At 54.6% G+C, this 57,671-nt stretch carries 53 protein-coding genes and 3 tRNA genes (2 of these 56 only partly in view); 32 read left to right on the top strand and 24 right to left on the bottom strand.

The genetic code is table 11. From position 1 onward, the window contains the following. Positions 1-835 carry the 3' portion of a PTS sugar transporter subunit IIC gene (locus H7R76_RS20390; protein ID WP_106925209.1) on the top strand. Its footprint begins 509 nt before the window's first position, so 835 of the gene's 1,344 nt are visible here — the last part of the coding sequence; its start codon lies off the left edge, out of view; its stop codon occupies positions 833-835. A gap of 35 nt (positions 836-870) precedes the next feature. On the opposite strand, the gene fhuF is transcribed toward H7R76_RS20390, so the two are convergent. Then, positions 871-1,659: a siderophore-iron reductase FhuF gene (gene fhuF / locus H7R76_RS20385; RefSeq protein ID WP_182929514.1), complete on the bottom strand. Its 789-nt coding sequence runs from the start codon at positions 1,657-1,659 to the stop codon at positions 871-873. A 102-nt stretch (positions 1,660-1,761) separates the two neighbouring features. Beyond that, complete coding sequence (locus H7R76_RS20380) at positions 1,762-2,826, bottom strand: GGDEF domain-containing protein (protein ID WP_106925211.1); 1,065 nt, start codon at positions 2,824-2,826, stop codon at positions 1,762-1,764. Between the two features lie 225 nt (positions 2,827-3,051). Here H7R76_RS20380 and H7R76_RS20375 point away from each other — a divergent pair, with 225 nt between their 5' ends. Further along, complete coding sequence (locus H7R76_RS20375; RefSeq protein ID WP_182966287.1) at positions 3,052-3,291, top strand: DUF1435 domain-containing protein; 240 nt, start codon at positions 3,052-3,054, stop codon at positions 3,289-3,291. Between the two features lie 35 nt (positions 3,292-3,326). Here the strand turns inward: H7R76_RS20375 and H7R76_RS20370 are convergent. The 4 genes from H7R76_RS20370 to rsmC form a co-directional block, all read right to left on the bottom strand. Continuing rightward, a tRNA-Leu gene (locus H7R76_RS20370) sits at positions 3,327-3,413 on the bottom strand. A 36-nt stretch (positions 3,414-3,449) separates the two neighbouring features. Beyond that, positions 3,450-3,536: transfer RNA gene (locus tag H7R76_RS20365), tRNA-Leu, on the bottom strand. 27 nt (positions 3,537-3,563) lie between these two features. After that, positions 3,564-3,650, bottom strand: a tRNA-Leu gene (locus H7R76_RS20360). Between the two features lie 223 nt (positions 3,651-3,873). Further along, positions 3,874-4,905 carry a 16S rRNA (guanine(1207)-N(2))-methyltransferase RsmC gene (gene rsmC / locus H7R76_RS20355; RefSeq protein WP_106925213.1) on the bottom strand — a complete coding sequence of 344 codons (1,032 nt, stop codon included), beginning with the start codon at positions 4,903-4,905 and terminating at the stop codon, positions 3,874-3,876. Between the two features lie 102 nt (positions 4,906-5,007). Between rsmC and H7R76_RS20350 the strand changes: the two genes are divergently transcribed. The 7 genes from H7R76_RS20350 (at position 5,008) to H7R76_RS20320 (ending at position 10,896) form a co-directional block, all read left to right on the top strand. After that, positions 5,008-5,421, top strand: a complete 414-nt coding sequence (locus H7R76_RS20350; RefSeq protein WP_106925214.1) for a DNA polymerase III subunit psi — start codon at positions 5,008-5,010, stop codon at positions 5,419-5,421. Then, positions 5,390-5,836 carry a ribosomal protein S18-alanine N-acetyltransferase gene (rimI, locus tag H7R76_RS20345; protein ID WP_182966285.1) on the top strand — a complete coding sequence of 149 codons (447 nt, stop codon included), beginning with the start codon at positions 5,390-5,392 and terminating at the stop codon, positions 5,834-5,836. The genes H7R76_RS20350 and rimI overlap by 32 nt, the downstream gene beginning before the upstream one ends. Before the next feature lie 17 nt (positions 5,837-5,853). Next, positions 5,854-6,531, top strand: coding sequence for a pyrimidine 5'-nucleotidase (gene yjjG / locus H7R76_RS20340; protein WP_106925623.1), 678 nt, complete (start codon positions 5,854-5,856; stop codon positions 6,529-6,531). A 93-nt stretch (positions 6,532-6,624) separates the two neighbouring features. Further along, positions 6,625-8,214: a peptide chain release factor 3 gene (gene prfC, locus H7R76_RS20335; RefSeq protein ID WP_106925216.1), complete on the top strand. Its 1,590-nt coding sequence runs from the start codon at positions 6,625-6,627 to the stop codon at positions 8,212-8,214. 205 nt (positions 8,215-8,419) lie between these two features. Further along, complete coding sequence (locus H7R76_RS20330; protein ID WP_106925217.1) at positions 8,420-8,581, top strand: DUF1328 family protein; 162 nt, start codon at positions 8,420-8,422, stop codon at positions 8,579-8,581. 110 nt (positions 8,582-8,691) lie between these two features. Further along, complete coding sequence (locus tag H7R76_RS20325; RefSeq protein ID WP_182968045.1) at positions 8,692-9,471, top strand: TatD family hydrolase; 780 nt, start codon at positions 8,692-8,694, stop codon at positions 9,469-9,471. 147 nt (positions 9,472-9,618) lie between these two features. Then, positions 9,619-10,896: a NupC/NupG family nucleoside CNT transporter gene (locus H7R76_RS20320; protein WP_106925218.1), complete on the top strand. Its 1,278-nt coding sequence runs from the start codon at positions 9,619-9,621 to the stop codon at positions 10,894-10,896. Here H7R76_RS20320 and H7R76_RS20315 read toward each other — a convergent pair. Then, complete coding sequence (locus H7R76_RS20315; protein WP_182929513.1) at positions 10,891-11,754, bottom strand: YjjW family glycine radical enzyme activase; 864 nt, start codon at positions 11,752-11,754, stop codon at positions 10,891-10,893. The two genes, H7R76_RS20320 and H7R76_RS20315, sit on opposite strands and share 6 nt — an antisense overlap. Beyond that, positions 11,726-13,276: a YjjI family glycine radical enzyme gene (locus H7R76_RS20310; protein ID WP_182966283.1), complete on the bottom strand. Its 1,551-nt coding sequence runs from the start codon at positions 13,274-13,276 to the stop codon at positions 11,726-11,728. The genes H7R76_RS20315 and H7R76_RS20310 overlap by 29 nt, the downstream gene beginning before the upstream one ends. A gap of 258 nt (positions 13,277-13,534) precedes the next feature. Between H7R76_RS20310 and deoC the strand changes: the two genes are divergently transcribed. The 5 genes from deoC to H7R76_RS20285 all read left to right on the top strand — a co-directional run bounded on the left by deoC (position 13,535) and on the right by H7R76_RS20285 (position 18,526). After that, positions 13,535-14,314, top strand: a complete 780-nt coding sequence (gene deoC / locus H7R76_RS20305) for a deoxyribose-phosphate aldolase (protein ID WP_035894562.1) — start codon at positions 13,535-13,537, stop codon at positions 14,312-14,314. Positions 14,315-14,428: 114 nt separating this feature from the next. Then, a complete protein-coding gene (gene deoA, locus H7R76_RS20300; RefSeq protein WP_106925221.1) occupies positions 14,429-15,751 on the top strand; it encodes a thymidine phosphorylase in 1,323 nt (440 codons plus the stop codon). Between the two features lie 52 nt (positions 15,752-15,803). Next, positions 15,804-17,027 (top strand): phosphopentomutase, encoded by a 1,224-nt coding sequence (gene deoB / locus H7R76_RS20295; RefSeq protein WP_106925222.1) that lies wholly within the window; start codon positions 15,804-15,806, stop codon positions 17,025-17,027. Positions 17,028-17,130: 103 nt separating this feature from the next. Continuing rightward, a complete protein-coding gene (deoD, locus tag H7R76_RS20290) occupies positions 17,131-17,850 on the top strand; it encodes a purine-nucleoside phosphorylase (protein WP_000224864.1) in 720 nt (239 codons plus the stop codon). A gap of 184 nt (positions 17,851-18,034) precedes the next feature. After that, complete coding sequence (locus H7R76_RS20285) at positions 18,035-18,526, top strand: REP-associated tyrosine transposase (RefSeq protein ID WP_182966281.1); 492 nt, start codon at positions 18,035-18,037, stop codon at positions 18,524-18,526. An 88-nt stretch (positions 18,527-18,614) separates the two neighbouring features. Here the strand turns inward: H7R76_RS20285 and lplA are convergent, their stop codons facing one another. Further along, entirely contained in the window at positions 18,615-19,631 is a 1,017-nt protein-coding gene (gene lplA, locus H7R76_RS20280; protein WP_182966279.1) for a lipoate--protein ligase, read from the bottom strand. Positions 19,632-19,649: 18 nt separating this feature from the next. Continuing rightward, positions 19,650-20,282 carry a YtjB family periplasmic protein gene (locus H7R76_RS20275; protein ID WP_146145700.1) on the bottom strand — a complete coding sequence of 211 codons (633 nt, stop codon included), beginning with the start codon at positions 20,280-20,282 and terminating at the stop codon, positions 19,650-19,652. Positions 20,283-20,386: 104 nt separating this feature from the next. Here H7R76_RS20275 and serB point away from each other — a divergent pair, with 104 nt between their 5' ends. The 11 genes from serB (at position 20,387) to panC (ending at position 32,160) form a co-directional block, all read left to right on the top strand. Beyond that, entirely contained in the window at positions 20,387-21,358 is a 972-nt protein-coding gene (gene serB, locus H7R76_RS20270) for a phosphoserine phosphatase (RefSeq protein WP_106925224.1), read from the top strand. 10 nt (positions 21,359-21,368) lie between these two features. Beyond that, positions 21,369-22,751, top strand: a complete 1,383-nt coding sequence (radA, locus tag H7R76_RS20265; RefSeq protein ID WP_106925225.1) for a DNA repair protein RadA — start codon at positions 21,369-21,371, stop codon at positions 22,749-22,751. Between the two features lie 119 nt (positions 22,752-22,870). Continuing rightward, positions 22,871-24,097, top strand: coding sequence for a multifunctional transcriptional regulator/nicotinamide-nucleotide adenylyltransferase/ribosylnicotinamide kinase NadR (gene nadR, locus H7R76_RS20260; protein ID WP_106925226.1), 1,227 nt, complete (start codon positions 22,871-22,873; stop codon positions 24,095-24,097). A 472-nt stretch (positions 24,098-24,569) separates the two neighbouring features. Next, the gene (locus tag H7R76_RS20255; RefSeq protein ID WP_182966277.1) at positions 24,570-25,346 is read left to right on the top strand and encodes an ABC transporter permease; all 777 of its coding nucleotides are present in this window, start codon (positions 24,570-24,572) and stop codon (positions 25,344-25,346) included. After that, positions 25,343-26,005 carry an ABC transporter ATP-binding protein gene (locus tag H7R76_RS20250; protein ID WP_182929507.1) on the top strand — a complete coding sequence of 221 codons (663 nt, stop codon included), beginning with the start codon at positions 25,343-25,345 and terminating at the stop codon, positions 26,003-26,005. Before H7R76_RS20255 ends, H7R76_RS20250 begins: the two co-directional genes overlap by 4 nt. 37 nt (positions 26,006-26,042) lie before the next feature. Further along, positions 26,043-26,723, top strand: coding sequence for a hypothetical protein (locus H7R76_RS20245; RefSeq protein WP_182966275.1), 681 nt, complete (start codon positions 26,043-26,045; stop codon positions 26,721-26,723). A gap of 68 nt (positions 26,724-26,791) precedes the next feature. Next, positions 26,792-27,912, top strand: a protein-coding gene (locus H7R76_RS20240) for an IS3-like element ISSen4 family transposase (protein ID WP_096147877.1) whose coding sequence is annotated in 2 segments (ribosomal slippage) — positions 26,792-27,050 and positions 27,050-27,912 — 1,122 coding nt in all. Because the reading frame shifts where the segments join, the coding sequence is not laid out codon by codon here. 199 nt (positions 27,913-28,111) lie between these two features. After that, entirely contained in the window at positions 28,112-28,711 is a 600-nt protein-coding gene (locus tag H7R76_RS20235) for a fimbrial protein (RefSeq protein ID WP_182966273.1), read from the top strand. Between the two features lie 220 nt (positions 28,712-28,931). Next, a complete protein-coding gene (locus H7R76_RS20230) occupies positions 28,932-30,170 on the top strand; it encodes a fimbrial protein (protein ID WP_182966271.1) in 1,239 nt (412 codons plus the stop codon). A gap of 116 nt (positions 30,171-30,286) precedes the next feature. Then, on the top strand, positions 30,287-31,078 hold the full coding sequence (panB, locus tag H7R76_RS20225; RefSeq protein WP_182930667.1) for a 3-methyl-2-oxobutanoate hydroxymethyltransferase: 792 nt from the start codon (positions 30,287-30,289) through the stop codon (positions 31,076-31,078). Between the two features lie 230 nt (positions 31,079-31,308). Further along, on the top strand, positions 31,309-32,160 hold the full coding sequence (gene panC / locus H7R76_RS20220; protein ID WP_106925489.1) for a pantoate--beta-alanine ligase: 852 nt from the start codon (positions 31,309-31,311) through the stop codon (positions 32,158-32,160). Positions 32,161-32,186: 26 nt separating this feature from the next. On the opposite strand, the gene H7R76_RS20215 is transcribed toward panC, so the two are convergent. Further along, positions 32,187-32,678: an Rpn family recombination-promoting nuclease/putative transposase gene (locus tag H7R76_RS20215; protein WP_286187655.1), complete on the bottom strand. Its 492-nt coding sequence runs from the start codon at positions 32,676-32,678 to the stop codon at positions 32,187-32,189. A gap of 81 nt (positions 32,679-32,759) precedes the next feature. Between H7R76_RS20215 and panD the strand changes: the two genes are divergently transcribed. Then, on the top strand, positions 32,760-33,140 hold the full coding sequence (gene panD, locus H7R76_RS20210) for an aspartate 1-decarboxylase (protein ID WP_035891933.1): 381 nt from the start codon (positions 32,760-32,762) through the stop codon (positions 33,138-33,140). A gap of 35 nt (positions 33,141-33,175) precedes the next feature. On the opposite strand, the gene H7R76_RS20205 is transcribed toward panD, so the two are convergent. From H7R76_RS20205 to H7R76_RS20190, 4 genes are all read right to left on the bottom strand, one after another. Beyond that, positions 33,176-34,405, bottom strand: coding sequence for a polysaccharide deacetylase family protein (locus H7R76_RS20205; protein WP_106925485.1), 1,230 nt, complete (start codon positions 34,403-34,405; stop codon positions 33,176-33,178). Between the two features lie 63 nt (positions 34,406-34,468). After that, positions 34,469-34,909: a PTS sugar transporter subunit IIA gene (locus tag H7R76_RS20200; protein WP_182929455.1), complete on the bottom strand. Its 441-nt coding sequence runs from the start codon at positions 34,907-34,909 to the stop codon at positions 34,469-34,471. Between the two features lie 110 nt (positions 34,910-35,019). Next, positions 35,020-35,790 carry an ABC transporter permease gene (locus H7R76_RS20195; protein WP_106925481.1) on the bottom strand — a complete coding sequence of 257 codons (771 nt, stop codon included), beginning with the start codon at positions 35,788-35,790 and terminating at the stop codon, positions 35,020-35,022. Further along, entirely contained in the window at positions 35,787-36,713 is a 927-nt protein-coding gene (locus H7R76_RS20190; RefSeq protein WP_106925479.1) for an ABC transporter ATP-binding protein, read from the bottom strand. The genes H7R76_RS20195 and H7R76_RS20190 overlap by 4 nt, the downstream gene beginning before the upstream one ends. Positions 36,714-36,940: 227 nt before the next feature. On the opposite strand from H7R76_RS20190, the gene can reads away from it, so the two are divergent. Continuing rightward, entirely contained in the window at positions 36,941-37,603 is a 663-nt protein-coding gene (can, locus tag H7R76_RS20185; protein WP_106925477.1) for a carbonate dehydratase, read from the top strand. Between the two features lie 145 nt (positions 37,604-37,748). Here the strand turns inward: can and hpt are convergent, their stop codons facing one another. Further along, a complete protein-coding gene (hpt, locus tag H7R76_RS20180; protein WP_182928386.1) occupies positions 37,749-38,285 on the bottom strand; it encodes a hypoxanthine phosphoribosyltransferase in 537 nt (178 codons plus the stop codon). A gap of 203 nt (positions 38,286-38,488) precedes the next feature. Here hpt and H7R76_RS20175 point away from each other — a divergent pair, with 203 nt between their 5' ends. Continuing rightward, positions 38,489-40,879 carry a glucose/quinate/shikimate family membrane-bound PQQ-dependent dehydrogenase gene (locus H7R76_RS20175; protein WP_182966267.1) on the top strand — a complete coding sequence of 797 codons (2,391 nt, stop codon included), beginning with the start codon at positions 38,489-38,491 and terminating at the stop codon, positions 40,877-40,879. Positions 40,880-41,002: 123 nt separating this feature from the next. On the opposite strand, the gene cueO is transcribed toward H7R76_RS20175, so the two are convergent. Next, positions 41,003-42,574 (bottom strand): multicopper oxidase CueO, encoded by a 1,572-nt coding sequence (gene cueO / locus H7R76_RS20170; RefSeq protein ID WP_182966265.1) that lies wholly within the window; start codon positions 42,572-42,574, stop codon positions 41,003-41,005. Positions 42,575-42,718: 144 nt separating this feature from the next. On the opposite strand from cueO, the gene H7R76_RS20165 reads away from it, so the two are divergent. Next, positions 42,719-43,066, top strand: a complete 348-nt coding sequence (locus tag H7R76_RS20165) for a YacC family pilotin-like protein (RefSeq protein ID WP_062772020.1) — start codon at positions 42,719-42,721, stop codon at positions 43,064-43,066. A 92-nt stretch (positions 43,067-43,158) separates the two neighbouring features. On the opposite strand, the gene yacL is transcribed toward H7R76_RS20165, so the two are convergent. The 3 genes from yacL to acnB form a co-directional block, all read right to left on the bottom strand. Next, positions 43,159-43,521, bottom strand: a complete 363-nt coding sequence (gene yacL, locus H7R76_RS20160; RefSeq protein WP_182966263.1) for a protein YacL — start codon at positions 43,519-43,521, stop codon at positions 43,159-43,161. 180 nt (positions 43,522-43,701) lie between these two features. Beyond that, positions 43,702-44,127: a GlcG/HbpS family heme-binding protein gene (locus tag H7R76_RS20155; RefSeq protein ID WP_106925464.1), complete on the bottom strand. Its 426-nt coding sequence runs from the start codon at positions 44,125-44,127 to the stop codon at positions 43,702-43,704. A gap of 184 nt (positions 44,128-44,311) precedes the next feature. Beyond that, positions 44,312-46,909 (bottom strand): bifunctional aconitate hydratase 2/2-methylisocitrate dehydratase, encoded by a 2,598-nt coding sequence (acnB, locus tag H7R76_RS20150; RefSeq protein WP_106925462.1) that lies wholly within the window; start codon positions 46,907-46,909, stop codon positions 44,312-44,314. Between the two features lie 438 nt (positions 46,910-47,347). Here acnB and H7R76_RS20145 point away from each other — a divergent pair, with 438 nt between their 5' ends. Both H7R76_RS20145 and H7R76_RS20140 read left to right on the top strand, forming a co-directional pair. Further along, on the top strand, positions 47,348-48,850 hold the full coding sequence (locus tag H7R76_RS20145; protein ID WP_182966261.1) for a DUF3300 domain-containing protein: 1,503 nt from the start codon (positions 47,348-47,350) through the stop codon (positions 48,848-48,850). A gap of 11 nt (positions 48,851-48,861) precedes the next feature. Beyond that, on the top strand, positions 48,862-49,668 hold the full coding sequence (locus tag H7R76_RS20140; protein WP_106925458.1) for a DUF2950 family protein: 807 nt from the start codon (positions 48,862-48,864) through the stop codon (positions 49,666-49,668). Positions 49,669-49,717: 49 nt separating this feature from the next. Here H7R76_RS20140 and lpdA read toward each other — a convergent pair whose 3' ends face one another. The 4 genes from lpdA to pdhR form a co-directional block, all read right to left on the bottom strand. After that, a complete protein-coding gene (gene lpdA / locus H7R76_RS20135) occupies positions 49,718-51,142 on the bottom strand; it encodes a dihydrolipoyl dehydrogenase (protein WP_182968043.1) in 1,425 nt (474 codons plus the stop codon). Positions 51,143-51,348: 206 nt separating this feature from the next. Beyond that, positions 51,349-53,241 carry a pyruvate dehydrogenase complex dihydrolipoyllysine-residue acetyltransferase gene (gene aceF / locus H7R76_RS20130; RefSeq protein ID WP_106925456.1) on the bottom strand — a complete coding sequence of 631 codons (1,893 nt, stop codon included), beginning with the start codon at positions 53,239-53,241 and terminating at the stop codon, positions 51,349-51,351. A 14-nt stretch (positions 53,242-53,255) separates the two neighbouring features. Continuing rightward, positions 53,256-55,919 (bottom strand): pyruvate dehydrogenase (acetyl-transferring), homodimeric type, encoded by a 2,664-nt coding sequence (gene aceE / locus H7R76_RS20125; RefSeq protein ID WP_106925454.1) that lies wholly within the window; start codon positions 55,917-55,919, stop codon positions 53,256-53,258. 155 nt (positions 55,920-56,074) lie between these two features. Further along, positions 56,075-56,839, bottom strand: a complete 765-nt coding sequence (pdhR, locus tag H7R76_RS20120; RefSeq protein ID WP_106925452.1) for a pyruvate dehydrogenase complex transcriptional repressor PdhR — start codon at positions 56,837-56,839, stop codon at positions 56,075-56,077. 537 nt (positions 56,840-57,376) lie between these two features. Here pdhR and aroP point away from each other — a divergent pair. Next, positions 57,377-57,671, top strand: the start of a protein-coding gene (gene aroP / locus H7R76_RS20115; RefSeq protein WP_182966259.1) for an aromatic amino acid transporter AroP. It continues 1,076 nt past the right edge of the window; 295 of the gene's 1,371 nt are visible here — the first part of the coding sequence; the start codon lies at positions 57,377-57,379; the stop codon falls past the right edge of the window.

Below are 57,671 nucleotides of genomic sequence, written 5' to 3'. Positions count from 1 at the left end.
TCGCAACATCGGGATCCGTTTGCCGGATCAGGTCCCGCCGATGATCAAAAACTCCTTCGACCTGCTGATTCCAGTGCTGGTGGTCGTACTGACGCTTTACCCGCTGAGCCTGTTCATTCAGAGCCAGTTCGACATGCTGATCCCGCAGGCGATCATGTCGCTGTTTAAACCGCTCGTTTCCGCGGCTGACTCCTTACCGGCTATATTGCTGGCGGTATTGATTGGCCACCTGCTGTGGTTTGCGGGGATCCACGGTGCGGCTATCGTGTCCGGTATGCTGCAAATGTTCTGGCTGACCAACCTCGGCCTGAACCAAACTGCGCTAGCGCAGGGGGCACCGCTGCCGCACATCTTTATGGAAGCATTCTGGACCTTCTTCGTGGTGGTGGGCGGCTCGGGGGCGACCATGGGACTGGTGTTCTGCTACCTGCGCAGCCGCTCGGCGCACCTGCGCTCCATCGGCCGTCTGAGCGTGGTGCCAAGCCTGTTCAATATTAACGAACCGGTTATTTTCGGAACCCCAATCGTCATGAACCCGGTGTTCTTTATTCCGTTCCTGTTGGCGCCGATGGTGAACGCCGTTCTGGCCTGGGCGGCAATGAAACTGGATCTGATCGGTCGAGTGATCTCCGTCGTGCCGTGGACTGCCCCGGCACCGATCGGCGGCGCATGGGCGCTTGGCTGGGATTTCCGTGCGGCGATTCTGGTGGTGCTGCTGGCCTGTGTGTCGGCCATCATCTACTACCCGTTCTTCAAAGTGTATGAAAAACAGCTGTTAGCACAGGAAGAAGAAGAAGCGCAGCGTGCGGAGGAAGAGAGCCAGCAGGTTGCCTGATAGGCAGTGAAACGACGGGGCATTTGCCCCGTCGGTTAGTTAAGCGTGCAGTCACCGCACTGCTTGACGTCCGGCAGGCGGTATCGCTGGCAGCAGGTGCGTCGCACCAGGCGACCGTCCCTTTCAACCACAGTACGCCACAGCGGGTTATCGCGGCCGTCGGCGAGCGTCCTGGTCAGGAAATAGCGCTGACGCAGGAGACTAACCTGTTCTTCCCCAAGCAGCGCGATCATCTCACCTAGATACCAGTTAATTAAATAGCCGGTATTACTCCAGATAAGTTTGCCGTTAATCTCGCCGGTGGCTTCCAGCGCGTTCACAACCGGTATTAATCCTTCAGTGACTAAACTGTCCAACCGCCGATCCCACGGCATGTTGCTGACCCGTTGGTCGCAATGTACGTCGGCCCAGAAGCAGGCCGCACGGCCAGTCTCGTGAAACTCAACCAGGAAATGCTCCGGTGAAACGGAAATCGCAGATGATTCGGTCAGCAGTGCCAGCATCAGCGGCGGCACCATCAGGCCGATATACCACTGTGCCCACAGCGAAATCAGCGGCTTGTTTTCGCGCGGCTGCATCGGCTGGTTGCGATAGATGTGATCGGAGTAGATGGCCAGCAGTGAGGTCAATTCGGTAGGCCGGGTCCATTCGGCTAGCGTTTTAGCGTTGCCCGGGGCGCTCTCGTTAAGTCGAAACATTTCCAGCATATGCGGGCGATGTTCGGCAATTTTGGCACGTACTGATTCCGCAAGCGCATTTTCCCGTGGAGGGAGCGGCGTGCGCCAGATGAGGTCATCAGCGATCGGTGCGGAACGATAGGCCATAGGATTAACGAGATAAAAATATAAATGATAATGATTAGCAATCGTAGCTATAGATAAAAGTGAGCGCAAGCGATTTGTCGCCTGCACCCATTTTTTGTGAACTCAGGCAGCGGGGAGCTGTTCGCTGGTTAGTGCGTTGTTGCGCCCCATGTTTTTGGCTTCATACAGCGCTTTATCCGCTCTCTGGATAGCGGCGTCGATATTGTTATCTTCCAGCGGCGCGACGCCGATGCTGACGGTGACATGTGTTGCGACGGCGGCATTAAACATATGTGGAATTTTGAGATCGTAGACATGCTGGCGAATCCGTTCTGCCGTTTGCATGGCGTTGGTGATGTCGCACTGCGGCAGCAGCACCATAAACTCTTCGCCGCCGAAGCGGGTCACAATATCCCGAGAACGTACGGCGTTACGAATGGCGGCGGAGACGCGCATCAGGGCCTGGTCGCCCATCATATGGCCGTAATGGTCGTTGTAGGCCTTGAAATGGTCGATATCCAGCAGCAGGACCGAGTGCTGAGCGGGGCCGAGCGCTTTGAGCGAATCCAGGCGAAACTGAAAGCCACGACGGTTATACAGGCCGGTCAACGGGTCGAGCATGCTCAGGCCGTTGAGCGTTTCACGCTCTTCCAGCAGCTTATACATCAGCCCTTGCGCAAATTTGTCGTTGCGCCGCTGGATGACGTGTTGAATCGCAATACCGATTAACGGTAGGGCAAAACAATAGGCCATACGCCACCACTCGGTGGTATTGCTGGTAAACAGGCAAACAATAAATGTGGGGAGTGAATGCAGCGCAAACGCGACAATATTATTGGAAAAAGCAATGGTGCCAACAAATAACACGCTAAATAGCGCAACCAGCTGAAAATTGTCATTTATTGTCGGCAACGCAAAAGTTTTACTTAAAATATGCCAGCCCCATAAACAGCCGAATATCGCCGAAACCATGGGTAGGTTCAGCTTTATCCGGGCGTAGCGCCAGTTCCACAACAGCATCACGCTGCTGCCCACCGCAATCAGCATCGCTGGCAGAGGAAATATATTTACATCATATATCGGGCTGAACACCGAGAGCGTCGATGAAATCAGGTTCAGAAACAAAAACAGCCGGAACGTGAGCTGATATTTTTGCGCACGCAGCGTGCGCCATGATTGTACGGTCATTGTTTGAAGTTGTAGTCAGCCTTAAATAAATAAACGCATTAAAAACAGAATAATGCAGTAGGAATAGCGCAATTTCTTTATATGCGACATGCTGATTTTTTATACAACTTAACACCATATAATATGCATGTCATTAATGATTATGAAACCTTAGCGCAAGTGCAGACAAATAACAAAAAACATCATATGATATTGGTAATCATTATCATTTGAGTGGGTCGGATCATGTTGCAAAAAACGTTAGGTAGCGGCTGGGGCGCTCTGATTCCGGGCGCTGTACTGGCACTGCTGAGTACCCTGGGGCTCTCAACTGACGTCTGGCGCGGGGTCATTGTGTGTGGACTGCTGTTGAGCAGCGCTATGATCTGGCATCGTCGGCTGCGACACTTCGTCCTGTTACCGTCTTGCATTGCGTTAATGGGCGGTATTGTGCTGATTGCGATGAATGTAAAGCTGATGGAATAGACAGGAAGGAAACACGAAGAAGAGAGCGAGAAAACTGGTGCGAGGGGGGGGACTCGAACCCCCACATCCGTAAGGACACTAACACCTGAAGCTAGCGCGTCTACCAATTCCGCCACCTTCGCACAGATTGTCTCGTTACTTTTTTTATATCGCCTCGTTGGTGCGAGGGGGGGGACTCGAACCCCCACATCCGTAAGGACACTAACACCTGAAGCTAGCGCGTCTACCAATTCCGCCACCTTCGCACAGTGCGAGCGATATAACGTGGATTATGGTGCGAGGGGGGGGACTCGAACCCCCACATCCGAAAGGACACTAACACCTGAAGCTAGCGCGTCTACCAATTCCGCCACCTTCGCATACCATCGATTCTTTATGAAAGAATCGTTACCACGGGGCCGAATTCTAGAGATTTTACGCTGGGCGTCAACAGTTAATTATCGAACTTTGCACGATTGCTGAAAAAAAAGGCGGTTATGCGGATTTGGCCGCTTTTGTAGGCCGGATAAGGCGTTTACGCCGCCATCCGGCGTTATCCGTGGCTGTGCCGGATGGCGCTATCGCTTATCCCGCCTGCGGATATTAGGCTTTTTTCGCCTGACGCGTCATTACCGTGCGGTAGACCTTGAAGCGGCCGGTTTGGGCAATCACCTCATGGAAACCAAAGGTTTCGTCCAGCACCGCCGGGTACGGCAGGAAGGCGTTGGCCACGATGCGCAGCTCGCCGCCGCTGTTCAGATGGCGCACCGCGCCACGAATCAGCGTTTGTGCGGCGTCAAGGCTGGTTTGCATGCCGTCGTGGAATGGCGGGTTGGAGATGATCATATCAAAACGACCGTTCACCTCAGAGAAGACGTTGCTGGCCAGCACTTCGCCTTCAATGCCGTTGGCCGCCAGCGTCGCACGGCTGGCTTCAACCGCCGGGGCGCTCACGTCGCACAGCGTCAGGCGAACTTTCGGCGAGTGGCTGGCGAGCGTCGCGGCCAGCACGCCTGCGCCGCAGCCGACGTCCAGCACCTTGCCTTTGGTGTGCGGCGTCAGGGTGGAAAGCAGCAGTTGGCTGCCGACGTCCAGCCCGTCGCGGCTAAATACGCCTGGCAGGGTTTTAATGGTTAAATTATCGAGCTGATATTCGCCCCAGAATTTTTCCGCATCGAACGACGGCTGTTTTTCCAGACGACCATGATACAGGCCGCAGCGGCGGGCGCTGTCGACTTTGTTCAGCGGCGCGTACTCGGCCAGCATCTGTTCGGCACTACGCACGCCGCTGCGGTTTTCGCCAATGACGAAAATATCGGTGCCCACCGGCAGCAGAGACAGAATGTTCATCAGCTGGAACTGGGCTTCCGGCTTGTTTTTCGGCCAGTAGTAGATAAAGGTGTCGCTGTCGGCCACGTCTTCCGCCTGTGCCACAAGGCCAAAGCGGACGCTGTCGCCCATCTGGCGGCTCAGCACCTGCCAGTGATGGAACTGCTGGGTGTGCGCGCGGCTTGCGGCGGTTTCAAGGCGTGCGGGCAGGTCATCCTGCAAATCGCCGGCAAAGAAAATACGGCTCTGTTCGAAATCGTCACTGTGGCGCAGCAAGACTTCACTTGCCGGGGTAAAAGCAGACATGAATGTTTCCTCATTAAACTCAGGTCGCGATTATAGTGTGTAATTGGCGCAGTTTCGATGAATTTGCTATATTTGCGCCCTTGATAGACAGGAGCGTTGTACATGACATCCCGGCGAGACTGGCAATTACAACAGTTGGGTATTACCCAGTGGTCACTGCGTCGCCCAGGGGCGCTGCAGGGGGAAATCGCGATTACGCTTCCGCAGCATGTTCGTTTAGTGATTGTGGGCGAAGAACTCCCCGCACTGACGGAGCCGCTGATGGCCGACATTCTGCGCGCACTGCGCATGACGCCGGACCAGGTTTTACCGCTGACGCCCGATCGCGTAGCCATGTTGCCACAAGAGGGCCGCTGCCACTGCTGGCGGCTGGGTAACGACGCGCCGGTGACGCTGGAAGGGGCGGTGATTTCGACGCCGCCGTTTAATGAACTTCAGGCCAGCGCGCCCGCTCGCGCCGCGCTCTGGCAACAAATATGCGCCCATGAACACGATTTCTACCCTCAGCACGACTGATTTACCCCGCGCCTTCGACATCGAAAGACGCGCCCATGCGTTTCCCTGGAGTGAAAAAACCTTCGTCAGTAATCAGGGCGATCGCTATCTGAACTTCCAGATGTCGGTCGATGGCAAGATGGCGGCCTTTGCCATCACGCAGGTGGTGCTGGATGAGGCGACGCTGTTTAACATTGCGGTTGATCCGGCGTATCAGCGCCGAGGCTTAGGGCGCGAACTGCTTGAACATCTTATCGAGACGTTAGAAACGCGCGGCGTGCTGACGCTCTGGCTGGAGGTGCGCGCGTCTAACCACGCGGCCATCGCGCTGTATGAGAGTTTAGGTTTTAACGAGGCGACGATTCGTCGCAACTATTATCCCACGACGGAAGGCCGTGAGGATGCCATTGTGATGGCGCTGCCGATTGGTATGTAAGATAAGGTGAAATGATGATGAAGTGGGACTGGATTTTCTTCGATGCCGACGAGACGCTGTTTACGTTTGACGCGTTCAGCGGCCTACAGCGGATGTTTCTCGACTACAGCGTGACCTTTACCGCGGAAGATTTCCAGGACTACCAGGCGGTGAACAAGCCGCTATGGGTGGACTACCAGAATGGGGCGATCACTTCGCTCCAGCTTCAGCATCAACGTTTTACCAGTTGGGCAGAACGCCTGAACGTTCATCCTGGCGATTTGAACGATGCCTTTATGAATGCCATGGCCGAGATTTGTGCACCGCTACCGGGCGCCGTGTCGCTGCTGAACGCGCTGCAGGGCAAGGTCAAGATGGGCATCATTACTAACGGTTTTACCTCATTGCAACAGATTCGTCTGGAGCGTACTGGCCTTCGCGATCACTTTGAGCTGCTGGTGATTTCTGAAGAAGTCGGTGTGGCAAAACCGGACCGCCGAATCTTTGACTACGCGCGGGAACAGGCCGGCAGCCCAGACCGCTCGCGCATGCTGATGGTTGGCGATACCGCCGAGTCGGATATTCTCGGCGGCATGAACGCCGGCTGGGCAACCTGCTGGCTGAACGCGCACCAGCGCGCGCTGCCGGAAGGCATCACGCCTGACTGGACGGTAACCTCATTGCCTGAACTGGAGCGACTCCTGTGTAAACAGTGATTGCCAGCCCCCCTTTGATGGGTAAAATAGCCGCAATTTTTTCGTATTCAACATGCGCGGCGTGATGCCGTGCTTACTCAAGAAGATTGAATTATGACGTTGTCTCCTTATTTGCAAGAGGTGGCCAAACGCCGCACTTTTGCCATTATTTCTCACCCGGATGCCGGTAAAACGACGATCACGGAAAAGGTCCTGTTATTCGGACAGGCTATTCAGACCGCCGGTACGGTAAAAGGTCGTGGCTCCAGCCAGCATGCGAAATCTGACTGGATGGAAATGGAAAAGCAGCGCGGTATCTCCATTACCACCTCCGTGATGCAGTTCCCGTATCATGACTGCCTGGTGAACCTGCTGGACACCCCGGGGCACGAAGACTTCTCCGAAGATACCTACCGTACGCTGACGGCGGTCGACTGTTGCCTGATGGTCATCGATGCCGCGAAAGGCGTCGAGGACAGGACGCGTAAGCTGATGGAAGTGACCCGTCTGCGTGATACGCCGATCCTGACCTTTATGAACAAACTCGACCGTGACATCCGCGATCCGATGGAAGTACTGGATGAAGTTGAGCGCGAGCTGAAGATCGGCTGTGCGCCGATCACCTGGCCGATTGGCTGCGGCAAGCTGTTCAAAGGTGTTTACCACCTCTATAAAGATGAAACCTATCTGTATCAGACCGGTAAAGGCCACACCATTCAGGAAGTGCGTATCGTCAAAGGGTTGAACAACCCGGATCTGGACGCGGCGGTCGGTGAAGAGCTGGCGCAGCAGCTGCGTGACGAGCTGGAGCTGGTGCAGGGCGCATCCAACGAGTTTGATAAAGAGCTGTTCCTGGCCGGTGAAATTACCCCGGTCTTCTTCGGTACCGCGCTGGGTAACTTTGGCGTAGACCACATGCTGGACGGTTTAGTGGAGTGGGCGCCTGCGCCGATGCCGCGTCAGACCGACACTCGCCTGGTGGAAGCTCAGGATGAGAAGTTCTCCGGCTTTGTGTTTAAAATTCAGGCCAACATGGACCCGAAACACCGCGACCGCGTGGCGTTTATGCGCGTGGTGTCCGGTAAATATGAAAAAGGCATGAAGCTGCGCCAGGTTCGCATCGGCAAAGATGTGGTGATCTCCGATGCGCTGACCTTTATGGCAGGTGACCGTTCGCACGTTGAAGAAGCCTATCCGGGCGATATCATCGGTCTGCACAACCACGGCACCATTCAGATTGGTGATACCTTCACCCAGGGTGAAATGATGAAGTTCACCGGTATCCCGAACTTCGCGCCGGAGCTGTTCCGTCGTATTCGCCTGAAGGATCCGTTGAAGCAGAAACAGCTGCTGAAAGGGCTGGTTCAGCTGTCGGAAGAAGGTGCCGTTCAGGTGTTCCGCCCGATCGCCAACAACGATCTGATCGTTGGGGCCGTCGGCGTGCTGCAGTTTGACGTGGTCGTTGCGCGCCTGAAAAGTGAATATAACGTAGAAGCTATCTACGAATCGGTGAACGTCGCGACCGCCCGTTGGGTGGAAGGGAAAGACGTGAAGAAATTTGAAGAGTTCAAGCGTAAAAACGAAGTACAGCTGGCGCTGGACGGCGGCGATAACCTGACTTACATCGCCCCAACCATGGTCAACCTGAACCTGACGCAGGAACGCTATCCTGACGTCGAGTTCCGCAAAACGCGCGAACACTAATCGCCCTTCAGAGCACGGCGTCCGCCGTGCTCTGCCCGTTTTTCCCCCTCGCTCCCAACGACAGAATGTTCCTAATTGCGGTAGGTTTTAACGCAGCGGCGTCCTTTTTGACCTAGTCTCATTATCAGCACGATGAAAAATATCTTGTTGATTTTAGTTACTGGATCGATCAACTGGTCGGCACGTACGGATAAAGGAGAATCATATGTTTCGTTGGGGCATTATCTTTCTGGTTATCGCGTTGATTGCCGCCGCATTGGGCTTTGGTGGCTTGGCGGGGGCAGCAGCGGGCGCAGCAAAAATTGTGTTCGTTGTCGGTATCATTCTGTTCCTGGTCAGCCTCTTCATGGGACGTAAGCGTCCTTAGCTTTTCTTAACATCACAGCAACCACGGTATAAGCCAGCGCCTACGTGCTGGCTTTTTTTATGGCGGCTGTTTTACGATACCCTCAGACCAGCTTTACCGACGAGGCGCGCGTGACCTACCGTTTTATCGACACCCACTGTCATTTTGATTTTCCCCCTTTTACCGATGATGAAGCGGCGAGCCTGGCGCGTGCGGCGCAGGCGGGCGTGGAGAACATTATCGTTCCGGCGACTGAAGCGGCGCGTTTCACCCGCGTGCTGGCGCTGGCCGCCTCGCATGCGCCGCTGTATGCCGCGCTCGGTCTGCATCCGATTGTCGTAGAGCACCACGACGAGCAGAGTCTGGCACAGCTTGAGAGCCTGCTGGCCGCGCGCCCGAAAAAGCTGGTGGCGATCGGGGAAATTGGCCTCGATCTGTACCGTGAGGACCCGCAGTTTGAACGTCAGCAATACCTGCTGGATGCGCAGTTACGGTTGGCAAAGCGGTACGATCTGCCGGTGATCCTGCATTCGCGACGTACCCATGACAAGCTGGCGCTGCATCTCAAGCGGCATAACCTGCCGCGAACCGGTGTGGTACATGGCTTTGCCGGTAGCCTGCAGCAGGCGGAACGCTTCGTTCAGTTGGGCTATAAAATTGGCGTTGGCGGCACGATTTCTTACCCGCGGGCCAGCAAGACGCGGGACGTGATGGCGCAACTGCCGCTTTCAGCACTGGTGCTGGAAACCGACGCCCCTGATATGCCACTCAACGGTTATCAAGGGCAGCCGAATCGACCCGAGCGGATTGCGGACGTCTTTACTCATCTTTGTTCACTGCGCCCGGAGGCACCGGAACAGATAGCCAGCGCGCTTTACGCCAATACTCATGCACTCTTTTCGGCCTTGTAAGGTGACGTAGATCTCATTGTCAGGTATTAGCCTGATTCTATTGCGTGAAACCTGTGACAGCGAACGAAAAATATAATCCCGTGACGTTATAATCGGCGCCGTAGGTTTGCCGTAATATTTATATTTTTCAATACACAGGGACTCTGTATGCAAATCCTCATGGGACTCATCGGCATGGTGGTGCTGCTCGCCATTGCCATACTTCTTTCCAGTAATCGTAAAGCAATTAATCTGCGCACCGTGTTTGGCGCCTGGCTTATCCAGGTCGGCATCGGCGCGCTCATCCTCTATGTACCGGCCGGGCGAAAAGTGCTGCTGGCGATGTCTGAAGGCGTGGCTAACGTTATCGCCTACGGCAACGAAGGGATCGGCTTCCTTTTCGGCGGTCTGGTATCCGATAAAATGTTTGAAGTATTCGGCGGCGGCGGCTTTATTTTTGCGCTGCGCGTGCTGCCGGTCATCGTCTTCTTCTCTTCGCTGATCGCCGTGCTTTACTATCTTGGCATCATGCAGTTTGTCATCCGCATTCTGGGCGGCGGCCTGCGTAAGGTGCTGAAAACGTCGCGTACGGAATCGCTTTCCGCCACCGCAAATATCTTTGTTGGTCAGACGGAAGCACCGCTGGTGGTACGTCCGTACATCGCTACCATGACGCGCTCCGAGCTGTTCGCCGTTATGTGCGGCGGGCTGGCGTCGGTGGCCGGTTCCGTGCTGGCGGGCTATGCGCAGATGGGCGTGCCGCTGGAGTACCTGATTGCAGCGTCGTTTATGGCGGCGCCGGGCGGCCTGCTGTTCGCGAAAATCATCATTCCGGAAACGGAAACACCGCATGATTCTCCTGCGCTGGAACAGGACGCGCAGGGTACGGATGCCCCGAGCAACGTGCTTGACGCGGCGGCCTCTGGTGCGGCATCCGGGATGCAGCTGGCGCTGAACGTGGGGGCAATGCTGCTGGCGTTTATCGCGCTGATTGCGCTGCTGAACGGTATCCTTTCCGGCGTGGGCGGCTGGTTTAACTATCCGGAGCTGTCGCTGCAGCTGATCCTTGGCTGGGTCTTCTCGCCGCTGGCGTGGGTGATTGGCGTACCGTGGAGCGAAGCGACGGTGGCCGGGTCGTTTATCGGCCAGAAGCTGGTGATTAACGAGTTCGTGGCGTACATGAACTTCGGTGAATACCTGAAAGCAGATGCGGAAGTTGCCGCGGCTGGTTTGCAGGTGATTTCTAACCACACCAAAGCGATTATCTCCTTTGCGCTGTGCGGATTTGCCAACCTGTCTTCTATCGCGATTTTGATCGGTGGGCTGGGCAGCATGGCGCCAAAACGTCGTCCGGAGATTGCGCAGCTCGGGCTGAAGGCCGTTGCTGCGGGCACGCTTTCTAACCTGATGAGCGCCACGATTGCCGGCGTGTTCCTCGCACTATAAGTAAAGCGCCGGAGGGATAATCTTCGTGATTCCTCCGGCCTGCAGCGCTTGGCTCAGGGCTTCAATATCCTGTGGCCCGGCGCTGCGCCACGTTTTTGCCTCTCCATAAACCCCGTGTGCGTGAAACGCGTTCAAACGAACGGGCACATCGCCAAGGCTGGTAATAAATGCGCAGAGCGACTCGGCGTTTTGCCGATAATCCGTCTGGTCGGGAATCACCAGCAGCCGCAGTTCGCTGAGCATGCCGTGCTGCGCCAGCCAGAGTATGCTTTGCTTAATGCGCGCGTTTCCTCGGCCGGTCAGCGCGACATGACGTGCATTGTCCCACGCTTTTAAATCGACCATGACGCCGTCGCATAGCGGTTGCAGCTTCTGCCAGCCGCTTATCGGCAGTTCCCCGTTGCTGTCAACAAGACAGGTCAGATGCCGAAGCCCGGGCATGGCCTTCAGGCGCGCGAACAGCGCGCAGATAAACGGCAGTTGGGTAGTGGCTTCGCCGCCGCTGACGGTGATGCCCTCAATAAACGGCGCGACCTTGCTAATGTGCTGAATGACCTGTTCCACGCTCATTGACTGCGCCATGGGCGTCGCCTGCTGCGGGCACATGTGCAGACAGGTATCGCACTGCTGGCAGGCGTCGGGCTGCCACGCTACGCGGCCATCATCGATGCGCAGCGCCTGGTGCGGGCACTGCGCTACGCATTCGCCGCAGTCGTTGCAGCGCCCCATGGTCCAGGGGTTATGGCAGTTTTTACAGCGCAGATTGCACCCTTGCAGGAACAGGGCCAGGCGGCTGCCTGGCCCGTCAACGCAGGAGAACGGGATGATTTTACTGACTAAAGCGCATCTGCTGTTCATGACTGACGACACGAGGTTGACGCTCCAGGATACGGGTATTACGTGCGGCTTCTTCACCGAGCCAGGTGGTGTTGGTACGTGAGCCTTCTGCGCGGTATTTCTCCAGATCGGACAAGCGCACCATGTAGCCGGTCACGCGGACCAGATCGTTCCCGCTGACGTTGGCGCTGAATTCACGCATACCGGCGTTAAACGCCCCTAGGCATAGCTGCATCACCGCCTGCGGGTTACGTTTTACCGTCTCATCGAGTGTCAGTATGTCGCTGATGCCGGCCGTGTAGTACGGGTGGTGCGGTGCAACGGTCAGTAGATGGGTAATCGGATCCGGTTCGTCGCCGTATGGCAGACGCGCACCCGGTGTGGTGCCGGTGTCTGAGCTTATCCCCGACTGCGCGTGCAGCAGCGCGCGCTGCTGCCAGCCGTACTGCACCGGCGTTTGCGCGACGAACTCCGCCAGTGCGGCGCTGATGCGGTAGGCGAGCGTGTTTGCTTGCTCATCCTTACCGTAGCGCCCGTCAATGCCGTTGCGTTCACACAGCTCGTTGACCGCTTCTGCTAGCGAATAAATGCCGAACATGGGCACAAAGCGCGCGGGATCGATCAGCCCTTCATTGACCAGGAAGCTATTCTCAAAGAAGCCGGATTGCTCGTAGAGGAAGCGACAGCGCGCATCAATGATGGCGATTTGCTGCTGACAGTAGTGCGGCAGCGTGCAGTTAAAGAAGTCATCGATGGAGTCACTGCGTCGGGCAACCTGCTGCAAATTCAGACGCACCAGCGTGCTGCCGCCGCCGGCGAGCGGCAGCGAGTTGTAACAACTCACGATGCCATATTGACCGTTTGTGAAAATTTTATCATTTTCCGGGCCGTTGGCGATATGCGGCTTACTGCACTCACAAATATTTTGTGCCACCTGGAGCAGCAGATCGTCAGGGGTAATTTGCGGATCGTAGATAAAGGTCAGGTTTGGTGCAACCTGCTTTAATTCGGCATCTGCGCGTGAAATTGCGCGCGTAATTGGCGTATCGTGTGGGCCAATGTTGACGTGGGTGAATGCGTCGGGCAGCGTGCGATCCAGGTAGCGCCAGAAACGTTTTATTCGAATATCGATTTCATCTTGTGTTAGAATTCTAACATATGGCGACAGCAGCGCATCAAGATGGCCCAGGTAGACCGGCATGGCGGTCACGGAAGGGACGTGATGATAAAGAATCGTCAGCAGCGAGAGCGCGTCATCCAGATCCTGTGCGCCTTCCAGCTCGAGCCATTGGGAGCCGTTGGCAAGAAAACGTTGATAGTCCGGTAAGACATAGCGCGGTTTATACGGCGCATGTCCTTCGAACATATCGCAAATGACGCCTTCAGCCAGCGCGGCCTGCGCCGCTTCGGGGAGCGCAGGGTACGGCAGAGCGTTCTCGGCTTCCAGCGCCAGGAAATGACGCTTTTGTTCCGGGGATAACACGGAGCTTGTCACAATTTGCTGGCAGTGTTGCAGCAGCGGTGTATCGAGCGAAGTGGGCATCTTCAGTTCCTCAGACGAGAGATGCGCGAAGTGTATGAAAAACGATGAGGCTATCTTTTGATCCTATCGGCTGAAGTGGCGCTTTATTTGCCCACGGAGGCTTGAAAGTTTGAAGTTGATCGCGTTGTTGTTATGCAAATTTGTACGAAGTTTTCACTAAGTGTGATGAATGTCGAAGTGTGAGCGCGGGGCGGTGTTACAATAATCACAGACCCGCAAGGTAACGATTTGAACGGCAATACGCCGTCGGAGAGCAAAATGACTGATTTAAAGGCAAGCAGCCTGCGTGCGCTGCAGTTAATGGACTTAACCACCCTGAATGAAGATGACACCGACGCGAAAGTCATCGCGCTGTGCCATCAGGCTAAAACCCCGGTGGGTAACACTGCGGCAGTTTGCATCTATCCGCGTTTCATCCCAATTGCGCGTAAAACGCTGAAAGAGCAGGGGACGCCGGATATCCGCATCGCAACCGTCACCAACTTCCCGCACGGCAATGACGACATCGAGATTGCGCTGGCGGAAACCCGTGCGGCGATTGCCTACGGCGCAGATGAAGTTGACGTGGTGTTCCCGTACCGCGCGCTGATCGCCGGTAACGAGCAGGTAGGTTTTGATCTGGTGAAAGCCTGTAAAGACGCGTGTGCTGCGGCAAACGTACTGCTGAAAGTGATCATCGAAACCGGCGAGCTGAAAGAAGAAGCGCTGATTCGCAAAGCGTCTGAAATTTCTATCAAAGCTGGTGCAGATTTCATCAAAACTTCTACCGGTAAAGTGCCGGTGAACGCGACGCCAGAAAGTGCGCGCATCATGATGGAAGTGATTCGTGACATGGGCGTACAGAAAACCGTGGGCTTCAAACCGGCGGGCGGTGTGCGTACTGCGGAAGACGCGCAGCTGTTCCTGTCTATTGCTGACGAACTGTTCGGCGCGGATTGGGCTGACTCCCGTCACTACCGCTTCGGTGCTTCTTCCCTGCTGGCCAGCCTGCTGAAAGCACTGGGCCATGGCGACGGTAAGAGCGCTAGCAGCTATTAAAATCTGAATTGTCCTGTGTAGGCCTGATGGCGGCTGTCGCCTTATCAGGCCTACAACGGAGATGTTCTGTGCTGGGGGCTTCGTGCTTATCCAGCCCACAATAAGGAGGGTACCTTGTTTCTCGCTCAAGAAATTATTCGCAAAAAACGTGATGGCCTGGCGCTGAGTGATGAAGAGATTCGTTTCTTTATCAACGGTATTCGCGACAACACCATCTCTGAAGGGCAGATTGCCGCGCTGGCGATGACCATTTTCTTCCATGATATGAGCATGCCAGAACGTGTCTCATTGACCATGGCGATGCGAGATTCAGGCACTGTCCTGGACTGGAAGAGCCTGAACCTCAACGGCCCGATTGTTGACAAGCACTCTACCGGCGGCGTCGGTGACGTTACCTCTCTGATGCTTGGCCCGATGGTTGCTGCCTGCGGCGGCTACATTCCGATGATTTCGGGTCGTGGCCTTGGTCATACCGGCGGAACGCTCGACAAGCTGGAGGCGATTCCGGGTTTCGACATCTTCCCGGATGACAACCGCTTCCGCGAAATTATTAAAGACGTGGGTGTGGCGATTATTGGGCAAACCAGCTCGCTCGCACCGGCGGATAAACGTTTTTACGCTACCCGCGACATTACCGCGACGGTGGACTCTATTCCGTTGATCACCGCGTCTATCCTCGCCAAAAAGCTGGCAGAAGGGCTGGATGCGCTGGTGATGGATGTGAAAGTGGGCAGCGGCGCATTTATGCCGACCTACGAACTCTCTGCTGCACTGGCGGAAGCCATTGTTGGCGTGGCCAACGGCGCGGGTGTGAAAACCACCGCACTGCTGACCGACATGAACCAGGTGCTGGCGTCCAGCGCAGGTAACGCTGTTGAAGTACGTGAAGCGGTGCAGTTCCTGACGGGGGAATACCGCAACCCTCGCCTGTTAGATGTCACGATGGCGCTGTGCGTTGAGATGCTGATCTCCGGTCGTCTGGCGAAAGATGACGCTGAAGCGCGCGCCAAACTGCAGGCGGTACTGGATAACGGTAAGGCGGCTGAGATCTTCGGTCGCATGGTTGCCGCGCAGAAGGGGCCGACTGATTTCGTTGAAAACTATGCGAAATATCTGCCAACGGCGATGCTCAGTAAAGCGGTCTATGCTGATACCGAAGGTTTCGTGAGCGCGATGGACACCCGTGCACTGGGTATGGCCGTCGTGTCGATGGGCGGTGGTCGTCGTCAGGCGTCGGACACTATTGATTACAGCGTCGGCTTTACCGACATGGCCCGTTTGGGCGATAGCGTCGACGGGCAGCGCCCACTGGCGGTGATCCACGCCAAAGATGAGGCCAGCTGGCAGGATGCGGCGAAAGCCGTCAAAGCGGCAATTAAACTGGACGATAAAGCCCCAGAAATTACACCGACAGTCTATCGTCGTATCACTGAATAACGATATACTGATCTGATCGCTTTTTTACAGCGCAAGATGTATGGAGAACAAGATGAAACGTGCATTTATTATGGTGCTGGACTCCTTTGGGATTGGTGCAACGGAAGATGCTGACCGCTTTGGTGATGTTGGCGCCGACACGATGGGCCACATTGCAGAAGCCTGTGCCAAAGGCGAGGCTGACCACGGCCGTAAAGGCCCGCTGAATTTGCCTAACCTTACCCGTCTGGGGCTGGTGAAAGCGCATGAAGGTTCTACCGGCAAAATTGCCGCGGGTATGGACGGCAACGCCGAGGTCATTGGCGCCTATGGTTGGGCGCATGAGCTCTCTTCCGGTAAAGATACGCCGTCAGGCCACTGGGAAATCGCCGGTGTGCCGGTTCTGTTCGACTGGGGCTACTTCAGCGACCACGAAAACAGCTTTCCGCAGGAACTGCTGGATAAACTGGTAAAACGTGCCAACCTGCCGGGTTACCTCGGTAATTGCCACTCTTCCGGTACCGTGATTCTGGATCAACTGGGCGAAGAGCATATGAAAACCGGCAAGCCGATTTTCTATACCTCTGCGGACTCCGTATTCCAGATCGCCTGCCATGAAGAGACCTTTGGCCTGGATAAACTTTACGAGCTGTGCGAAATCGCCCGTGAAGAGCTGACCGAAGGTGGTTACAACATTGGCCGCGTTATCGCGCGTCCGTTTATCGGTGATAAAGCGGGTAACTTCCAGCGTACCGGTAACCGCCACGATCTGGCCGTTGAACCGCCGGCACCGACCGTATTGCAGAAACTGGTTGATGAAAAACACGGTCACGTAGTTTCCGTCGGTAAGATTGCGGATATCTATGCGAACTGCGGTATCACCAAAAAAGTGAAAGCCACCGGCCTGGATGCGCTGTTTGATGCCACCATCAAAGAGATGAAAGAAGCGGGTGATGAGACGATTGTCTTCACCAACTTCGTGGACTTCGACTCTTCCTGGGGTCACCGTCGCGATATCGCCGGTTATGCCGCAGGTCTGGAGCTGTTCGACCGCCGTCTGCCTGAGCTGATGGAACTGGTCGGTGAAGATGACATTCTGATCCTCACCGCTGACCACGGCTGTGACCCGAGCTGGACCGGTACCGACCACACCCGTGAACACATTCCGGTGCTGGTGTACGGCCCGAAAGTGAAACCGGGTTCGCTGGGCCACCGTGAAACCTTCGCGGATATCGGCCAGACGCTGGCAACGTACTTTGGTACGTCGCCGATGGCTTACGGTAAAAACATGCTGTGATGCAATTGCCCGGTGGCGCTTCGCTTACCGGGCCTACGTTTTTTGTAGGCCTGATAAGGCGTAGCCGCCATCAGGCGCTGACAATTTAAATAAGGATAAAACGATGGCAACCCCACATATTAACGCTGAAATGGGCGATTTCGCTGATGTTGTGCTGATGCCGGGCGACCCGCTGCGTGCGAAGCACATTGCTGAAACTTTCCTCGAAGATGTCCGTGAAGTGAACAACGTTCGCGGCATGTTAGGTTTCACCGGTACCTACAAAGGCCGTAAGATCTCCGTGATGGGTCACGGTATGGGGATTCCGTCCTGCTCCATCTACACCAAAGAGCTGATCACCGATTTCGGCGTGAAGAAAATCATTCGCGTAGGCTCCTGCGGTGCCGTGCGTATGGACGTCAAACTGCGTGACGTGGTTATTGGTATGGGTGCCTGCACCGACTCCAAAGTTAACCGTATCCGCTTTAAAGATCATGATTTCGCCGCTATCGCTGACTTCGACATGGTGCGTAACGCTGTTGATGCGGCAAAAGCGCTGGGCGTAGACGCGCGCGTGGGTAACCTGTTCTCTGCCGATCTGTTCTATTCTCCGGACGGCGAAATGTTCGACGTCATGGAAAAATACGGCGTGCTGGGCGTGGAAATGGAAGCGGCGGGCATCTACGGCGTAGCCGCAGAATTTGGTGCGAAAGCGCTGACCATCTGCACCGTGTCCGACCATATCCGTACTCACGAGCAGACTACTGCCGCTGAACGTCAGACGACCTTCAACGACATGATCAAAATCGCGCTGGAATCCGTTCTGCTGGGCGATAAAGAGTAACGTTGTTTGTGTGCCCGGTGGCGCTTTGCTTACCGGGCCTACAGTCTGTTGTAGGCCGGATAAGGCGCAGCCGCCATCCGGCAATTCGCCGCATATATTGCGAGCTTCCTTCTCAAAACTCTCTCCCAATCTTGCCATCTGCAACTAACCCGATAAGGTCGAATTTTGTTAAAGGAAAAACAAAATGTCGAACTATCGCCGCCATTACATCAACGGTGGAACATGGTTTTTCACCGTAAATCTCAAAGACAGGCAAAGCGATCTTTTAATCAGGAATATTGCTGAACTCCGTGGCGCAGTTCGTGTGGTTAAGCGCATTAAACCCTTTTATATCGATGCCTGGGTCATTCTCCCCGAGCATCTTCACTGCATCTGGACGCTTCCCGCGAATGACTGTGATTTTTCTTCTCGCTGGCGTGAAATTAAAAAGCGATTCACTCAATCATTGCTACACCAAACCGTGTGGCAGCCGCGATTCTGGGAGCATACGATACGCGACGAGCGTGATTATCGCCGCCATATCGATTACATCTACATCAACCTGATAAAACACGGTTGGGTATCGCGTGTTCAGGATTGGCCGTTTTCGACCTTTCATCGACATGTTCGCGAGGGCGTTTACCCGGTCGATTGGGCCGGGGAGTTGATGGATCTTGAGACCGGAGAACGCTGTTAATGCCCGGTGGCGCTGTGCTTACCGGGCCTACAGTCTGTTGTAGGCCGGATAAGGCGTAGCCGCCATCCGGCTATTCGGCATCAGTCGCTTAGCGCACGGCCCCTGCGACCCACACCGCCAGCTCACGAAGCTCGCTTTCCTGATCCGGATATTCCGCAACCAGCGCTTCACAAGTTTGCTGTAAAACATCGGCGCGATACTGGCAGCCCTGTAGCCGCTCTGCCAGTGCTTCCAGCGGCGCGGGGTTGAGGCTATCGGTGAAGATCTGGGTGCGGGTAATCACGCCTTTTTCAACGTCGAAATGCAGTTCAACGCCGCCCCAGGTGAAACGCTCGTCCAGCAGATGCGAGAAGGCCGGCGCCTGACCAAAGTTCCACTCCCAGCTGCTCTGGCGGGCAAAGGTTTCGGCAAAATTCGGCAGATCCGGCGCTTTGTCCGGGGAGATAATCTCGGCGTCTACGCGTTCGCCATAGTGACGGAAAAAGGCCTCGGTTACGGCGGTACAAATCTGCTCGTGAGTCACGTCAGGCAGCAGTTCCACCAGGTTAGCGACGCGGCCGCGCACGGAAGTAATACCTTTCGCCTGTAGCTTTTTCTTATCCGGATTCAGATAGTTTGCCAATCGGCTTAGATCGGCATTCAGCAGCAGCGTGCCGTGGTGAAAACCACGGTCCTTGGTCTCGCGGTACGCGGAGCCGGACACTTTGCGCTCGCCTTCCTCGGTTTTGACGATCAGATCGTTACGCCCGGAGGCCTCTGCGGTCACACCGAGTGAATTCAGCGCTTCAAGCACGATAGCGGTTGAGATCGTTTTATCGTACTCCGGTTTGCCCGCCATAAAGGTAAAGCAGGTGTTGCCGAGATCGTGGAACACCGCGCCGCCGCCGCTGCTGCGTCGTGCCAGCCGGACGTTATCTTCTTCCATGCGGCGGGTGTTGCACTCTTTCCACGGGTTTTGCGCGCGGCCAATCACGACCGTGTCCGCGTTGCGCCAGAGGAACAGCACCCGCTGGGTGGCAGGCATCTGACGGAAAATACACTCTTCTACCGCAAGGTTAAACCACGGGTCGTGAGAGTCTGAAAGCAGCAGGCGCAGCGTTGTCATGGCGATTTCCTTTTCTGTTTAGTCTTTATCTTCGTCCTGTACCGGCTTGTTCGCGGTTAACAGGAACGGTGACTGCTGCCAGCGGGTGCGTTTGCCGCGCAGCAGCGTGCGGGCCAGCACCACGCCAATGGCCAGCGACAGCAGCAACATCAGGCGTAAAATATTGGTGGTGTTATCCACCTGGCGGGATTCCGTGGCGATGGTATGGGTATCGAGCGTCAGGCGCAGATAGCCGAGCGGGCCGTTTTTGCCGTTGATTGGCTCGACAATCTGCTGGTTAAAATACCCCCCGGCTTTTTTACCGTCCAGCGCTAGCCGATCGCGAAGCGCTACCTGCTCGCCGGCGCGGGCGATAAGGTTGCCCTCTTCATCATAGACGCCAGCGTCCAGGATGCGGCTTTTGGCGGTGAGCTGTTTCAGCAGTTGGCCAATCTTTTTCTCGTCTGGCGTTTCGGTTTTCATCATTGGCGCGAGGTTCAGCGACACCTGATATGCCAGCGTTCTTGCCAACTCTTCAAGCTGTGGGTTTCGTTGTTTCTGGCTTTGCTGGCTGAACCAGGAGGCCCCCTGCATCAGCGCGACAAGCAGCGCGAGACAGATCAGGACAATGACCGTACGATGCAGCCGAAATTTTAGTTTTGCGCGAACCATATTCCACCTTTGAAAATTTACAGCTTAATGTTGCCAGAAGCGCTGGTTACAAGGTAGCCTCATGCGTTATTTTCCTGGGCTTAATAAAGAAGATTGGAGCTGTAATGCCAAACAGTTTGACCTGGTGCGACCTGCCTGAAGATGTCTCCTTGTGGCCTGGGTTGCCGCTTTCGCTCAGCGGTGATGAAGTGATGCCGCTGGATTACCATGCTGGCCGTAGCGGCTGGCTGCTGTACGGCCGCGGCCTGAATAAAGAACGTCTGACGACCTACCAGCGCAAGCTGGGCGCAGCGATGGTGATTGTTGCCGCCTGGTGCGTGGAAGATTACCAGGTCATTCGTCTGGCAGGGTCATTAACGCCGCGGGCGACGCGTCTGGCGCACGACGCCGGGCTTGATGTTGCTCCGCTGGGCAAAATTCCGCATCTGCGTACGCCGGGCCTGCTGGTGATGGATATGGACTCTACGGCCATTCAGATCGAGTGTATTGATGAAATCGCCAAGCTGGCAGGCACCGGCGAACTGGTTTCTGAAGTGACGGAACGTGCAATGCGCGGTGAACTCGACTTTAGCGCCAGCCTGCGTCAGCGGGTAGCAACGCTGAAAGATGCGGACGCTGATATTCTGCGCCAGGTGCGCGATACGCTGCCGTTAATGCCGGGGCTGACGCAGTTGGTGCTGAAGCTGGAAACGCTGGGCTGGAAGGTGGCGATTGCCTCCGGCGGCTTTACCTTCTTCGCGGAATATCTGCGCGACAAGCTGCGTCTGACCGCCGCGGTGGCCAACGAGCTGGGCATTCGCGACGGCAAGCTGACCGGTGAAGTGGTCGGTGATATCGTCGATGCGCAATACAAGGCGAAAACGCTGCTGCAGCTGGCTGAAAAATATGAAATTCCGCATGCGCAAACCGTGGCTATCGGCGACGGCGCCAACGACCTGCCGATGATCAAGAAAGCCGGTCTGGGGATTGCGTATCATGCCAAACCGAAAGTGAATGAACAGACGGAAGTCACTATCCGTCATGCCGATTTAATGGGGGTGTTCTGCATTCTCTCCGGCAGCATGAATCAGAAATAAAGAGGTTAACGTGGCGAAAGCTCCTAAACGCGCATTTGTTTGTAATGAGTGCGGTGCGGACTACCCGCGCTGGCAGGGGCAATGCAGCGCCTGCCATGCGTGGAATACCATCACCGAAGTGCGCGTAGCCGCTTCTCCCACGGTCGCACGTAACGAGCGCCTGAGCGGCTATGCCGGTAATGCTGGCGTGGCTAAGGTGCAGAAACTGTCGGATATCAGCCTGGAAGAGCTGCCGCGTTTTTCGACTGGCTTTAAAGAGTTCGACCGCGTGCTGGGCGGTGGCGTGGTGCCCGGCAGTGCGATCCTGATTGGCGGTAACCCGGGGGCGGGGAAATCGACGCTGCTGCTGCAAACGCTGTGCAAGCTGGCAGAGCAGATGAAAACCCTATACGTCACCGGCGAAGAGTCGTTGCAGCAGGTGGCGATGCGTGCGCACCGTTTGGGCCTGCCGACCGCTAACCTGAATATGCTCTCGGAAACCAGCATTGAGCAGATTTGCCAGATTGCCGAAGAAGAGCAGCCGAAGCTGATGGTTATTGATTCCATCCAGGTGATGCATATGGCGGATATCCAGTCGTCGCCGGGCAGCGTAGCGCAGGTGCGCGAAACCGCCGCTTATCTGACGCGCTTTGCTAAGACGCGCGGCGTGGCTATCGTCATGGTGGGGCACGTCACCAAAGACGGATCGCTGGCGGGGCCAAAAGTGCTGGAGCACTGCATCGACTGTTCGGTACTGCTCGACGGCGATGCCGACTCGCGCTTCCGTACCCTGCGCAGTCACAAAAACCGCTTTGGTGCGGTGAACGAACTGGGCGTTTTTGCGATGACCGAGCAGGGGTTGCGTGAAGTGAGCAACCCTTCCGCTATCTTCCTGAGCCGCGGCGATGAGGTCACTTCAGGCAGTTCGGTGATGGTGGTGTGGGAAGGCACGCGGCCGCTGCTGGTTGAGATTCAGGCGCTGGTGGATCACTCGATGATGGGTAACCCACGGCGAGTGGCCGTTGGCCTTGAGCAAAACCGTCTGGCGATCCTGCTGGCCGTATTGCATCGCCACGGTGGTCTGCAGATGGCGGATCAGGATGTGTTCGTCAATGTGGTCGGCGGGGTGAAGGTCACTGAAACCAGCGCCGACCTGGCGCTGCTGCTGGCGATGGTCTCCAGCCTTCGCGACAGGCCGCTGCCGCAGGATCTGGTGGTATTTGGCGAAGTCGGCCTGGCCGGCGAGATTCGCCCCGTGCCGAGCGGGCAGGAGCGTATTTCTGAAGCGGCGAAGCACGGCTTCCGCCGGGCTATTGTTCCTGCCGCTAACGTACCGAAAAAAGTCCCGGAAGGGATGAAGGTGTTTGGCGTGAAGAAACTCTCCGACGCGCTTAACGTCTTTGACGACCTATAGTGACCGACTCCGGCGCGCGCTGCGACGCCGGTCTCTTTCTCCCCGGATAGTACCGTGAGTACATCCGGGTTTTTTGTATAATGGGTAGATGATTTACCCCAATTTTGCAGGAGGCTCTTGTGTCGTCGTTCGACTATCTTAAAACCGCAATCCGTCAAAAAGGCTGTACGTTGCAGCAGGTTGCAGACGCCAGCGGTATGACCAAGGGCTATTTAAGCCAGCTTCTCAACGCCAAAATTAAAAGTCCCAGCGCGCAAAAGCTGGAAGCGTTGCACCGTTTCCTCGGGCTGGAGTTTCCGCGCCAGCAGAAAAATATCGGCGTGGTGTTTGGTAAATTCTACCCGCTACATACGGGGCATATTTATCTGATTCAGCGTGCCTGTAGCCAGGTGGATGAGCTGCATATCATCATGGGGTACGACGATACCCGTGACCGCGCGTTGTTTGAAGACAGCGCGATGTCGCAGCAGCCTACCGTGCCCGATCGCCTGCGCTGGCTGCTGCAGACCTTTAAGTACCAGAAGAACATTCGTATTCATGCTTTCAATGAAGAGGGCATGGAACCGTACCCGCATGGCTGGGATGTGTGGAGTGCGGGCATGAAAACCTTTATGGAAGAGAAGGGGATTCAGCCAAACTGGATCTACACCTCTGAAGAGTCCGACGCGCCGCAGTATCTGGAACACCTGGGAATTGAAACGGTGCTGGTGGACCCGAAACGAACGTTTATGAATATCAGCGGCGCGCAGATTCGTGAGAACCCGTTCCGCTACTGGGATTACATCCCAACGGAAGTGAAGCCGTTCTTCGTGCGCACGGTGGCGATTCTCGGCGGTGAATCCAGCGGTAAGTCGACGCTGGTGAATAAGCTGGCGAATATCTTTAATACCACCAGTGCATGGGAATATGGCCGCGATTATGTGTTCTCGCATCTGGGCGGCGACGAAATGGCGTTACAGTATTCCGACTATGACAAAATCGCCCTCGGCCACGCACAGTATATTGATTTTGCAGTAAAGTATGCCAACAAGGTGGCTTTTATCGATACCGATTTTGTGAGCACCCAGGCGTTCTGCAAAAAGTACGAAGGCCGTGAACACCCATTTGTACAGGCGCTGATTGATGAGTATCGCTTTGACCTCGTCATCCTGCTGGAAAACAACACGCCATGGGTGGCGGATGGGCTGCGTAGCCTGGGAAGCTCCGTCGACCGCAAAGAGTTCCAGACGCTGCTGGTATCGATGTTGAAGAAGAACAATATCGAGTTCGTGCATGTGGAAGAGGCGGATTATGATTCGCGCTTCCTGCGCTGCGTGGAATTGGTCCGGGAGCTGATGGGCGACTAACGAGCATAGGGCTTATCAGTTGATAAGCCCTTTCTATTTCACATCTGTATTTTTATTATTATTGATATCATATTTATATAAATTATTTTTGTTTTATTATCTATAGTTATTTTTGATATTAATAAATAATGAAACAACCATCTTCAATATGGATTATATATCCATTCTGATAATATCCTATCAAAAATTATTTATTTTAAAATGTACTTTTAATTTAATTAAACCTGATGGGCTACGAAACAATCTGATATTGAGTACAATATAGCAAGGCATAAGTGCCTTCTGAAATGTTCAATGGAGTGATGTTTCGGGCCTCAGGAATAGCTGAAATAAATAAGCAAGTATTTAATATATTTGTGGCCTCCCCCCATTAAACATTTCCCCAGGATATAAGTCGTTCTCGATTAGCGAGCTGGTAGCTATGAGCCATGGGCGGTAGCGTGCCAAAAATAAAGTTATGGACAGGGGTTGTATGGCGAGAAGTGGCTTAGAAGTACAACAGGCGGTTATCAAAGCACTGTTTATGAGGGAAATCAAAACCCGCTTTGGGAAGTATCGGCTTGGGTATCTGTGGGCGGTGTTGGAGCCTGCGGCGCATTTGATGGTACTTGTTGGAATATTTGGTTTTGTTATGCATCGTACAATGCCTGATATTTCATTCCCTGTTTTTCTTATAAACGGAATAATTCCATATTTTATTTTTAGTAATATTACGTCTCGTTGTGTTAATTCTATTGAAGCAAACCAAGGATTATTCAATTACAGACCTGTAAAACCTATAGATACTATCTTAGCTAGGGCTATACTAGAAACTGCAATTTATATATTTGTTTACGCCATACTCATGTTTATTCTTGGTTTCCTTGGTGAAGATATGGAGATAAATGGTCTTGTTAGTTTGGTTATGACATGGATGCTGTTGTTTGTTTTCTCATGTGGAATTGGTATGGTATTCATGGTTATTGGGAATGCATTTCCTGAAACGGAAAAATTCCTGCCTATAGTGGTTAAACCGCTTTATTTTATTTCATGTATTATGTTTCCTTTACACTCTATTCCAAAAGAATATTGGCCTTATATTTTATGGAATCCAATTGTTCATGTTGTAGAACTTAGCCGAGAGGCTGTTTGTGTAGGCTATTTGAGTGAGGGAGCTAGTATTCAATATTTATCTTTTATTTCCTTGGCTATTATTACACTGGGTTTGACAGTATATCACTTTAGAGAGAAGGCAATGTTAACTTCATGATAAAAATAGAAGGTTTAACTAAAACATATAAAACGCCTAAAGGGAGACATTTTGTGTTTAATAATTTAAATGTAACCATCCCTTCCGGAAAAAGTGTTGCAATTATTGGGCGGAATGGTGCTGGGAAATCAACTCTATTACGGATGATTGGTGGTATAGATCGCCCCGATAGTGGGCGAATAATAACTGATAGAACAATTTCTTGGCCTGTCGGATTAGCCGGGGGGTTCCAGGGTAGTCTTACAGGGCGCGAAAATGTGAAATTTGTTTCTCGTCTTTATTCTAAGAAGAGTGAATTGAAAGAAAAAGTCGATTATGTCGAGGAGTTTGCAGAGTTGGGGCATTATTTTGATATGCCCATTAAAACATATTCCAATGGGATGCGTTCACGGCTAGGGTTTGGTTTAAGCATGGCATTCAAATTCGATTATTACCTTGTAGATGAAGTCATAGCCGTTGGGGATGAAAGATTTAAGCGTAAATGTAAGGAGGTTTTTTCTCAAAAGCATAAGGAATCATCATTTCTAATGGTTGCACATAGTCCAACAATATTAAAAGATTATTGTGATGTTGCAGTTCTTTTTGATGCCAAGTCAGAATGCCATTTTTTTAGTTCTGTAGATGATGCTTTGAAAGAATATAATAAATTTCAGAGTTGATATTTTGCTTTTTATATCTAAATGGATTGGTGCTTTTATGGATATGTCTAAGAAAGATGATCTTCTAATTTTGATTAGTGAAAAGGGCGGGTTACAGGCTAGGGATAATGGATTCGCTTACTTCAAACATAGAATCGAACATGGATATAAAAATACTTTTTATATTTATGAGCGGGATAACATCGATATAGAGTCGCTATCTCTATTTAAGAGAAATATAATATTAAAAAATAGTTTAATGCATCGAAGATTGTTTTTTAAGGCAGACTATTTGATGCTTAATGATGGTTATATGGATGTATTCCCTTCTTTCAAAAAAACACCATTATCAAAAGGATGGGCTCCAATTTTCTATCTTCAGCATGGAATTATTTCTTATAAAAAGATTCATTTCTATAAGGGGCATTATAATGGACGGGTTAGGTATTTTAGTACATCATTGAAAAATGAGAAATATATTGTTAGCGATATACTTCAGTCAAGATCAGATATACATCAAATTAACAAGATAATTTCTAAATATAAGATACCACATTTAAAAGGCTATGTTGAGAAAAAAGATTTAAAAGACTTTTACATTAAATTGCTTAATTCATATTATACTCAAGAAAAAAATGTTGAAGAAGTTGATTTAAAAGTTTTAAGAAAGCTGATTATTAGCATTGGTTTTCTTGATTGTCGGATTGCAAATTGTGGTCTGCCGAGACATGAGAATTGACCTGCTCCCCGTTGATTAGTACACCCCGATGTTAGTAATGTCTTCATAAGCCACATGAGGACATCCCCATGAAGAAGCGTTTTTCCGACGAACAGATCATCAGTATTCTCCGCGAAGCCGAAGCTGGGGTACCCGCCCGTGAACTCTGCCGCAAGCATGCCATTTCCGATGCCACGTTTTACATCTGGCGTAAGAAGTATGGCGGTATGGAGGTGCCTGAAGTTAAGCGCCTGAAGTCGCTTGAGGAAGAGAACGCCAGACTCAAGAAGCTGCTTGCCGAAGCCATGCTGGATAAAGAGGCGCTTCAGGTGGCTCTTGGGCGAAAGTACTGACGACAGACCAGAAGCGGGAAGCCGTGATGTTGATGTGTGATGCGACCGGTCTGTCGCAACGTCGTGCCTGCAGGCTTACAGGTTTATCCCTGTCGACCTGCCGCTATGAGGCTCACCGTCCGGCTGCTGATGCGCATTTATCAGGGCGCATCACTGAGCTGGCACTGGAGCGCAGGCGTTTTGGCTACCGTCGTATTTGGCAGTTGCTGCGCCGTGAAGGGCTTCATGTTAATCATAAGCGCGTGTACCGGCTTTATCACCTCAGTGGCCTGGGCGTAAAACGCAGAAGACGTCGTAAAGGGCTGGCAACAGAACGTCTGCCGCTGCTCCGTCCGGCGGCGCCCAATCTGACCTGGTCGATGGATTTCGTCATGGACGCACTTTCCACCGGTCGCAGGATCAAGTGTCTTACCTGCGTCGATGATTTCACAAAGGAATGCCTGACGGTCACTGTTGCCTTTGGGATTTCAGGCGTTCAGGTCACGCGTATTCTGGACAGCATTGCACTGTTTCGAGGCTATCCGGCGACGATAAGAACTGACCAGGGGCCGGAGTTCACTTGCCGTGCACTGGATCAATGGGCCTTTGAGCATGGTGTTGAGTTGCGCTTAATCCAGCCGGGCAAGCCAACGCAGAACGGATTTATTGAGAGCTTTAACGGACGATTTCGCGATGAATGTTTGAATGAGCACTGGTTCAGCGATATCGTTCATGCCAGGAAAATTATTAATGACTGGCGGCAGGATTATAACGAATGCCGCCCGCACTCCACGCTGAATTATCAGACACCGTCTGAATTTGCAGCGGGCTGGAGAAAGGGTCATTCTGAGAATGAAGATTCCGACGTTACTAACTGAGTGTTGTATCTAATCGTGGGGGCAGGTCAGTGGGATAATGCATAATTATCTTTCATTAAAAGACAAAGCTCAATCCAACTGCAAAACAACTGATTTTACAGGGACTCCAACGTATTCTACCGTAGGAGGATTAGGTTTTTATGTAGCCATCAGCTTTTATACCGATCAAACTTACACACCGAGCAGTGCAACCATCAATTTGCAAAAAAGCGGCAATTATCACGTACGTATCTGGAATGAAAATCCCGGGGCGGCGATTAAAGGTTATTACGATAACGTCACTTTTGATATCAGCAAGGTCACCGTCGCCGAACCCACCTGTACCACCCAACCGGTCGCCAGCGGCAGCAGCGTCAGCGGAACCACCGTTAATTTAGGCAGCTACAGTCCAAACGACATTATTAACGGCGCAACCGCCGTGCCGTTCTCCATCAAGCTGGCGGGCTGTAAGGGGCTGCGCAATATTAACGTCACGCTCGCGTCCACCACCATGGCAACCGATGCCACCCTGCTCGGCAATATTCTCACCCTTAACCACGCCACCGGCGTGGGGCTGGAAATTCGCGGCGCGGCCAATAGCTACAGCACGGAAACGCTGATCATTCCGAACGAGAGTAGCTCGGTGTATAACGACCAGCGCGACACCTCCAGCGATGACAATATCTACGGCAGCAGTGAAAACGGCAAGGTGCAAACCCATACTCTGAACTTCCTCGCCACGCTTAAGCGCGACAGCAATCAAAAAATCGGCGCTGGTAACTTTAAGGCCAACGCTATCTTTACCCTTGATTACCCCTGATGACCTCCCCCGGCGGCCTGCCGCCGGGGGACATGTTCAATGCAGTATCTCCCCCGCTCACCTGCATTACAAAAATACACAGGTGACATATTTAGCGACAAAGTGCTCGAACGCCGCGGACCTTGTTGTGTCATTATAAGAAAAATCTCAAGCCCACTACTGAGGGAAGAGAAAGCTATTACGGATAATAGCGTTATCGTGAACAAGCAAGGATATAACGATGGGAAGGAGCCCTGGCGTACCGTTTTACCACCGCCTGATGGCCGCTTTACGCGCGGCACTCATAATGCTGCTGTGCTCTGCCAGCGCGCAGGCCGCGACGCAAACGTTCGTGCTGGGCGGCACCGCCTACGCTTCGGACGGCGGGCCGGTTGGCGACGGTACGAACACGCTCTCTTACCCCAGCGGGCGAACCGTCTACTTCAGCCGCAGCGACACGCTGGCCCCCGCCAACGTCACCATCAACTGGAACGGCTCCCACGGCTCGTCCAGCGGCAAAGACCGCCTGTACTGTACCTCGACGGGCGCGGCCACCAGCAACCGCTTATCCGTCGAGTCCGGGCTGGTGCCCGCCGGCAGCTACGGCGGCGCGGCGTTATTCAAAACCAATATTACCGGCCTCTACTTCTCGCTCACGTTGCGATCGTTCAGCGCTTATGCCCTCAGCGTGACCGCCTCAACGCTGCCCGTCGTGGACGGGATCATGCACAACGTGATTACGGTAAAAGATAACGGCCACATCTGTTCCGACACCAGCAGCGGCGGTATGCAATACAACAGCCTGGGCGGGCTTGGGTTCTACGCGGCCATCACCTTCTATACCGACCAAACCTATACGCCGGTCAGTTCGAAGATTAGCCTGCTGAAAAATGGCGACTATCACGTGCGCATCTGGAACGAAAACCCCGGCAGCGGTATCAAAAGTTATTATCAAAACGTCACAATTGATGTCAGCGCCGTCAGCGCCAGCGAGCCGACCTGCACCACGCAGCCGGTTGCCAGCGGCAGCAGCGTCAACGGCACCACCGTTAACCTGGGCAGCTACAGCCCAAACCAGATTATTCGCGGCGCCGCCGCGGTGCCGTTTGCCATTAATCTCGCCGGCTGCCGCGGCCTGCGCAATATTAACGTCACGCTGACCACCACTACGCCCGCCAGCAACCGCACGATGCTCGACAACATCCTGACCATGAACCAGGCCACCGGCGTCGGCGTGGAGATCAGCGGCGTCGCCAACGGCTATAGCCCGCAGATGGTACTGCTGCCTAACGACACCACCTCAGTCTATAGCGAGCAGCGCGATACGTCGGGCGACGACAATATCTACGGCACCAGCGAAAACGGGAAAAACCAGTCGCTGACGCTCAACTTTCTGGCCACGCTCAAACGCGACGGCAATCAGAAAATTGGCTCAGGCAACTTCAAAGCCAACGGTATTTTTACGCTCGACTATCCCTGATGACGCCCGAAAGCGCCATCAGGATGGATATGCCCACAAAGGGCTAACGTTCCGTCCTCTCTTCCCCTACAATGCGCGCATTGCATTCATACAATTTATGACCAACAGGGGTTATGATGAAACCAACCACCATCGCCTTGCTGCAGAAATGCAAACAGGAAAAGAAACGCTTCGCCACCATCACCGCCTACGACTACAGTTTTGCCAAACTGTTCGCTGACGAAGGCATTAACGTGATGCTGGTTGGCGACTCCCTGGGGATGACCGTTCAGGGTCATGATTCCACCCTGCCTGTGACCGTTGAAGATATCGCTTACCACACCCGCGCCGTCCGTCGCGGCGCGCCGAACTGCCTGCTGCTGTCTGACCTGCCGTTTATGGCTTACGCCACGCCGGAGCAAACCTTCGAAAATGCCGCTACGGTCATGCGTGCCGGCGCCAATATGATCAAAATTGAAGGCGGCGCATGGCTTGCCGATACCGTCAAAATGCTGGCCGAGCGCGCGGTGCCGGTCTGCGGGCATCTGGGGTTAACCCCGCAGTCGGTGAATGTGTTTGGCGGCTATAAGATTCAGGGGCGTGGCGATGCCGGAGACGTGCTGCTGGCAGATGCGCTGGCGCTGGAAGCCGCGGGCATACAGCTGCTGGTGCTGGAGTGCGTGCCGGTTGCGCTGGCAAAACGCGTGACGGAGGCGCTGTCAATTCCGGTTATCGGGATTGGCGCAGGTAACGTCACCGACGGGCAGATCCTGGTGATGCACGACGCCTTTGGTATTACCGGCGGCCATATTCCAAAGTTTGCCAAAAATTTCCTTACCGAAGCGGGCGACATGCGTGCCGCAGTACGGCAGTATATTGCCGAAGTGGAGTCCGGTGTTTATCCGGGTGAAGAACACAGTTTCCATTAATTTATCTGCCTGCACGCCATTACGCCGGATGACGGCGCTACGCACCTTCTCCGGCCTACAGCTGCACACGTAGGCCTGATAAGCGTAGCGCCATCAGGCGGCGCTACGCGTGCGGTTGTAGAATGTAGGCCGGATAAGACGCTTTGCGTCGCCATCCGGCAAAACGCCTGATGGCGCTACGCTTATCAGGCCTACAAACTACAGACCCTCAGAACTTAAGGAGTCTTGTTGTGTTAATTATTGAAACCCTGCCGCTGCTACGTCAGCACATTCGCCGTCTGCGTCAGGAAGGCAAACGCGTCGCGTTGGTCCCGACCATGGGCAACCTGCACGACGGTCATATGACGCTGGTTGACGAGGCCAAAGCCCGTGCCGATGTGGTGGTGGTGAGTATTTTCGTTAACCCAATGCAGTTCGACCGCCCGGAAGATTTAGCCCGCTATCCACGCACCCTGCAGGATGACTGCGAAAAGCTGAATAAGCGCAAAGTCGACTTCGTGTTTGCTCCGTCAGAAAAAGAAATTTACCCGCAGGGCCTGGAAGGCCAGACCTTTGTTGATGTCCCCGGTCTCTCCACCATGCTGGAAGGCGCCAGCCGCCCGGGCCATTTCCGCGGCGTGTCGACCATCGTCAGCAAACTGTTCAACCTGATCCAGCCGGATCTCGCCTGCTTTGGTGAGAAAGACTTCCAGCAGCTGGCGCTGATTCGCAAAATGGTGGCCGATCTCGGCTACGACATTGAGATCGTCGGCGTGCCGATCATCCGCGCCAAAGATGGTCTGGCGCTGAGCTCACGCAACGGTTACCTGACCGCGGAGCAGCGGAAAATTGCGCCGGGTCTGTACAAGGTATTGAGCCGCGTAGCCGAGAAGCTGAAAGCCGGTGAACGTGACCAGGGCGAGATGATTGCTATCGCCGAGCAGGAGCTGAACGAAAAAGGCTTCCGCGCCGATGATATCCAGATTCGCGATGCCGACACCCTGCTCGACCTGACCGACAGCAGCAAACGCGCGGTGATCCTGATGGCCGCGTGGCTGGGCCAGGCGCGGCTTATCGATAACAAAATTGTTGAGCTAAGCTAAGCGGTCTGCACTGGCGCTGACCCGGGTTAGCGCCAGTCAATTAGCTGCTCAACCTCAACGAGCGATAACGTTGTCATCAGCGCGACGTCCTCGTGCGCCATCCCCTTTTTCAGCAAACGGCGGGCAATAATACGGCGTTCTTCTGATTGGCCTTCGCGCGTGCCCTGCGCCACGCCCTTTTGCATCCCCTGCTCTTCAAGCCATTGTGCGAGCGTCTGCATCGTTTTCTCCTTAGGCATCCTGTTCGTCAGCTCCCTGAAAAATACGGTTGGTTGATGTGTCGTACCGCGTTGCAACATATAGTTTAGCAGCGTGACTAGCTGGCTGTCGGTAGTGTACTCCGCGCGCAAAAGCGTTATCAGCGGCTCCAACAACCCCATTAAATCTCGCTGCCGAATGTGCTTTTGCAGCAGTTCAAGGATCGCGACCCGCCGGTGTTGCAATCGTTGCAAACCTTTCTGCCAGGCATTACGCAAACTGTATGAAGAAACAACACCAGATGTGTAGACACCCAACAAAAATCGGGCAATACTGCCTGCGAAATTCCTCAAGGCAGTCGTGAACTGCTTTGTTTCCGCTAAGAATTAAAGGTAGACGCTATGATTCGCACTATGCTGCAGGGCAAACTCCACCGCGTGAAAGTGACGCATGCCGACCTGCACTACGAAGGCTCCTGCGCCATCGACCAGGACTTCCTTGACGCTGCCGGTATCCTGGAAAACGAAGCCATTGATATCTGGAACGTGAACAACGGTAAACGTTTTTCCACCTACGCCATTGCGGCGGAGCGCGGCTCTAAAATCATCTCTGTTAACGGCGCGGCAGCGCATAACGCCGACGTGGGCGATATTGTGATTATCGCTAGCTTTGTCACCATGTCTGACGAAGAAGCGCGCACCTGGCGTCCGAACGTCGCCTACTTTGAAGGCGACAACGAAATGAAACGTACCGCCAAAGCGATTCCGGTTCAGGTTGCCTGATCCTCTCTGGCGTTCCGCGCCCGCGGAGCGCCAGCTTATCCCTGCGGCTGATTGCTGATAAGCCGCGACATCGTCTCCAGCGAATCCGTGCGCAAAATATAAAGTCTTTTGAGCAGCATTGGGTTGTCACCCGGTTTCACCTTGCCTTTCACCGTCGTCACTGCCAAATGAAAACCGGCGTCGCTTGCGGCTTTCACCGCCGTGGCGTTATAGCCGCCGAACGGGTAGGAAAGATACAGTACGTGCGGATTAAACTGCGCGAGCGCCCGTCGGGAACGCTCGAAATCAAAAAGAATATTGTGATAGCTTCGGCTCAGCAGAATCGGACGTCGATAGCCATCCACGCGATGCAGGAAGTGGGTGTGTGACTGAAAATCAAAGACATCTTTAATTTCTTCCAGCTCGGACACGCTCATAAACTGCAGCGATTTCGGCGCCCACTTCTGCGGGTGACGCTTGATGCGCGACGAGATAATAAACGCCGTCGCCTTAAAGCCGTACTGCTTGAGCACCGGGTAGGCATAGCGGCTGACCGACTTCAGACCGTCATCAAAAGTAATCGCCACCGCGCGCGCCGGCAGATTAGCGCGGTTGTGGAGATAATCTTCCAGTTGATAGAGCGTCAGCGTGGTGTAGCCCATATCGCGCAGCCAGGTCATCTGGTTACTGAATGCCCGTACCGACGTGGTGGTAGAGGTATGGCGGAAGCGGGTGTTTTCTTCGTCACGCAGGATATGGTGGTAAGTGATCACCGGAATGCCGTTATCCGGCTGAGCGTCCAGCGCGCTGATGTAAGCCAACCGCCCGCCGATACGAATCTGATACCAGGTCTGATTCAGCCGGTCTTTTAGCTTGTTAAGAATCGGGTAGCGCAGGTTATCCGCCAGCGTCCCAAACGGCGCGCTGCCCGCGTCCGGCGCGTTGTACACCGGCGTATCTTTCCAGGTGATCAGATTCTGGTTGCTGAGCGGCTTATTCAGATCGCCTAAGCCATCCTCTACCCGCTGACGACCCTGCACCGGTTCAAGATGGCCTTTATCGATAAACCCCTTGCCGAAGCCAAAGCTGAAGGTGTCGTAATCTTCGACGTCGGGTTCAACGGCAATAATTTGCCCGGCGCGCAGGTTGCCAACGGTCATGGTTTTATTACCGATGCGCGCCCAAATCGCCGCATCCTCGGTGGTTTGCATATAGCGCACGGGTAATGCGGCGCTAACGCCGCCGGCGAGGAACAGCAGAACAAAAACAACAGCACGTATAGCCATGAGCAATAACCGAAGCGGGAACCGACTTCATTATTGTAACAAAAGCGACATCAATACCAATGCTTACGGCTTATACAAATCGTGGAGCAGCACAAAGGGCGGATTTTTTTGCTGCTGATGCCACAGGCTGGTGACGCCGGGCGACCCTTGGGCAACGATGCGATCGCGAAAGTCGCCGCTGCTGAGGGATTCCCGCAGGGGAATCATCGACTCAATCAATGAGTAGTGAACACCGGCAATCACCTCGCAGCCGCTGTGCTTATGGCTCATCAGCGAGGCCACGCGATAAGGCGCCGCGCCGGCGTTATCGGTCAGAAAAATGACGCCGTCGCCGGAGTCGGTTTGATGCAGCGCATCGCACATCATGCGGCTTAGCATATTGGCGCTGAGCCCACGCCAGTAGTTTACCGCCCGGCACTGCGGCAGCGGCCCGAATTTTTTTTCCAGACGATCCAGCAGTTCCTGTGCGCGATCGTCGTGGCAGGATATCACCCAACCTAACATAGCTTGCCTCCTTAGCAGGCAAGTAGTTTAGCGGAGTGATAGATAAAGGGGGGTGATGACTGTCAAAGAACGCGTCCCGGCAGGTATCACCTGCCGGGAAATCAAACAAATCAGCTGCGCAGACCGCGCCCGCGCTGGATGAGATACCAGCACAGCAGGTAGAAGGCGAGGATAAACACCACCAGCACGCCGAAGGTAGTGACCAGCGGCACATCGTTAATGCCGAGGAAACCGTAGCGGAACCCGCTGATCATATAGACGATGGGGTTCAGGTGCGACAGCCCCTGCCAGAACGGCGGCAGCAGCGTCAGCGAATAGAACACCCCACCGAGGTAGGTCAGCGGCGTCAGCACAAAGGTCGGGATCAGGCTGATGTCATCGAAGGTTTTCGCAAACACGGCGTTCAGCAGGCCCGCCAGCGAGAACAGAATCGCCGTCAGCACCAGCGTCAGGGCAACAAATACCCACGAATGCACCTGGAACGGGACGAAGAACAGCGACACGGCGGTGACCAGAATCCCCACGCACAGACCGCGCGCTACGCCGCCGCCGACAAAGCCCGCGATAATCACGTGCGTTGGCACCGGCGCAACCAGCAGCTCTTCAATGTTACGCTGAAACTTGGCGCTGAAGAATGACGAGGCCACATTGGCATAGGCGTTGGTGATGACCGCCATCATGATCAGCCCCGGCACGATAAACTGCATATAGCTAAAGCCGTGCATCTCGCCAATACGTGAACCAATCAGATTACCAAAGATAATAAAGTACAGCGTCATGGTGATGACCGGCGGCACCAGCGTCTGTACCCAGATACGCATAAAGCGATGGATCTCTTTCGCCCAGATGCTTTTCAGCGCGATCCAGTAAAGCTGCATCATGCGCGATCTCCTTGTTTTTCATGAACCAGCGAAACAAACAGCTCTTCCAGACGGTTCGCTTTGTTACGCATACTCAGCACCTGGATGCCCTGGGCACTCAGTTGGCTGAAGACGCTGTTAATCCCCTGCTCGCGCAGCACTTCCACTTCCAGCGTTGAGGTATCGACCAGGTTATACCGGTAGCCCTCAAGCTGCGGCAGCGGGCTTTTCGGCGCCAGGTCAAGAATAAAGGTTTCCGATTTCAGCTTAGACAGCAACGCCTTCATCGAGGTGTTCTCCACCAGCTCACCGCGCTGGATGATGCCGATATTACGGCACAGCATTTCTGCCTCTTCCAGATAGTGGGTGGTGAGGATAATGGTGGTGCCTTTGTCGTTAAGATCTTTCAGGAAGCCCCACATCGAACGACGCAGTTCGATATCCACACCAGCGGTCGGCTCATCGAGAATCAGCAGCTTGGGCTCATGCATCAGCGCGCGGGCAATCATCAGGCGGCGCTTCATACCGCCGGAGAGCATCCGCGCACGTTCGTTGCGTTTTTCCCACAGATCGAGCTGCTTGAGGTATTTTTCGCTGCGGATCACCGCTTCTTTGTGTTCAACGCCGTAGTAACCCGCCTGGTTCACCACAATTTGCTGCACGGTTTCAAACGGGTTGAAGTTGAACTCCTGCGGCACCAGCCCGAGCTGGCGCTTAGCGTTAACCACGTCCTTTTGCAGGTCGTAGCCAAATACGCTCACCCGCCCGGAGGTTTTATTCACCAACGAGCTGATGATGCCGATGGTGGTGGATTTACCCGCGCCGTTCGGCCCCAGAAGCGCGTAAAAATCGCCGGCCTCAACTTTCAGATCGATCCCACGCAGCGCCTGAACGCCGCCCGGATAGGTCTTTGTCAGTTGCTCTAATTCCAGTGCAATGGTCATAGATTGTCGCTTACCTTACATTCTGATACTTGATATTTACTCTAAGTCATTCGAGTTACAGCAAGGCGGCGACGCAGCGAATCCTCAGGAACGTACACCAGTACGTGACTGGGGTGAGCGAGGAAAGCCAACGCCGCTGTAAATCGAAGTACGACGAGTATTTAGTTTTAATAAATCAGGAGTTGCCCTATATTAGCCCAACGCACTTCAATTGGTTACAAGCCTCCATGAAAGACATAGATACACTCATCAGCAACAACGCACTATGGTCAAAAATGCTGAGAGAAGAGGATCCCGGATTTTTTGCGACGCTATCGCAAGCGCAAAAACCCCGCTTTTTATGGATAGGGTGTTCCGACAGCCGCGTCCCTGCTGAACGTTTAACCGGGCTTGAGCCTGGCGAATTGTTTGTTCACCGTAACGTAGCCAACCTTGTTATTCACACCGACCTTAACTGCCTTTCCGTGGTGCAGTATGCCGTTGATGTGCTGGAAGTTGAACACATTATTATCTGCGGCCACTATGGCTGCGGCGGCGTACAGGCGGCGGTTGAAAACCCGGAGCTGGGCTTAATCGATAACTGGCTGCTGCACATTCGCGATATCTGGTTCAAACATAGCTCATTGCTTGGCGAGATGCCGCCGGAGCGTCGCATGGACACATTATGTGAGCTAAATGTGATGGAGCAGGTGTACAACCTGGGCCATTCGACAATTATGCAATCGGCGTGGAAACGCGGCCAGAAGGTGATGATTCACGGCTGGGCCTATGGCATTCATGACGGCCTGCTGCGCGATCTCGACGTTACGGCAGTCAGCCGTGAAACCCTGGAGCAGCGTTACCGCCACGGGATTTCCAACCTCAAGTTAAAGCACATCAATCATAAGTAGTGCAGGGATGGGCGGGTGACGGCAGTGCCTTACCCGGCCTACCGACCTGCGCCGTTGGTATTGCCGGGTGGCGGCTGCGCCTTACCCGGCCTACGTCGCAGGTTGTAGGCCTGATAAGCGAAGCGCCATCAGGCGCTCCCGCAGATTACTCGTCTAACATCACCACTTTGCCAACATACGGCAGATGACGATAGCGCTGGGCGTAGTCGATACCGTAGCCCACCACGAATTCGTCAGGAATGGCGAAGCCCACAAACTCAACCGGCACGTCCACTTCACGGCGGGACGGTTTGTCCAGCAGCGTGCAGATAGCCAGCGACTTCGGCTCACGCAGGCTCAGAATCTCGCGCACTTTCGACAGCGTATTGCCTGAATCGATAATGTCTTCGACGATCAGCACGTCTTTCCCACGGATGTCTTCATCCAGGTCTTTGAGGATCTTCACGTCGCGGGTGGTAGACATACCGCTGCCATAGCTGGATGCCGTCATGAAATCGACTTCGTGCGGTACCTGCACTTCACGGCAGAGATCGGCCATGAACATGAATGAACCGCGCAGCAAACCCACCAGTACCATTTCGCTGCCGCTATCTTTATAGCGTTCGTTAATCTGACGACCCAGTTCGGCGATACGCGCTTTGATCTCCGCTTCCGGGATCATCACTTCAACAGTATGTTTCATTTAACTAACCACATGATTTTAAATGTAAATCACTCAACCTGTTAACCAGAGCCGCGAGGTTGATCAGCAAGCGGGAAAGTATACCAGCAAAACGATTCAGGCGGTTAATTGGATAATAAAGCTCATTTTGTGATTTCGATCACACTTGTTAAATCCTATAATCAAATGAAAGCAATAATTAACAAACAAACGGACACCTTTCTATGGCTGAAACAAACTATCAACAACCCCGGCTGCTCGCGAGGCTCACCGCCCTCTTCGCGGCATTTTGTAGCCTGTATCTTCTGATAGGCGGCGTCTGGCTGGTCGCGATTGGCGGCTCCTGGTACTACCCCATCGCTGGGCTGGTCATGCTGGCCGTCACCGTATTGCTGTGGCGCGGCAAACGCTCAGCGCTATGGCTGTACGCCGCGCTGCTGCTGGCAACGCTGATCTGGGGCGTATGGGAAGTCGGCTTCGACTTCTGGGCGCTCACGCCGCGCAGCGACGTGCTGGTGATCTTCGGCGTATGGCTGATTCTGCCATTCGTCTGGCGTCGCCTGCCCGTGCCGTCCAGCGGCGCGGTGGGCGCGCTGGTGGTGGCGCTGCTGATCAGCGCCGGTATTCTGACCTGGGCCGGGTTTAACGATCCGCAGGAAGTGAACGGCACCCTGAACGCCGACGCCACGCCTGCTGAACCTATCTCTCAGGTCGCCGACCAGGACTGGCCAGCCTATGGCCGTAATCAGGAAGGCCAGCGCTTCTCGCCGCTCAAGCAGATTAACGCCGACAACGTGCATAATCTGAAGGAAGCCTGGGTGTTCCGCACCGGCGATCTGAAGCAGCCGAACGATCCGGGTGAAATTACTAACGAGGTGACGCCGATCAAAATCGGCAACATGCTGTACCTGTGTACTGCCCACCAGCGCCTGTTCGCACTGGATGCGGCCACCGGTAAAGAGAAGTGGCACTTCGACCCGCAGCTGGGCACCGACCCAAGCTTCCAGCACGTGACCTGCCGCGGCGTGTCTTATCACGAAGCGACGGCGGCGAACGCCTCGCCTGACGTGGTATCCGACTGCCCGCGTCGTATCATTCTTCCGGTTAACGACGGGCGTATTTTTGCCCTCAACGCCGACACCGGTAAGCTGTGCGAATCCTTTGCCAACAAAGGCATTCTGAACCTGCAAACAGACATGCCGGTCACTACGCCGGGGATGTACGAACCGACTTCACCGCCGATTATCACCGATAAAGTGATTGTGATTGCCGGTGCGGTAACCGATAACTTCTCTACCCGTGAGCCGTCTGGCGTCATTCGTGGTTTTGACGTCAACAGCGGCGAGCTGCTGTGGGCCTTTGACCCGGGTGCGAAAGATCCGAACGCGCTGCCGCAGCCAGGACAGCACTACACCTTTAACTCGCCGAACTCCTGGGCCCCGGCGGCCTACGACGCGAAGCTGGATCTGGTGTATCTGCCGATGGGCGTGACCACGCCTGACATCTGGGGCGGCAACCGTACGCCAGAGCAGGAACGCTACGCGAGCTCGATTGTGGCGCTCAATGCCACCACCGGTAAGCTTGCCTGGAGCTACCAGACCGTTCACCACGATCTGTGGGATATGGATATGCCGTCCCAGCCGACGCTGGCGGATATTACCGTAGACGGTAAAACGGTGCCGGTTATCTATGCGCCGGCGAAAACCGGTAACATCTTCGTACTGGATCGCCGTAACGGCGAGTTGGTTGTGCCAGCACCGGAAAAACCGGTTCCTCAGGGCGCAGCCAAAGGCGACTACGTCAGCAAAACCCAACCGTTCTCCGATCTGAGCTTCCGTCCGAAGAAAGATCTGACCGGCGCGGACATGTGGGGCGCCACCATGTTCGACCAGCTGGTGTGCCGCGTGATGTTCCATCAGCTGCGCTATGAAGGCATCTTCACCCCGCCGTCTGAGCAGGGTACGCTGGTGTTCCCGGGTAACCTGGGGATGTTCGAATGGGGCGGTATCTCCGTCGACCCGAATCGCCAGGTGGCCATCGCCAACCCAATGGCGCTGCCGTTTGTCTCGAAGCTGATTCCACGCGGCCCGGGTAACCCGATGGAACCGCCGAAAGATGCGAAATCCAGCGGTACTGAATCCGGTATTCAGCCGCAGTACGGCGTGCCGTTTGGCGTGACCCTGAACGCGTTCCTGTCGCCGTTTGGCCTGCCGTGTAAACAACCTGCCTGGGGTTATATCTCAGCGCTGGATCTGAAAACCAACGAAGTGGTGTGGAAAAAACGTTTAGGTACGCCGCAGGATAGCCTGCCGTTCCCGCTGCCGGTTCCGCTGCCGTTCAATATGGGTATGCCGATGCTGGGCGGCCCGATCTCCACCGCGGGTAACGTGCTGTTTATCGCAGCGACCGCCGATAACTATCTGCGCGCTTATAACATGAGCAACGGTGAAAAACTGTGGCAGGGACGTCTGCCAGCAGGCGGCCAGGCAACGCCAATGACCTATGAAGTGGATGGCAAACAGTACGTGGTGATCTCCGCAGGCGGTCACGGTTCGTTTGGTACGAAAATGGGCGACTATATCGTGGCCTATGCGCTGCCGGATGACGTGAAGTAACGCGAAGTGAGTCGATGTGCCGGATGGTGGTTTCCGCCTCATCCGGCTTACAACGTGGCGACGTGATAAATTGCATGTCATCGCTTTGTAGGCCGGATAAGCGCTAGCGCCATCCGGCATTTTTTACACCGTAAACCCGAGCATCATCCCCGTGTCTTCATGCTCCAGCAGATGGCAGTGCGCCATATAGGCATGCTCTTTCGGCGCTTCGTGATTAAACTTCACCAGCACTTCGCTGACGCCGCCTTCTACTCGTACCGTATCTTTCCAGCCCGTTCGGTGCGCGGCCGGTGGCTGGCCGTTTTCGCGCAGAATACGGAACTGGGTGCCATGAATATGGAACGGGTGCAGCATCATATCGCCCTCGCCGGAAATCACCCAGCGCTCGTATTTTCCCTGCTCCGCCGCGAACATCGGCTGATTCATATCGAAAGCTTTGCCATTAATCTTGTTCGCATTATGGAAGTCAAATCCACCGCCGCCGTGATCCATCTTCATACCGTTCATCGCGCCGTGGTCCATCTTCATGCCGCCATGGCCCATCATGCCGCCGTGATCCATGCCGCCCATCGCCTGATTGCCGTACTTCTGCATCAGCGCCTGCATCCCCATCATATCGAGCATCGGGTCCATGGAGAGCTGAAGCTTACGCTCGGTGAGACCCTCCAGCGACGGCAGCGCTGGCATCGTAGCCAGCATATCCGGCAGCGTACCGGAGCCGGGAATACCAATGGGCTGAATATGCAGCACCGGCATTGCCTTATCGAACGGCGCAACCGCCATGCCCATCTGGGTCACCGGTAACGTCAGCAGGTCGAACGGTTTACCGTCGCGCACGTCGACCAGCACCTCAAAGCGCTCACCCATCAACAGCGGCAGTTCGCTGACCTTAACCGGCTCGGCCAGCAGGCCGCCGTCGCTGGCCACCACGTATAGCGGGCGTTTATCGCTGGCGGCCAGCGTCAACGAGCGGGCGTTACAACCGTTCAGCAAACGCAAACGCAGCCAGCCGCGCGGCGGCGCATGCTGTGGGAAAGGCGCGCCGTTGGTCAGCAGCGTATCGCCAAACCAGCCAACCGCAGCGCTCATCACGTCGAGCTGATAGTCTATCTCACCGGCCGCAGTAAATTTTTTGTCCTGCATAATCACCGGCACATCATCAATGCCCCACTGCTTTGGCAGCATCAGCTTCTGGCTATCTTCATCGTCAATCAGCACCAGCCCGGCCAGCCCCATCGCCACCTGATGCCCGGTTTTTCCATGCTGGTGCGGGTGGAACCAGCAGGTCGCCGCGCGCTGGGTGGGCGTAAAGCTCACCGTGCGGCTACCGCCGGGTGGAATAATCCCCTGAGGACCGCCGTCGACGTCGCCCGGCACCTCCAGCCCATGCCAGTGCACGGTGGTCTCCTCGGGCAAGTTGTTCTGCACGTTTACCGTCACCGGTTTCCACTGTTGCAGGCGAAGGGCCGGCCCTAGCAGGTTGCCGTTATAGCCCCAGGTGGTCGCCGCTTTTCCGGCAAACTGCGTCTTCCCCGCCTGCACGGTCAGCAGGATCTGGTTATTGGCGTCGGCGGTTAACAGCGGAGGGATCGCAAGCGTTGGGCGTTCGGCGGCAAACACCGCTCGGCTCCACAGCGGCAGGGCGCTGACAACGCCGACGGCGGCGCTGAATTTGAGAAAATCACGACGATGCATCGGTACATCCTTTTCGACTTTTGCTGATTATTTGAGCTTAAGCCTTCCCCCTACGGGAAGGTCAAGCGGAAAGCTATCAATAATGCTCCCCGTCGCATGGATAAGTATGTTAACGTTGAATATCGACGATGTAAGGTAGAAGAAATGAAGACGTTTTTCCGAACGGTGCTGCTTGGATCGCTGCTGGCGATGTCCAGCTCGAGTTATGCTTTAAGCGAGTCTGAAGCGGAAGATATGGCCGATTTAACGGCGGTATTTGTGTTCCTGAAAAATGACTGTGGCTACCAAAACCTGCCTAACACGCAAATTCGTCGCGCGCTGGTGTTCTTTGCCCAGCAGAACCAGTGGGATCTCAGCAATTATGACACCTTCAATATGAAGGCGCTGGGCGAAGACAGCTACCGCGATCTCAGCGGTATCGGCATCCCAACGGCCAAAAAATGCAAAGCGCTGGCGCGTGATTCGCTGAGCCTGCTGGCCTACGTGAAGTAAGGCTCAGAGCCCGATGGCGCTACGCTTATCGGGCCTATGTTTGGCAGTGTGCCGGGTAAGCGCAGCGCCACCCGGCACGCCGTAAACGCGAATTAACGCTGTTGTACAAACTCGCGGTACGCCGCAACAACCTGCAGGAAATCTTCTACGCCGCAAAGCGAGAGGCTCTCTTCGTCGTAGTAGCTCATCCCCTCTTCCATTTCGTCGCCGGAAAACTCCAGCTGGTTCGCGCGAACCATCACTTCTTCGCCGTCCATCCATAACGTATATTCATGCCCGGCGCGCTGCCAGGAACGTTCACCGCCTTTTACGGTGCGTGCAGCCTGTTCGACTTCATCCAGTAGCGAGAGGTTATCTTTCACCTCTTCATTGAACCAGTGACCGACCACCTCGTGGCCCATCGACATACGTACTTTTACCCCTCCGGTAACGTCGCGCAGAAATTCGTAATCCATGATCTGTTCCTCTACAAAGGCAATGCGTCACCGCTGCATTGTACCTATCTGTAATTATCGCAGCAGCGGGCCAGAAAAAAAGCGCGCGGGGTAGAGGTGATGCAAATAAAAATGCGCTCACCGTCTGCTTGAGCGCATTATCATCAGCGTTCGGACATTATTTCACCGCCGTTGCGCGCTTCAGGAAAAGAGCATCGCCGCCGAGGTAGCCAGCTCGGTATCGCCATCGCGGGCGCCGCTGACGCCAACCGCCCCCACGCTCTGCCCGTCAATCACCACCGCGACGCCGCCCTGAAGCGACGAGACGTCCGGCGTCGGCGGGAAATGAGGCCGATCGCGATGGCAGCCTGATGCCAACACGCGGGAAGGCGAGCCGAGCTGTACCGCCGCGCGGGCTTGTTCGATAGCGGCATTAATGGTCACGCCCGATGCGTTATCATCGCGCGCGAAGGCGATCAGCCCGCCGTGAATATCCACCACCGCCACGCTGACCGACTGCTGCTGCTTTACAGCCGTGACGAGAGCGTGTTTAACCATCTGACGCGCGGCAAATAGCGTCAGCTGCGGGCGCGGCCTGACCAGTTGAGAAAGGGTAATATCGGACATGGCAAACTCTCCTTCGGACAAGAAGCGAATTGAAATTATGAAGGAAATTGGCCTGCCGCACGGTCAAGAAATGTTGAGGGGAGCGTAAAAAGCAGTCAGCGATATTCAGGGCGGTATGGCGATACACGCGCGGATAAAAAAAGGCGAGTGCCGAAGCCCTCGCCTTAATATTACGCTAGCGCGGTTATACCGCGGTCTGGAAAATCACGCCATCGGCTTTCTCGGTGTACTGAGACAGCTGGTCGAAGTTCAGATAACGGTAGGTATCCACCGCCGTCTTATCTACCTGCGCGACATAGGTCTGGTACTCTTCCGGCGTCGGCAGTTTGCCGATCAGCGCCGCGACCGCCGCCAGCTCCGCAGAAGCCAGGTAGACGTTCGCCCCGGTCCCTAAACGGTTCGGGAAGTTACGGGTAGAGGTCGACACCACGGTTGAGTTGTCCGCCACGCGCGCCTGGTTACCCATGCACAGGGAGCAGCCAGGGATCTCGATACGCGCACCGCTCTTACCAAACACGCTGTAGTAACCTTCTTCGGTCAGCTGAGCTGCGTCCATACGGGTTGGCGGAGCCACCCACAGGCGGGTCGGCAGCTGACCTTTGTGGTTATCCAGCAGCTTACCGGCAGCACGGAAGTGGCCGATGTTGGTCATGCAGGAGCCGATGAACACTTCGTCAATCTTCTCGCCCTGTACGTCAGACAGCAGACGCGCGTCGTCCGGATCGTTTGGCGCGCACAGGATCGGCTCTTTAATGTCAGCCAGATCGATGTCGATCACCGCTGCGTATTCTGCATCCGCGTCAGCTTCCAGCAGTTCAGGGTTCGCCAGCCATTTTTCCATGCCCTGTACACGACGTTCCAGCGTACGACGGTCGCCGTAGCCTTCCGCGATCATCCACTTCAGCAGCACGATGTTGGAGGTCAGGTACTCAACGATTGGCTCTTTGTTCAGCTTGATGGTGCAGCCCGCAGCAGAACGTTCTGCGGAAGCATCGGTCAGCTCAAACGCCTGCTCCACTTTCAGATCCGGCAGACCTTCGATTTCCAGGATGCGGCCAGAGAAGATGTTTTTCTTACCTTTCTTCTCAACGGTCAGCAGGCCCTGGCGAATCGCATACAGCGGGATCGCATGAACCAGGTCACGCAGAGTGATACCCGGCTGCATTTTGCCTTTGAAGCGTACCAGCACGGATTCCGGCATATCCAGCGGCATGACGCCGGTGGCCGCAGCAAACGCGACCAGGCCAGAGCCCGCCGGGAAGGAGATACCGATTGGGAAACGGGTATGGGAGTCACCGCCGGTACCCACGGTATCTGGCAGCAGCATACGGTTCAGCCAGGAGTGGATAACGCCGTCACCCGGACGCAGCGAGACACCGCCACGGTTCATGATGAAGTCTGGCAGCGTGTGGTGCGTGGTCACGTCAACCGGCTTAGGATAGGCGGCAGTGTGACAGAAGGACTGCATCACCAGGTCAGAAGAGAAGCCCAGGCACGCCAGGTCTTTCAGTTCGTCGCGAGTCATTGGGCCGGTGGTATCCTGAGAACCTACGGAGGTCATCTTCGGTTCGCAGTACGCGCCCGGACGAATACCTTTCACGCCACAGGCGCGACCAACCATTTTCTGTGCCAGAGAGAAACCACGGCTGCTTTCTGCCACGTCTTTCGCCTGACGGAAGACATCGCTGTGCGGCAGACCCAGCGCTTCGCGCGCTTTGGTGGTCAGGCCACGGCCGATGATCAGCGGGATACGGCCACCGGCACGTACTTCATCGATCAGCACGTCAGTTTTCAGCTCAAAGCTTGCCAGCAGTTCGCCGGTTTCGTGGTTACGCACTTCGCCTTTAAACGGGTAAACGTCAATGACGTCGCCCATGTTCAGGTTGGAAACATCGACTTCAATTGGCAGCGCGCCCGCATCTTCCATGGTGTTGAAGAAGATAGGTGCAATTTTGCCACCGAGGCACAGGCCGCCGCCGCGCTTGTTCGGCACGTGCGGAATGTCGTCGCCCATGAACCACAGCACGGAGTTGGTGGCGGATTTACGTGAAGAACCGGTACCGACAACGTCACCCACATACGCCAGCGGGAAACCTTTCTTCTGCAATTCTTCGATCTGTTTGATCGGCCCCACTGCGCCCGGCTGATCCGGGTTAATGCCTTCGCGGGCGTTTTTCAGCATCGCCAGCGCGTGCAGCGGGATATCCGGACGAGACCATGCGTCAGGTGCCGGAGACAAATCATCGGTGTTGGTTTCACCCGTCACTTTAAAGACGGTCACGGTGATTTTTTCAGCCAACGCTGGGCGGTTCAGGAACCACTCGGCATCGGCCCAGGACTGAATAACCTGTTTAGCATAGACGTTGCCCGCTTTGGCTTTTTCTTCAACGTCATAGAAGTTGTCGAACATCAGCAGCGTGTGCGACAGCGCTTTAGCGGCAATCGGGGCCAGCTTAGCATCGTCAAGCGCATCAATCAGCGGGTGAATGTTGTAGCCGCCCTGCATGGTGCCGAGCAGTTCGATGGCTTTTTCTGGGGTAACCAGCGGGGAAGTGGCTTCGCCTTTCGCAACGGCGGCGAGGAAACCCGCTTTTACGTAGGCGGCTTCGTCAACGCCCGGCGGCACGCGATTGATTAACAGGTCTAACAGGAATTCTTCTTCGCCAGCAGGCGGGTTCTTCAGCAGCTCAACCAGCCCGGCCATTTGGGTTGCATCTAAGGGTTTGGCAACAATCCCAATGGCTGCACGCTCAGCTACGTGCTCACGGTATTCTTTTAGCACGACGGTATCTCCTCGCTCTCATTGTCATATGCGGTCGGCGATCTCTTCACGCTCCTGTGAGACAGCAGTTTGTAGGGTAAAAGCCCGGTACCGCGAGGGCCAGCATAGCAGGATTTCCGGGGACTGTTAATCCGTTTACAAAAAAGCAACATTAAATATTTGCTGAATCGTTAATGTTGATATAAGAGAGCAGAAAATCACGCATTTGAATGGGAAAAAACCATCTGTTAGCAGCCGTGTTAGATATTTTGTTATTAAAATATTACTTATACGTGACAACCACTTCAGGCCATAAATGTGCACAGGTGTAAGCTCCTGTCACAATTTCCCCGCATTGGCAGAAATCCCTACTTTAATCAAAAAACAAACAGCAGTCTCATTATACTCGCGGCATATTCGCTCCCTCACCCGGACTGCGTCGTTCCCTGGAGACTCACCATGAACTTGCCTTTTAAGCCCCACTATATTGCGCTGGTGTGCAGCGCCGGGCTGCTGGCGGCCGCCGGTACGCTGTATGTCAAAAGCCGCGAGCCCGCCGCGCCGGAAGCCACACCTGCACCGGTCGTTGCTACGGCATCGCCGGCCACTGCGGCACCCACCTACACCGCCGCGCAAATCACCCAGTGGGTAGCGCCCATCGCGCTCTACCCTGACCCGCTGCTCTCACAGGTGCTGATGGCCGCCACCTACCCTGACAGCGTGTCCCAGGCGGTACAATGGTCAAAAGATCATCCCGGCCAGCAGGGCGATGCTGCGGTAAAAGCCGTTTCCGGGCAACCCTGGGACGTGAGCGTCAAGTCGCTGGTCGCCTTCCCGCAGCTGACGGGCATGATGGGTGAAGATCCCCAGTGGGTCACCAACCTCGGTAACGCTTTCCTGGCGCAACCGCAGGATGTGATGGATGCGGTGCAACAGCTCCGCCAGCTGGCACAGCAAACCGGTTCGCTGAAGTCGACGCCGCAGCAAACGGTGACCGCCAGTAAACGTCCAACCCCTTCAGCCTCGGGAACGACGCACGCCGCCAGCAGCGCGCCAACGGTGATTAAGATTGAGCCAGCCAATCCGCAGGTCGTGTACGTGCCAAACTATAACCCGACGGTGGTTTACGGCAGCAGTTGGCCTTATACCGCCGCCCCACCGGTGTATCTGCCACCGCCCCCGGGGGAGCAGTTTGCCGACAGCTTTGTGCGCGGTTTTGGTTACAGCCTTGGCGTGGCAACCACCTACGCGATTTTCAGCAATATTGACTGGGATGATGACGATCGCCACCACGATGACGATCATTACGATCACGGCGGCTACCAACATAATGGCGATAACATTAATATTAATGTAAATAATTTCAATAAAATAACGGGAAACAACCTGAGCGGTGAAACCCGCAACTGGCAGCATAATCCGGCCTACCGCGGTAATACACCTTATCCGAATAATACGGTAGCCAATCAGTTCCATCAGACCAACGTTGCCGGCGGCCTCAGCGCCACCCAGCACGCGGCACCCGATCGCGATACGCAGCGTCAGGCGGCGATACAGCAGCTCAATCAGCGTACTCATAGCAGCAGCAACGTACCGGACGCCACCGGCGCTCGAGATGCCCAACGTCGCGCCGCATCGCAGCAGCTTAACCATACCGTACAGCGCAGTAATTTCCGTGGCTATGACACCCCGGCCAGCCACACTGCAACGCGGAATTCGCCACCGCGCGGGAACGCGCAGCGCATCCCGTCATCGCATCCGCAACTGAGCGATACGCAGCGGCAAACGCTGCAAGCGCGTCGTGATGCCACGCACAGCAACGCATTCAGCGGCAATGAGAGTCGGGCCCCTTCCTGGCAATCGCAGCAGTTACGCGGGCTGGAGAGCCGTCGCGCTTCCGGCCTCGGCGGCGAGCAGCATAGCAGTGGCCTTGCTGAGCACCATGAGTTCCGTCGACGCTAAAGGATAACAAGATGAAAAAGCAGATACAGATAGCGCTGCTGGCGCTGGCGATGTCGCCGCTGATGGCATGGGCACAGCAGACGTTTTCCAACCCGGATCAAGCCGCCAGCGCGCTGGTTGAAGCGGTCTCCAGCAAAGACGACAGCGCCCTGAATCGCCTTTTTGGCGATAACTGGCAGCAGTTTTTACCGCCCGACGGCATAGACCAGGACGCCGTCGCCCGCTTTCTGCGCGACTGGCAGCTCGGCCACCGGATTGTCATGCAAAACAGCACCGCCTGGCTGGACGTCGGCAACGACGGCTGGCGGCTGCCCATCCCCATGGAAAAAGGCGACACCGGCTGGGCGTTTAACATCGCCGCCGGTGAGGATGAGATCCTGACCCGCGCCATTGGCCGCAACGAGCTTTCGGCCATTGCAGCGATGCACGCCTATGTCGATGCCCAGGAAGATTACTATCAGCTGAACCACGCCTGGGCGCAGAAAATTATCAGCAGCGATGGGAAAAAAGATGGCCTCTACTGGCCCATCAAGCCGGGAGAGAACCCGAGTCCGCTGGGGCCAAACTTCAGCCCCGCGATGCCGGGTGAAGGCTATCACGGCTACCATTACCGCATTATCGCCGACGGTGATAAGGGCGAAGTCGCCCTGCTGGCCTGGCCGGTTGAGTGGGGACAAACGGGCGTCATGAGCTTTATGGTCGATAAGACCGACCGAGTTTATGAAGCCAACTTAGGCGCGGAGACAGCGCAAAAAGCGCAGGCCATTACCCAGTTCTCGCCGGACTCCAGCGTCGGCTGGCAGGCGGTAGCAGAATAAAAAAAGCGGCCCTTGGGCCGCTTGTCTCATTCCGGTCACCCGGAGAAAATTACTTCTTCTTCGCTTTCGGGTTTGGCAGGTCGGTAATGCTACCTTCAAAGATTTCTGCTGCCAGGCCAACAGACTCGTGCAGAGTCGGGTGAGCGTGGATGGTCAGCGCGATATCTTCAGCGTCACAACCCATTTCGATCGCCAGACCGATTTCGCCCAGCAGCTCGCCGCCGTTGGTACCGACAATCGCACCACCGATAACACGGTGAGATTCTTTGTCGAAAATCAGTTTGGTCATACCGTCTGCGCAGTCGGAAGCGATAGCACGGCCAGAAGCAGCCCACGGGAAGGTGGCGGTTTCATAGCTGATGCCTTTCTCTTTCGCTTCTTTCTCCGTCAGACCTACCCAAGCAACTTCTGGATCGGTATACGCAATGGATGGAATCACTTTCGGATCGAAGTAGTGTTTCTGGCCGGCGATAACTTCAGCAGCAACGTGACCTTCATGAACACCTTTGTGCGCCAGCATCGGCTGACCGACGATATCGCCGATAGCAAAGATGTGCGGTACGTTGGTACGCAGCTGTTTGTCGACGTGGATGAAGCCACGCTCGTCAACTTCTACGCCAGCTTTGCCCGCGTCGAGGTTTTTACCGTTTGGTACGCGACCGATAGCCACCAGCACGGCGTCATAACGCTGTGCTTCTGAAGGTGCTTTTTTGCCTTCCATGGAAACGTAGATACCGTCTTCTTTTGCTTCAACGGCGGTCACTTTGGTTTCCAGCATCAGGTTGAATTTCTTGCTGATACGTTTGGTGAAGACTTTAACGATGTCTTTGTCGGCAGCCGGGATAACCTGGTCGAACATTTCAACCACGTCAATCTCTGAACCCAGCGCATGGTACACGGTACCCATTTCCAGACCGATGATGCCACCGCCCATAACCAGCAGGCGTTTTGGCACTTCTTTCAGTTCCAGTGCGTCTGTGGAGTCCCAAACGCGTGGGTCTTCATGTGGAATGAATGGCAGTTCAATCGGACGGGAACCCGCCGCGATGATAGCGTTGTCGAAGTTGATGACGGTTTTACCGTTCTCGCCTTCCACTTCCAGGGTGTTTGCCCCGATGAATTTACCCAGACCGTTTACCACTTTCACTTTACGGCCTTTGGCCATACCCGCCAGACCACCGGTCAGCTGAGTGATAACTTTCTCTTTCCAGGTACGAATTTTGTCGATATCGGTTTTCGGCTCGCCGAAGACGATACCGTGTTCAGCCAGCGATTTGGCTTCTTCGATAACTTTTGCAACGTGCAGCAGTGCTTTAGAAGGGATACAGCCAACGTTCAGACAAACACCACCGAGGGTGCTGTAACGTTCTACAATTACGGTTTCCAGACCTAAATCAGCGCAACGGAATGCAGCAGAGTAGCCCGCAGGACCTGCCCCAAGTACCACGACCTGAGTTTTAATTTCAGTACTCATCATGACCTCTATCATTTGTATCCGGCGGTCTGACGTTATAGTTATTACGCCCATCATCCACCGGGACGTTCTATCCGCGTGTATTTTACAAAATTGTTAACAATTTTTAAACAACAAACGGCAAACGATTTTGTCCTTTGTTGCTGATAACCCCTAACCACTCCGAGGTTACCAGAAAAAAGCCGGCCGTCAGGCCGGCTTTTTTATTACATCACCAGACGGCGAATGTCAGACAGCATGTTGTTGATGATGGTGATAAAGCGCGCACCATCCGCACCGTCGATTACGCGGTGGTCGAAGGAAAGAGAAATTGGCATCATCAGACGCGGCATAAACTCTTTACCGTTCCACACTGGCTCCATAGAGGACTTGGAGACACCGAGGATCGCCACTTCCGGCGCGTTAACAATCGGCGCGAAGTGGGTCGTACCCAGGCCACCGATGCTGGAGATGGTGAAGCAACCGCCCTGCATTTCGCCAGCGGTAAGCTTGCCATCACGCGCTTTCTTGGAGATCACGGTCAGTTCACGAGACAGCTCGGTAATGCTCTTCTTGTTCACGTCTTTGAAGACTGGAACAACCAGACCATTTGGCGTATCAACCGCCACACCGATGTTGATGTATTTCTTCAGGGTCAGGCGCTGACCATCTTCAGACAGAGAGCTGTTGAAGCGCGGCATCTGTTCCAGAGCGGCGGCAACGGCTTTCATGATGAAGACCACTGGGGTGAATTTCACGTCCAGTTTACGTTTTTCAGCTTCGGCGTTCTGCTGTTTACGGAACGCTTCCAGATCGGTGATATCGGTCTTATCGAAGTGAGTAACGTGCGGGATCATCACCCAGTTACGGCTCAGGTTAGCACCCGAGATTTTCTGGATACGGCCCAGTTCCACTTCTTCGATTTCACCAAACTTGCTGAAGTCCACTTTCGGCCAAGGCAGCATGCCCGGGATACCGCCGCCAGCGGCTGCAGCCGGAGCCGCTTCAGCACGCTTGATAGCGTCTTTCACGTAAGCCTGAACGTCTTCACGCAGGATACGACCTTTACGGCCAGAACCTTTCACTTTCGCCAGGTTCACACCGAATTCGCGCGCCAGGCGACGAATCAGCGGAGTGGCGTGAACGTAAGCGTCGTTCTCAGCGAACTCGGTTTTACCTTCAGCCTTCGCAGCCGGTGCGGCAGCAGGTTTAGCAGCCTGAGCCGGTGCAGCAGCAGGAGCTGGAGCCGCCGCGGCAGCTGGAGCAGCAGGTGCTGCGCCTTCCACTTCGAAGACCATAATCAGAGAACCGGTTTTGACTTTGTCGCCGGTGCTGATTTTGATTTCTTTTACGGTACCTGCGAACGGTGCCGGAACTTCCATAGAGGCTTTGTCGCCTTCTACGGTGATCAGTGACTGCTCAGCGGCAATTTTATCGCCCACTTTCACCATCACTTCGGTCACTTCAACTTCGTCACCGCCGATGTCCGGTACGTTAACGTCTTTCGAGCCAGAAGCCGCCGGAGCCGCTGCTGCTGCCGGAGCGGCAGCCTGAGCCGGTGCAGCAGCAGGCGCTGCGCCCGCCACTTCGAAGACCATAATCAGGGAGCCGGTGGACACTTTGTCGCCGGTGTTGATTTTGATCTCTTTCACCACGCCCGCGAACGGTGCCGGGACTTCCATGGACGCTTTGTCACCTTCAACGGTGATCAGAGACTGTTCAGCCGCTACGGTATCGCCGACTTTGACCATGATCTCGGTCACTTCAACTTCGTCGCCGCCGATATCAGGCACGTGAACGTCTTTTGCCGCTGCAGCAGCAGGTGCTGCTGCCGGAGCCGCTTCTTTCTTCTCTTCTGCCTTGGCAGGTGCAGCTGCTGCTGCACCGTCGGCGGAATCGAAAATCATGATCAGCTTGCCGGTCTCAGTTTTGTCGCCAACAGAGACTTTGATCTCTTTAACGATACCAGCCTGAGGAGACGGAACTTCCATAGAGGCTTTGTCGCCTTCTACGGTGATCAGCGACTGTTCAGCTTCAACTTTGTCGCCTACTTTGACCAGGATCTCGGTGATTTCAACTTCATCAGCCCCGATGTCCGGTACATTGATTTCGATAGCCATTGTTCTTTTACCTCTTACGCCAGACGCGGGTTAACTTTTTCTGCATCGATGTTGAATTTGGTGATTGCGTCAGCAACCACTTTCTTATCGATTTCGCCACGTTTAGCCAGTTCGCCCAGTGCCGCTACAACCACGTAGGAAGCATCAACTTCGAAGTGGTGACGCAGGTTTTCACGGCTGTCAGAGCGACCGAAGCCGTCGGTACCCAGTACGCGGTAATCGTCAGCCGGTACATAAGTACGAACCTGCTCAGCAAACAGTTTCATATAGTCGGTAGAAGCTACAGCCGGTGCGTCGTTCATCACCTGAGCGATGTACGGAACGCGCGGGGTTTCCAGCGGGTGCAGCATGTTCCAGCGTTCACAATCCTGGCCATCACGTGCCAGTTCAGTGAAGGAGGTCACGCTGTACACGTCGGAACCGACGCCATAGTCTTTCGCCAGGATCTGCGCTGCTTCACGTACGTGACGCAGGATAGAACCGGAGCCCAGCAGCTGAACTTTACCTTTGCTACCTTCGAGGGTTTCGAGTTTGTAGATACCTTTACGGATACCTTCCTCGGCACCTGCTGGCATTGCCGGCATGTGGTAGTTTTCGTTCAGCGTGGTGATGTAGTAGTAAACGTTCTCTTGTTTCTCACCGTACATGCGCTCCAGACCATCGTGCATGATGACCGCCACTTCGTACGCGTAAGATGGATCGTAAGAGATACAGTTCGGGATAGTCAGAGACTGAATATGGCTGTGACCATCTTCGTGCTGCAGACCTTCACCGTTCAGCGTCGTACGACCGGAAGTACCGCCTACCAGGAAGCCGCGAGCCTGCTGGTCGCCTGCCTGCCAGCACAGGTCACCGATACGCTGGAACCCGAACATGGAGTAGTAGATGTAGAACGGAATCATCGGCAGGTTGTTGGTGCTGTAAGAGGTCGCAGCCGCCAGCCAGGATGCGCCAGCACCCAGTTCGTTGATACCTTCCTGCAGAATCTGGCCTTTCTCGTCTTCTTTGTAGTAGGCAACCTGCTCACGGTCCTGCGGGGTGTACTGCTGGCCGTTCGGGCTGTAGATACCAATCTGACGGAACAGGCCTTCCATACCAAAGGTACGCGCTTCATCGGCGATGATCGGCACGAGGCGGTCTTTGATGGACTTGTTCTTCAGCATCACGTTCAGCGCACGGACGAACGCGATAGTGGTGGAGATCTCTTTGTTCTGCTCTTCCAGCAGCGGGCCGAAATCTTCCAGCGTCGGCAGCTCTAACTTCTCATCGAAGTTCGGCTGACGGCTCGGCAGGTAGCCGTGCAGTTTCTGACGCTGAGCGTGCAGATAGGTGTGTTCTTCAGAACCTTCCGGGAAGGTAATGTAAGACAGTTTTTCAACCTGCTCGTCGGTCACAGGAACGTTGAAACGGTCGCGGATGTAGCGCACGCCGTCCATGTTCATTTTCTTAACCTGGTGAGCGATGTTTTTACCTTCAGCGGTGTCACCCATGCCGTAACCTTTGATGGTATGGGCGAGGATTACGGTTGCTTTGCCTTTGGTTTCCTGCGCTTTTTTCAGTGCAGCGAAGACTTTCTTCGGATCGTGACCACCGCGGTTCAGGGCCCAGATCTGCTCGTCAGTCCAGTCGGCAACCAGCGCTGCGGTTTCCGGATATTTACCGAAGAAGTGCTCACGTACGTAAGCGCCGTCTTTGGATTTGAAGGTCTGGTAGTCGCCGTCAACGGTTTCGTTCATCAGTTGGATCAGTTTACCGCTGGTATCTTTACGCAGCAGCTCATCCCAACGACCGCCCCAGATAACCTTGATAACGTTCCAGCCAGCGCCCGCGAAGATGCCTTCCAGTTCGTTAATGATCTTGCCATTACCGGTAACCGGGCCGTCAAGGCGCTGCAGGTTACAGTTGATAACGAAGACCAGGTTGTCCAGTTTTTCACGGGTGGCGATGGTGATCGCACCTTTGGATTCCGGCTCATCCATCTCGCCGTCGCCCAGGAAGGCATAAACGGTTTGTTTGGAAGTGTCTTTCAGGCCACGGTGTTCCAGATATTTCAGGAATTTCGCCTGGTAGATAGCACCGATAGGACCCAGACCCATAGAAACGGTCGGGAACTGCCAGAAGGTTGGCATCAGTTTCGGGTGCGGATAAGAAGACAGACCTTTACCGTGTACTTCCTGACGGAAGTTGTCCATCTGCTCTTCGGTCAGACGACCTTCCAGGAAAGCACGTGCGTAGACGCCCGGAGAGATGTGGCCCTGGAAGTACACCAGGTCGCCGCCATCCTGCTCGTTGCGCGCACGGAAGAAGTGGTTGAAGCAGACTTCGTAGAAGGTCGCAGAAGACTGGAAGGAAGCCATGTGGCCGCCCAGCTCGAGGTCTTTTTTAGACGCACGCAGCACGGTCATGATGGCGTTCCAACGGATAGCAGAACGAATACGACGTTCCAGCTCCAGATTGCCCGGGTATTCCGGTTCATCTTCAACGGCAATAGTGTTGACGTAACCGCTAGCTCCTGCACCCGCCGCAACCTGAACGCCGCCTTTGCGGGCTTCAGAGAGCAGTTGGTCGATCAGATACTGAGCGCGCTCAACACCTTCTTCACGGATGACCGATTCGATCGCCTGTAGCCAGTCGCGAGTTTCGATCGGATCCACGTCATTGTGTAAACGTTCTGACATGGGTTATTCCTTATCTATCTAGTACGTTGATTTGTCTGGAACCTGTCCCATTGCGCTTTCGTGGGAAAACGCAATAAGACAGGTTCTGCGTTTAGTTGCCGCGCGCTAAAGGCGCATTTCTACATTTTCTGGTCAAACGACTGCCAGAAAAAAGCTTATTCCTTTCGCTGCTGGAGGCGGCGTAACGAGCGCTCACGGCGGCTCTGTTCACGGCTGCGATCCAGCAAAATCTCTTCGATGAAGGCCAGGTGGCGGTGTGACGCTTCGCGCGCCTGTTCGGGCTCGCCGGCCATAATCGCTTCGAAAATGCCTGTACGATGATTGCTGACCAGCGGGAGCATCTCCCGGCGGGCGTACAGCAGTTCAAAGTTCTGGCGAACATTTTGCGCCAGCATCGGCTCCATACACCGTAGCAGGTGAAGCAGCACCACGTTGTGGGCAGCTTCGGTGACCGCAATTTGATACTGGACGACGGCGTCTGATTCAGCGTCAAGGTCGCCCGACTGCTGAGCCCGTTCAATGGCCTGATGCAGCTCGCGAATGCGTACGCGATCTTCATCAGTGCTGCGCAGTGCCGCGTAATAAGCCGCGATACCTTCCAGCGCGTGACGGGTCTCTAGCAGATCAAATTGGGATTCAGGGTGGTCGGACAGTAGCTCAACCAGCGGATCGCTGAAGCTCTGCCATAGGCTGCTCTGAACAAAAGTCCCGCCGCCCTGACGACGAAGCAGTAACCCTTTGGCTTCGAGGCGTTGAATCGCCTCACGCAGCGAAGGGCGGGAAACGTCGAACTGTTTTGCCAGCTCGCGTTCAGGTGGAAGTTTTTCGCCGGGGCGTAAGGTCCCCTCGAGGATCAAAAACTCCAACTGCTGCTCAATCACATCGGATAGTTTTGGTTGGCGGATTTTGCTGTAGGCCATTGTTCCCTGTCTCTGCCATTAGCCCGGAGTCAATTGGTCTTACCAATTTCAAGTTCGTAGCGCTAAAGTAACAAAGTATTCACCTTATGTCCATACAGGTTTTGATTGAAATCAGTAAACCCGGCACTTTTTAACAACATTACAGAAATGATGTTTCAGAAATGTAACTTTGCACAAAAAACAACTTTACCTATAAAGAAGTATAATTAACTAAAACCAAACAAAATTAAGCAAACTGAACCGTTTCAATTAATCAATTACTGAATTTAAATTCAATAAAATGAATATAAATTCAGTGATTGCGAATTTTTCATTTTTTTGCGCCTCGTGACTGCTGTTGTCTTTTTATCCAATTCGTCATCATCCCTTCACAAAGCAGGTGCATTCCGCCGCACTTACCACTATTCTGCTCATGACGAAAGAGTCTTACCTCTTTTTAAGAAAAGCATTTCGTAAATAAAACAATACAGAAAACGGAATTTCTTAAGTACATACGCACAACAGCGTCACAATAATAACCACACACGAGGTTTCACAATGGAAGGTCAACAGCAAGGCGCACAGCTTAAGCGCGGCCTTAAGAACCGCCATATACAGCTGATCGCTCTGGGCGGCGCTATCGGCACCGGCCTGTTTCTTGGCAGCGCCTCCGTTATTCAATCTGCCGGTCCCGGTATTATTCTCGGCTACGCTATCGCCGGTTTTATTGCCTTTATGATCATGCGCCAGCTTGGCGAAATGGTGGTGGAAGAGCCGGTAGCAGGCTCCTTCAGCCACTTTGCCTATAAGTACTGGGGCAACTTCGCCGGCTTCGCATCAGGCTGGAACTACT

Origin of the sequence: Klebsiella sp. WP8-S18-ESBL-06 (assembly GCF_014169755.1) — a bacterium.
In the GTDB taxonomy this organism is placed as follows: Bacteria; Pseudomonadota; Gammaproteobacteria; order Enterobacterales; family Enterobacteriaceae; genus Kluyvera; species Kluyvera ascorbata_B.
This window is presented reverse-complemented; position numbering and strand designations above follow the sequence as displayed.

What these genes read in the sequence shown, in the direction of transcription:
- fhuF (WP_182929514.1), bottom strand. Translation starts at nt 1,659, where the DNA reads ATGGCCTATCGTTCCGCACCGATCGCTGATGACCTCATCTGGCGCACG.
- H7R76_RS20380 (WP_106925211.1), bottom strand. Translation starts at nt 2,826, where the DNA reads ATGACCGTACAATCATGGCGCACGCTGCGTGCGCAAAAATATCAGCTC.
- H7R76_RS20375 (WP_182966287.1), top strand. Translation starts at nt 3,052, where the DNA reads ATGTTGCAAAAAACGTTAGGTAGCGGCTGGGGCGCTCTGATTCCGGGC.
- rsmC (WP_106925213.1), bottom strand. Translation starts at nt 4,905, where the DNA reads ATGTCTGCTTTTACCCCGGCAAGTGAAGTCTTGCTGCGCCACAGTGAC.
- H7R76_RS20350 (WP_106925214.1), top strand. Translation starts at nt 5,008, where the DNA reads ATGACATCCCGGCGAGACTGGCAATTACAACAGTTGGGTATTACCCAG.
- rimI (WP_182966285.1), top strand. Translation starts at nt 5,390, where the DNA reads ATGAACACGATTTCTACCCTCAGCACGACTGATTTACCCCGCGCCTTC.
- yjjG (WP_106925623.1), top strand. Translation starts at nt 5,854, where the DNA reads ATGAAGTGGGACTGGATTTTCTTCGATGCCGACGAGACGCTGTTTACG.
- prfC (WP_106925216.1), top strand. Translation starts at nt 6,625, where the DNA reads ATGACGTTGTCTCCTTATTTGCAAGAGGTGGCCAAACGCCGCACTTTT.
- H7R76_RS20330 (WP_106925217.1), top strand. Translation starts at nt 8,420, where the DNA reads ATGTTTCGTTGGGGCATTATCTTTCTGGTTATCGCGTTGATTGCCGCC.
- H7R76_RS20320 (WP_106925218.1), top strand. Translation starts at nt 9,619, where the DNA reads ATGCAAATCCTCATGGGACTCATCGGCATGGTGGTGCTGCTCGCCATT.
- H7R76_RS20315 (WP_182929513.1), bottom strand. Translation starts at nt 11,754, where the DNA reads ATGAACAGCAGATGCGCTTTAGTCAGTAAAATCATCCCGTTCTCCTGC.
- H7R76_RS20310 (WP_182966283.1), bottom strand. Translation starts at nt 13,276, where the DNA reads ATGCCCACTTCGCTCGATACACCGCTGCTGCAACACTGCCAGCAAATT.
- deoC (WP_035894562.1), top strand. Translation starts at nt 13,535, where the DNA reads ATGACTGATTTAAAGGCAAGCAGCCTGCGTGCGCTGCAGTTAATGGAC.
- deoB (WP_106925222.1), top strand. Translation starts at nt 15,804, where the DNA reads ATGAAACGTGCATTTATTATGGTGCTGGACTCCTTTGGGATTGGTGCA.
- deoD (WP_000224864.1), top strand. Translation starts at nt 17,131, where the DNA reads ATGGCAACCCCACATATTAACGCTGAAATGGGCGATTTCGCTGATGTT.
- H7R76_RS20285 (WP_182966281.1), top strand. Translation starts at nt 18,035, where the DNA reads ATGTCGAACTATCGCCGCCATTACATCAACGGTGGAACATGGTTTTTC.
- lplA (WP_182966279.1), bottom strand. Translation starts at nt 19,631, where the DNA reads ATGACAACGCTGCGCCTGCTGCTTTCAGACTCTCACGACCCGTGGTTT.
- H7R76_RS20275 (WP_146145700.1), bottom strand. Translation starts at nt 20,282, where the DNA reads ATGGTTCGCGCAAAACTAAAATTTCGGCTGCATCGTACGGTCATTGTC.
- serB (WP_106925224.1), top strand. Translation starts at nt 20,387, where the DNA reads ATGCCAAACAGTTTGACCTGGTGCGACCTGCCTGAAGATGTCTCCTTG.
- H7R76_RS20255 (WP_182966277.1), top strand. Translation starts at nt 24,570, where the DNA reads ATGGCGAGAAGTGGCTTAGAAGTACAACAGGCGGTTATCAAAGCACTG.
- H7R76_RS20250 (WP_182929507.1), top strand. Translation starts at nt 25,343, where the DNA reads ATGATAAAAATAGAAGGTTTAACTAAAACATATAAAACGCCTAAAGGG.
- H7R76_RS20245 (WP_182966275.1), top strand. Translation starts at nt 26,043, where the DNA reads ATGGATATGTCTAAGAAAGATGATCTTCTAATTTTGATTAGTGAAAAG.
- H7R76_RS20230 (WP_182966271.1), top strand. Translation starts at nt 28,932, where the DNA reads ATGGGAAGGAGCCCTGGCGTACCGTTTTACCACCGCCTGATGGCCGCT.
- panB (WP_182930667.1), top strand. Translation starts at nt 30,287, where the DNA reads ATGAAACCAACCACCATCGCCTTGCTGCAGAAATGCAAACAGGAAAAG.
- panD (WP_035891933.1), top strand. Translation starts at nt 32,760, where the DNA reads ATGATTCGCACTATGCTGCAGGGCAAACTCCACCGCGTGAAAGTGACG.
- H7R76_RS20205 (WP_106925485.1), bottom strand. Translation starts at nt 34,405, where the DNA reads ATGGCTATACGTGCTGTTGTTTTTGTTCTGCTGTTCCTCGCCGGCGGC.
- H7R76_RS20200 (WP_182929455.1), bottom strand. Translation starts at nt 34,909, where the DNA reads ATGTTAGGTTGGGTGATATCCTGCCACGACGATCGCGCACAGGAACTG.
- H7R76_RS20195 (WP_106925481.1), bottom strand. Translation starts at nt 35,790, where the DNA reads ATGATGCAGCTTTACTGGATCGCGCTGAAAAGCATCTGGGCGAAAGAG.
- H7R76_RS20190 (WP_106925479.1), bottom strand. Translation starts at nt 36,713, where the DNA reads ATGACCATTGCACTGGAATTAGAGCAACTGACAAAGACCTATCCGGGC.
- can (WP_106925477.1), top strand. Translation starts at nt 36,941, where the DNA reads ATGAAAGACATAGATACACTCATCAGCAACAACGCACTATGGTCAAAA.
- hpt (WP_182928386.1), bottom strand. Translation starts at nt 38,285, where the DNA reads ATGAAACATACTGTTGAAGTGATGATCCCGGAAGCGGAGATCAAAGCG.
- H7R76_RS20175 (WP_182966267.1), top strand. Translation starts at nt 38,489, where the DNA reads ATGGCTGAAACAAACTATCAACAACCCCGGCTGCTCGCGAGGCTCACC.
- cueO (WP_182966265.1), bottom strand. Translation starts at nt 42,574, where the DNA reads ATGCATCGTCGTGATTTTCTCAAATTCAGCGCCGCCGTCGGCGTTGTC.
- H7R76_RS20165 (WP_062772020.1), top strand. Translation starts at nt 42,719, where the DNA reads ATGAAGACGTTTTTCCGAACGGTGCTGCTTGGATCGCTGCTGGCGATG.
- yacL (WP_182966263.1), bottom strand. Translation starts at nt 43,521, where the DNA reads ATGGATTACGAATTTCTGCGCGACGTTACCGGAGGGGTAAAAGTACGT.
- H7R76_RS20155 (WP_106925464.1), bottom strand. Translation starts at nt 44,127, where the DNA reads ATGTCCGATATTACCCTTTCTCAACTGGTCAGGCCGCGCCCGCAGCTG.
- H7R76_RS20145 (WP_182966261.1), top strand. Translation starts at nt 47,348, where the DNA reads ATGAACTTGCCTTTTAAGCCCCACTATATTGCGCTGGTGTGCAGCGCC.
- H7R76_RS20140 (WP_106925458.1), top strand. Translation starts at nt 48,862, where the DNA reads ATGAAAAAGCAGATACAGATAGCGCTGCTGGCGCTGGCGATGTCGCCG.
- lpdA (WP_182968043.1), bottom strand. Translation starts at nt 51,142, where the DNA reads ATGAGTACTGAAATTAAAACTCAGGTCGTGGTACTTGGGGCAGGTCCT.
- aceF (WP_106925456.1), bottom strand. Translation starts at nt 53,241, where the DNA reads ATGGCTATCGAAATCAATGTACCGGACATCGGGGCTGATGAAGTTGAA.
- aceE (WP_106925454.1), bottom strand. Translation starts at nt 55,919, where the DNA reads ATGTCAGAACGTTTACACAATGACGTGGATCCGATCGAAACTCGCGAC.
- pdhR (WP_106925452.1), bottom strand. Translation starts at nt 56,839, where the DNA reads ATGGCCTACAGCAAAATCCGCCAACCAAAACTATCCGATGTGATTGAG.